This window comes from Bradyrhizobium sp. HKCCYLS3013, from assembly GCF_051167615.1.
Lineage (GTDB): Bacteria > Pseudomonadota > Alphaproteobacteria > Rhizobiales > Xanthobacteraceae > Bradyrhizobium.
The window spans coordinates 1-56,981 of record NZ_JBNPTK010000026.1 but is presented as its reverse complement, the minus strand read 5'-3'; the positions used below and the strand labels follow the sequence as shown (position 1 = coordinate 56,981).

At 66.7% G+C, this 56,981-nt stretch carries 52 protein-coding genes (1 of these 52 running past the window's edge); 13 read left to right on the top strand and 39 right to left on the bottom strand.

Translation table 11 applies throughout. The features are described 5' to 3' along the window. A protein-coding gene (gene katG, locus ACQR1F_RS30490) for a catalase/peroxidase HPI (protein ID WP_434881350.1) crosses the window boundary here: on the top strand, window positions 1-648 show its final stretch. 1,533 nt of this gene lie to the left of the window's left edge; only the last 648 of its 2,181 coding nucleotides appear in the window; the start codon falls outside the window, past its left edge; the stop codon is at window positions 646-648. A 95-nt stretch (window positions 649-743) separates the two neighbouring features. Here katG and ACQR1F_RS30485 read toward each other — a convergent pair whose 3' ends face one another. Beyond that, window positions 744-1,559 (bottom strand): lytic murein transglycosylase, encoded by an 816-nt coding sequence (locus tag ACQR1F_RS30485; RefSeq protein ID WP_316183330.1) that lies wholly within the window; start codon window positions 1,557-1,559, stop codon window positions 744-746. A 591-nt stretch (window positions 1,560-2,150) separates the two neighbouring features. Between ACQR1F_RS30485 and ACQR1F_RS30480 the strand changes: the two genes are divergently transcribed. Further along, complete coding sequence (locus ACQR1F_RS30480; RefSeq protein WP_316183329.1) at window positions 2,151-2,738, top strand: PepSY domain-containing protein; 588 nt, start codon at window positions 2,151-2,153, stop codon at window positions 2,736-2,738. A gap of 9 nt (window positions 2,739-2,747) precedes the next feature. Here the strand turns inward: ACQR1F_RS30480 and ACQR1F_RS30475 are convergent, their stop codons facing one another. From ACQR1F_RS30475 to ACQR1F_RS30435, 9 genes are all read right to left on the bottom strand, one after another. Next, complete coding sequence (locus ACQR1F_RS30475) at window positions 2,748-3,440, bottom strand: TetR/AcrR family transcriptional regulator (protein ID WP_315803482.1); 693 nt, start codon at window positions 3,438-3,440, stop codon at window positions 2,748-2,750. A 148-nt stretch (window positions 3,441-3,588) separates the two neighbouring features. Continuing rightward, window positions 3,589-4,311 (bottom strand): HAD-IA family hydrolase, encoded by a 723-nt coding sequence (locus ACQR1F_RS30470; protein WP_315803481.1) that lies wholly within the window; start codon window positions 4,309-4,311, stop codon window positions 3,589-3,591. After that, complete coding sequence (cbbX, locus tag ACQR1F_RS30465; RefSeq protein ID WP_315803503.1) at window positions 4,308-5,252, bottom strand: CbbX protein; 945 nt, start codon at window positions 5,250-5,252, stop codon at window positions 4,308-4,310. Before cbbX ends, ACQR1F_RS30470 begins: the two co-directional genes overlap by 4 nt. 162 nt (window positions 5,253-5,414) lie before the next feature. Beyond that, window positions 5,415-5,834, bottom strand: a complete 420-nt coding sequence (locus tag ACQR1F_RS30460) for a ribulose bisphosphate carboxylase small subunit (protein WP_316183328.1) — start codon at window positions 5,832-5,834, stop codon at window positions 5,415-5,417. 75 nt (window positions 5,835-5,909) lie between these two features. Next, a complete protein-coding gene (locus tag ACQR1F_RS30455) occupies window positions 5,910-7,370 on the bottom strand; it encodes a form I ribulose bisphosphate carboxylase large subunit (protein WP_434914435.1) in 1,461 nt (486 codons plus the stop codon). Between the two features lie 35 nt (window positions 7,371-7,405). Then, complete coding sequence (gene fba, locus ACQR1F_RS30450) at window positions 7,406-8,488, bottom strand: class II fructose-bisphosphate aldolase (protein WP_434914434.1); 1,083 nt, start codon at window positions 8,486-8,488, stop codon at window positions 7,406-7,408. Window positions 8,489-8,531: 43 nt separating this feature from the next. Continuing rightward, entirely contained in the window at window positions 8,532-10,559 is a 2,028-nt protein-coding gene (gene tkt, locus ACQR1F_RS30445; protein WP_434914433.1) for a transketolase, read from the bottom strand. Further along, entirely contained in the window at window positions 10,556-11,431 is an 876-nt protein-coding gene (locus ACQR1F_RS30440) for a phosphoribulokinase (RefSeq protein WP_315803476.1), read from the bottom strand. The genes tkt and ACQR1F_RS30440 overlap by 4 nt, the downstream gene beginning before the upstream one ends. A gap of 35 nt (window positions 11,432-11,466) precedes the next feature. Beyond that, window positions 11,467-12,522, bottom strand: coding sequence for a class 1 fructose-bisphosphatase (locus ACQR1F_RS30435; protein ID WP_434914432.1), 1,056 nt, complete (start codon window positions 12,520-12,522; stop codon window positions 11,467-11,469). A gap of 146 nt (window positions 12,523-12,668) precedes the next feature. On the opposite strand from ACQR1F_RS30435, the gene ACQR1F_RS30430 reads away from it, so the two are divergent. After that, window positions 12,669-13,589, top strand: coding sequence for a LysR family transcriptional regulator (locus ACQR1F_RS30430; protein WP_434887192.1), 921 nt, complete (start codon window positions 12,669-12,671; stop codon window positions 13,587-13,589). 48 nt (window positions 13,590-13,637) lie between these two features. On the opposite strand, the gene bchJ is transcribed toward ACQR1F_RS30430, so the two are convergent. From bchJ to bchF, 16 genes are all read right to left on the bottom strand, one after another. Further along, on the bottom strand, window positions 13,638-14,348 hold the full coding sequence (bchJ, locus tag ACQR1F_RS30425; RefSeq protein ID WP_434914431.1) for a bacteriochlorophyll 4-vinyl reductase: 711 nt from the start codon (window positions 14,346-14,348) through the stop codon (window positions 13,638-13,640). A gap of 171 nt (window positions 14,349-14,519) precedes the next feature. After that, the gene (gene bchE, locus ACQR1F_RS30420) at window positions 14,520-16,124 is read right to left on the bottom strand and encodes a magnesium-protoporphyrin IX monomethyl ester anaerobic oxidative cyclase (protein WP_434840098.1); all 1,605 of its coding nucleotides are present in this window, start codon (window positions 16,122-16,124) and stop codon (window positions 14,520-14,522) included. A gap of 97 nt (window positions 16,125-16,221) precedes the next feature. Beyond that, entirely contained in the window at window positions 16,222-17,433 is a 1,212-nt protein-coding gene (gene hemA / locus ACQR1F_RS30415; protein ID WP_316183322.1) for a 5-aminolevulinate synthase, read from the bottom strand. Further along, window positions 17,430-18,482 carry a putative photosynthetic complex assembly protein PuhE gene (gene puhE, locus ACQR1F_RS30410; RefSeq protein ID WP_434914430.1) on the bottom strand — a complete coding sequence of 351 codons (1,053 nt, stop codon included), beginning with the start codon at window positions 18,480-18,482 and terminating at the stop codon, window positions 17,430-17,432. The genes hemA and puhE overlap by 4 nt, the downstream gene beginning before the upstream one ends. Before the next feature lie 13 nt (window positions 18,483-18,495). Next, the gene (gene acsF / locus ACQR1F_RS30405) at window positions 18,496-19,557 is read right to left on the bottom strand and encodes a magnesium-protoporphyrin IX monomethyl ester (oxidative) cyclase (RefSeq protein WP_434908323.1); all 1,062 of its coding nucleotides are present in this window, start codon (window positions 19,555-19,557) and stop codon (window positions 18,496-18,498) included. Then, the gene (locus ACQR1F_RS30400) at window positions 19,554-19,859 is read right to left on the bottom strand and encodes a hypothetical protein (protein WP_316183319.1); all 306 of its coding nucleotides are present in this window, start codon (window positions 19,857-19,859) and stop codon (window positions 19,554-19,556) included. Before ACQR1F_RS30400 ends, acsF begins: the two co-directional genes overlap by 4 nt. Continuing rightward, window positions 19,856-20,335, bottom strand: a complete 480-nt coding sequence (puhC, locus tag ACQR1F_RS30395) for a photosynthetic complex assembly protein PuhC (RefSeq protein WP_316183318.1) — start codon at window positions 20,333-20,335, stop codon at window positions 19,856-19,858. The genes ACQR1F_RS30400 and puhC overlap by 4 nt, the downstream gene beginning before the upstream one ends. A gap of 13 nt (window positions 20,336-20,348) precedes the next feature. Beyond that, window positions 20,349-21,002 carry a photosynthetic complex putative assembly protein PuhB gene (puhB, locus tag ACQR1F_RS30390; protein WP_316217394.1) on the bottom strand — a complete coding sequence of 218 codons (654 nt, stop codon included), beginning with the start codon at window positions 21,000-21,002 and terminating at the stop codon, window positions 20,349-20,351. After that, complete coding sequence (gene puhA, locus ACQR1F_RS30385) at window positions 20,999-21,778, bottom strand: photosynthetic reaction center subunit H (RefSeq protein ID WP_315803465.1); 780 nt, start codon at window positions 21,776-21,778, stop codon at window positions 20,999-21,001. The genes puhB and puhA overlap by 4 nt, the downstream gene beginning before the upstream one ends. Window positions 21,779-21,797: 19 nt before the next feature. Continuing rightward, window positions 21,798-23,228 (bottom strand): BCD family MFS transporter, encoded by a 1,431-nt coding sequence (locus tag ACQR1F_RS30380; protein ID WP_434873834.1) that lies wholly within the window; start codon window positions 23,226-23,228, stop codon window positions 21,798-21,800. After that, on the bottom strand, window positions 23,225-23,926 hold the full coding sequence (bchM, locus tag ACQR1F_RS30375; RefSeq protein ID WP_434914429.1) for a magnesium protoporphyrin IX methyltransferase: 702 nt from the start codon (window positions 23,924-23,926) through the stop codon (window positions 23,225-23,227). Before bchM ends, ACQR1F_RS30380 begins: the two co-directional genes overlap by 4 nt. A gap of 15 nt (window positions 23,927-23,941) precedes the next feature. Then, the gene (gene bchL / locus ACQR1F_RS30370; RefSeq protein WP_434845561.1) at window positions 23,942-24,847 is read right to left on the bottom strand and encodes a ferredoxin:protochlorophyllide reductase (ATP-dependent) iron-sulfur ATP-binding protein; all 906 of its coding nucleotides are present in this window, start codon (window positions 24,845-24,847) and stop codon (window positions 23,942-23,944) included. After that, entirely contained in the window at window positions 24,844-28,434 is a 3,591-nt protein-coding gene (locus ACQR1F_RS30365) for a magnesium chelatase subunit H (protein WP_434914428.1), read from the bottom strand. The genes bchL and ACQR1F_RS30365 overlap by 4 nt, the downstream gene beginning before the upstream one ends. Further along, window positions 28,409-29,965: a ferredoxin:protochlorophyllide reductase (ATP-dependent) subunit B gene (gene bchB / locus ACQR1F_RS30360; RefSeq protein ID WP_434914427.1), complete on the bottom strand. Its 1,557-nt coding sequence runs from the start codon at window positions 29,963-29,965 to the stop codon at window positions 28,409-28,411. Before bchB ends, ACQR1F_RS30365 begins: the two co-directional genes overlap by 26 nt. A 1-nt stretch (window position 29,966) precedes the next feature. Beyond that, window positions 29,967-31,253 (bottom strand): ferredoxin:protochlorophyllide reductase (ATP-dependent) subunit N, encoded by a 1,287-nt coding sequence (locus tag ACQR1F_RS30355; protein ID WP_434899940.1) that lies wholly within the window; start codon window positions 31,251-31,253, stop codon window positions 29,967-29,969. Beyond that, window positions 31,250-31,843 (bottom strand): 2-vinyl bacteriochlorophyllide hydratase, encoded by a 594-nt coding sequence (gene bchF, locus ACQR1F_RS30350; protein ID WP_434914426.1) that lies wholly within the window; start codon window positions 31,841-31,843, stop codon window positions 31,250-31,252. The genes ACQR1F_RS30355 and bchF overlap by 4 nt, the downstream gene beginning before the upstream one ends. Window positions 31,844-32,072: 229 nt before the next feature. On the opposite strand from bchF, the gene ACQR1F_RS30345 reads away from it, so the two are divergent. The 6 genes from ACQR1F_RS30345 to ACQR1F_RS30320 all read left to right on the top strand — a co-directional run bounded on the left by ACQR1F_RS30345 (window position 32,073) and on the right by ACQR1F_RS30320 (window position 38,225). Further along, complete coding sequence (locus ACQR1F_RS30345) at window positions 32,073-32,969, top strand: cobalamin B12-binding domain-containing protein (protein ID WP_434914425.1); 897 nt, start codon at window positions 32,073-32,075, stop codon at window positions 32,967-32,969. Between the two features lie 138 nt (window positions 32,970-33,107). Further along, entirely contained in the window at window positions 33,108-34,475 is a 1,368-nt protein-coding gene (gene ppsR, locus ACQR1F_RS30340; RefSeq protein ID WP_315803456.1) for a transcriptional regulator PpsR, read from the top strand. 14 nt (window positions 34,476-34,489) lie between these two features. Beyond that, a complete protein-coding gene (gene chlG / locus ACQR1F_RS30335; RefSeq protein WP_434914424.1) occupies window positions 34,490-35,404 on the top strand; it encodes a chlorophyll synthase ChlG in 915 nt (304 codons plus the stop codon). Then, window positions 35,401-36,735, top strand: a complete 1,335-nt coding sequence (locus ACQR1F_RS30330; RefSeq protein ID WP_434914423.1) for a BCD family MFS transporter — start codon at window positions 35,401-35,403, stop codon at window positions 36,733-36,735. Before chlG ends, ACQR1F_RS30330 begins: the two co-directional genes overlap by 4 nt. 3 nt (window positions 36,736-36,738) lie before the next feature. Then, on the top strand, window positions 36,739-37,950 hold the full coding sequence (locus ACQR1F_RS30325; protein WP_434914422.1) for a geranylgeranyl diphosphate reductase: 1,212 nt from the start codon (window positions 36,739-36,741) through the stop codon (window positions 37,948-37,950). Window positions 37,951-37,961: 11 nt separating this feature from the next. Continuing rightward, window positions 37,962-38,225, top strand: a complete 264-nt coding sequence (locus tag ACQR1F_RS30320; protein WP_315803452.1) for a hypothetical protein — start codon at window positions 37,962-37,964, stop codon at window positions 38,223-38,225. A gap of 258 nt (window positions 38,226-38,483) precedes the next feature. Here ACQR1F_RS30320 and ACQR1F_RS30315 read toward each other — a convergent pair whose 3' ends face one another. After that, window positions 38,484-38,918: a c-type cytochrome gene (locus ACQR1F_RS30315; RefSeq protein ID WP_315803451.1), complete on the bottom strand. Its 435-nt coding sequence runs from the start codon at window positions 38,916-38,918 to the stop codon at window positions 38,484-38,486. A 330-nt stretch (window positions 38,919-39,248) separates the two neighbouring features. Between ACQR1F_RS30315 and ppsR (ACQR1F_RS30310) the strand changes: the two genes are divergently transcribed. Then, a complete protein-coding gene (ppsR, locus tag ACQR1F_RS30310) occupies window positions 39,249-40,619 on the top strand; it encodes a transcriptional regulator PpsR (protein WP_316183306.1) in 1,371 nt (456 codons plus the stop codon). After that, the gene (locus tag ACQR1F_RS30305) at window positions 40,620-42,794 is read left to right on the top strand and encodes a GAF domain-containing protein (RefSeq protein WP_316183305.1); all 2,175 of its coding nucleotides are present in this window, start codon (window positions 40,620-40,622) and stop codon (window positions 42,792-42,794) included. It begins immediately after the preceding gene. 227 nt (window positions 42,795-43,021) lie between these two features. Here ACQR1F_RS30305 and ACQR1F_RS30300 read toward each other — a convergent pair whose 3' ends face one another. The 12 genes from ACQR1F_RS30300 to ACQR1F_RS30245 form a co-directional block, all read right to left on the bottom strand. Further along, entirely contained in the window at window positions 43,022-43,699 is a 678-nt protein-coding gene (locus tag ACQR1F_RS30300; RefSeq protein WP_434881334.1) for a heme oxygenase (biliverdin-producing), read from the bottom strand. Between the two features lie 17 nt (window positions 43,700-43,716). Continuing rightward, complete coding sequence (gene pufM / locus ACQR1F_RS30295) at window positions 43,717-44,643, bottom strand: photosynthetic reaction center subunit M (RefSeq protein ID WP_315803447.1); 927 nt, start codon at window positions 44,641-44,643, stop codon at window positions 43,717-43,719. An 18-nt stretch (window positions 44,644-44,661) separates the two neighbouring features. Continuing rightward, entirely contained in the window at window positions 44,662-45,507 is an 846-nt protein-coding gene (pufL, locus tag ACQR1F_RS30290) for a photosynthetic reaction center subunit L (RefSeq protein ID WP_315803446.1), read from the bottom strand. Window positions 45,508-45,641: 134 nt separating this feature from the next. Next, window positions 45,642-45,830, bottom strand: coding sequence for a light-harvesting antenna LH1, alpha subunit (gene pufA / locus ACQR1F_RS30285; protein WP_315803445.1), 189 nt, complete (start codon window positions 45,828-45,830; stop codon window positions 45,642-45,644). 16 nt (window positions 45,831-45,846) lie between these two features. Then, a complete protein-coding gene (pufB, locus tag ACQR1F_RS30280) occupies window positions 45,847-46,077 on the bottom strand; it encodes a light-harvesting antenna LH1, beta subunit (RefSeq protein WP_315803444.1) in 231 nt (76 codons plus the stop codon). Window positions 46,078-46,227: 150 nt separating this feature from the next. Beyond that, on the bottom strand, window positions 46,228-46,455 hold the full coding sequence (locus ACQR1F_RS30275; RefSeq protein WP_315803443.1) for a hypothetical protein: 228 nt from the start codon (window positions 46,453-46,455) through the stop codon (window positions 46,228-46,230). Window positions 46,456-46,484: 29 nt separating this feature from the next. Beyond that, a complete protein-coding gene (bchZ, locus tag ACQR1F_RS30270; protein WP_434914421.1) occupies window positions 46,485-47,936 on the bottom strand; it encodes a chlorophyllide a reductase subunit Z in 1,452 nt (483 codons plus the stop codon). Further along, entirely contained in the window at window positions 47,936-49,483 is a 1,548-nt protein-coding gene (gene bchY, locus ACQR1F_RS30265) for a chlorophyllide a reductase subunit Y (protein ID WP_434914420.1), read from the bottom strand. The genes bchZ and bchY overlap by 1 nt, the downstream gene beginning before the upstream one ends. 31 nt (window positions 49,484-49,514) lie before the next feature. Beyond that, entirely contained in the window at window positions 49,515-50,525 is a 1,011-nt protein-coding gene (locus ACQR1F_RS30260) for a chlorophyllide a reductase iron protein subunit X (protein WP_434914419.1), read from the bottom strand. Next, window positions 50,522-51,463 (bottom strand): chlorophyll synthesis pathway protein BchC, encoded by a 942-nt coding sequence (gene bchC / locus ACQR1F_RS30255; protein WP_315803439.1) that lies wholly within the window; start codon window positions 51,461-51,463, stop codon window positions 50,522-50,524. Before bchC ends, ACQR1F_RS30260 begins: the two co-directional genes overlap by 4 nt. Window positions 51,464-51,552: 89 nt before the next feature. Then, window positions 51,553-52,698 (bottom strand): methyltransferase, encoded by a 1,146-nt coding sequence (locus ACQR1F_RS30250; RefSeq protein WP_434914418.1) that lies wholly within the window; start codon window positions 52,696-52,698, stop codon window positions 51,553-51,555. Between the two features lie 527 nt (window positions 52,699-53,225). Then, a complete protein-coding gene (locus ACQR1F_RS30245) occupies window positions 53,226-54,095 on the bottom strand; it encodes a polyprenyl synthetase family protein (protein ID WP_434914417.1) in 870 nt (289 codons plus the stop codon). A 122-nt stretch (window positions 54,096-54,217) separates the two neighbouring features. Here ACQR1F_RS30245 and crtD point away from each other — a divergent pair, with 122 nt between their 5' ends. Beyond that, window positions 54,218-55,747 carry a 1-hydroxycarotenoid 3,4-desaturase CrtD gene (crtD, locus tag ACQR1F_RS30240; protein WP_434914416.1) on the top strand — a complete coding sequence of 510 codons (1,530 nt, stop codon included), beginning with the start codon at window positions 54,218-54,220 and terminating at the stop codon, window positions 55,745-55,747. Between the two features lie 20 nt (window positions 55,748-55,767). Further along, window positions 55,768-56,607 carry a hydratase gene (locus ACQR1F_RS30235; protein WP_434914415.1) on the top strand — a complete coding sequence of 280 codons (840 nt, stop codon included), beginning with the start codon at window positions 55,768-55,770 and terminating at the stop codon, window positions 56,605-56,607. Window positions 56,608-56,981: the final 374 nt, after the last annotated feature.

Genomic DNA, 56,981 nt, shown 5'->3' with positions numbered 1-56,981 from the left:
TTCAACGCGCAGGCCAGCGGCGGCAAGAAGGTGTCGCTCGCCGACCTGATCGTGCTGGCCGGCAATGCCGGCGTCGAGGCGGCCGCCAAGAAGGCCGGCGTCGAGGTGAGCGTGCCGTTCGCGCCGGGCCGCACCGACGCCTCGCAGGAGCAGACCGACGTCGAATCGTTTGCGGTGCTCGAACCGACCCATGACGGCTTCCGCAACTATCTCAGCGGCAAGCAGTGGCTGTCCGGCGAGGAGCTGCTGGTCGACAAGGCGCAACTGCTCACCCTGACCGCGCCGGAGATGACCGTGCTGGTCGGCGGCCTGCGCGTGCTCGGCGCCAACGCCAACGGCTCCAAGCATGGCGTGTTCACCGCGCAGACCGAGACGCTCTCCAACGACTTCTTCGCCAACCTGCTCGACATGAGCGTGGCCTGGCGTCCGGTCGATCAGGGCGAGCACACCTTCGAGGGCCGCGACCGCAAGACCGGCGCGATCAAGTGGACGGCCACCCGCGCCGACCTCATCTTCGGCTCGCACTCGCAACTGCGCGCGCTGGCCGAGGTCTATGCGAGCTCGGATGCCAAGCAGAAGTTCGTCAAGGACTTCGTCGCCGCCTGGACCAAGGTGATGAACCTCGACCGGTTCGAGCTGAAGGCCTGAGGCGAGACGCCGACTGACTGCTCATACAGAGAAGCGGCGCTTCAGCGATGAAGCGCTGCTTTTTTGATGGAACAGGCTTATCAGTCGCGGGCCTGTCAGCGCGCCGCGGCCGAGCCGCCGCCGTCGATCTGGCGGCCCATCAGCGCGATCGCCTTCTGATAGACGCCGGCGGCGTTCCAGGCCTCGATGGCTGCGAAGTTCGGCTCGCCCGGCTGATATCCGGCGCCCGCCTTCCAGCCATTGGCACGCAGGAAGTTCGCCGTCGAGGCGAGCGCATTGGCGGCGACGTCGAGATTGCCGACGCCATAGGCCAGGATGTTCTTCGGCATGAACTGGGTCTGCCCGACCTCGCCATGCATCGAGCCGCGGGTGTTGCCAGAAAGCACGCCGCGGTCGATCAGCTTGAGCGCGGCATAGAGCTGGTCGGTGAAGAACTCCGGACGGCGGCAGTCATAGGCGAGCGTCGCGATCGAGGACAGCATGTGCTGATTGCCGCGCTGGCTGCCAAACGCGCTCTCCATGCCCCAGATCGCGATCAGCGGTCCGGGCGGCACGCCGTAGCGCTGCTCGATCGAGGCGAACATCGCGGCCTGCGACTGCTTGAGCTGGCGCCCGCGCGCGACGATCGCAGCAGCGCCGCGCTTGACGAGGAACTGATCGAGCGACAGCGAGAAGCTGCGCTGGCCACGATCGGCCGCGATCGTCGCCGAGGCGTAGTTGGTCTGCATCAGCGCTGATATCGCGGTGCCGCCGACGCCCTTCGCCCTCGCCTCCTCGCTGAACTCGCGCTTCCACGCCTCGAACCCCGCCGGCGACGAGCCGCACTGCGCCGCCTGCGCAACGCCGCCGCAGGCAGCGAGCAGCGTCGCGGCGGTGAACGTGAAGGTGATCATGGCCCGGCGTTTGCTCATTCAGACTCCTCTGGTCGCGTCCGCCGATGCGGCTCGCACCATTATCCTGCGGGACATCGGACGCCGCTGGCGGCGGTCATATCGGCTGCCCCGGTTTGCAACGGCGACAACCTATCGGAAATGGAAGAAAATCATAGCCGGGCGGGAATTAGCCGCAGATGAACGAGCGTCGACCATCGCCTGTGTGCGCACCAGCACCGCTGGCGGAACCGATCGCCATGCGGGTTCCAACGATCACCTTCTGAAATCGCGATGCCGGCTGCGGCCGCATCGGAGTTCGGCCCGCCCGGCATTATTATACGGTTTCGTTTAGCGAGAGCGGCGTGAGACGCGCGGGCGCGTTCGCGCATGGACGGGTGAATCACCAACGTCGAGATCGTCGGCCTCGACGACGATCTCCGCTCCGCTCGTCCGCGGCCTCGAGAGCCGCGCAGGAATGGGTCTCTTCTGGATCCAGACACCTCCCGGGGGAGCCAACCTTGACAGGTCCTCCGGCCGTCATTATAAAACGATACAGTTTCGTTTTATCGCAACCGTTTCCCAAGGGAATGCTCTACAAGCACCGACCGAGATCGGAGACAGCAGGCCGTCATGAAACGAATCATTCTTTTGAGCTTGATCCTGCTGTCGTGGACTCCCCTGGCGCACGCCGTCGCCGGGACCGGCAGCGGCATGCAGACCGAGAGGGATCCACAAGTCTCCACCGATCCGGCACTGAGTCAGGAGACGATCGATCGCGAGCTCGACAAGTTCCGGCGGACGGAGGTGTCACTGCACCAGGCGCTGCGGATCGCCGAGAGGATTCATCCGGGCTCCAAGACAGCGGACATCAGCTTCGAAGGTGGGCTCGACGCCCCCGTCTACAAGGTCCGAACCCTGCAGAGCGGACGGATCTGGGAATCCGACATCGACGGCACCACGGCAAAGGTGCGCAACAGCGTGCTGTTCTCCACCGTGGATGGACTGAGCGAAAGCGACCGTAACAGCCTGGCTGCCCTCACCACGGTCCGGCTCAAGATGTCGGATGCGATTCGGATCGCCGAGCGCTCGGCGGCCGGCCGGGCGATCAGTGGCGGCCTGATGAACAAGGACGGCAAGCTCGCCTTCGTCGTGGTCGTCGTCAGCGGCAACGATCTCAAGCAAGTGACGCTCGAACCGTCATCGCTGCGGCGACGCTGATCGCGCCGCTCACGCCTTCGGCTGAAGCGTCAGGAACGTCTTGACCCGGTCACGGACGAAGCCGGGCAGCTCCCTGCGGATCGTCCTTTCGCTCTCGCCCATGAGCGAGCGCATGATCACCGGCATGACGATCAGATCGATGAAGATCTCGGCAGAGGCGGCCGACGCCTTCGACGGCGTCCGGCGGGCGGTCGTGGCCGAGGCGCCGATCGTCTCGCCGAGCAGCACCGCCACGGCATGGGCCGCCCGTTTGCGTGAGACGTCATGAAACTGACAACTGAGATCGGGAAACCGGTAAGCCTCCCCGATCGTGACCCGTAACAATCCCAGCGAGTCCTTCAGCGCGCGATCGACGATGGCGATGGCAAGTCCGACCAGTTTCTCCTGTGCGGTGCCGGCCACCGGCGTGTAGGATCCCAGATTCATCACGTCGTTGATGGAGCGCGCGACGACGGCGGCAAACAAGGCGGCCTTGCCGGTGTATCGGGCATAAATCGTCGGCTTGCTGGCGGGGGCGCGTTCAGCGATCTCGTCGATGCTGGCACCGTCGAAGCCACGCTCGAGAAACACCGCGCGCGCAGCGTCCAGAATACGCTCCTCGATGTTTCCAGCGAGCGCCTTCGGCGGCCGTCCCACCCGCCCGCGAAACGCTTCCGTGCGGGCAACGTCCGTACGTTTCAATTTGGCCTGCGTGCGGGCCATACTCAACGACCTCGACTCGACATGAAGACATGTCGTCAAGGGATTACACGTTCTTGTCGAGACGGCAATAGAACGACCACGCCACGCGGCTATGCGCATGGTGGCGTACATAATCGGCAACGTATCACCACAAACACCTCAAAATACCTCAGGCAACAAACTCCCCGAGGTCATCGAGCACGGCGAGCGCACCGTCGAACGTGTCGTCGTGAAAGTAGAGGCTGCGCGTGATCAGCACGGGAACGCCGGCGCGGGTCGCAGCCATCAACCCGTTACCGGAGTCCTCGATCGCGATGCAACTGGCCGCGGGTAGATCGAGCTGCGACAAGACCTCCAGGTAGACATCCGGTGCAGGCTTCTTGCGCGCGACATCGTCGGCCGCCACGACGGCGGCAAATCCTGCCTCCCAGTCGGCGCCCAGCACGGGCGCCAACAGGGCATCGATATTGCCGCGCGTGGTCGTCGTCGCGATCGCGAGCCGCTGCCCGCGGGCCGAGGCAGCCTCCAGCAAGGCTTGAACGCCCGGGCGCAACGGGCAGCCCTTGTCGGCCATCAGCGCGGCAAACCGCTCCGTCTTGATGCGATGAAGCCGGGCAACGACGGCGTCGCTGAGCGGCGGACCCGTGCGCCGCATCTGGTCGAACGCACGGACGCGCTCCTTGCCACCGGTGACACGCAGCAGCTCCTTGTAGATGCGGCGGCCCCAGTGCCAGTCTATGCCCACCGCGACGAACGCCTCATTGAAGGCCTCGCGATGGATCTCCTCGGTCTCGGCCATCGTGCCGTCGACGTCGAAGATCAGTGCGCCGGCGTCGGCGATGCGGCGCCGGAGGTCGTCGAGCGGCGCGTTCCTCACCAGAGCCAGACTCATGATTGCGCCTCCACCCTGCCGTCTCCCGCGTCGGCCCCCTTGGCGAACACGCGGCTTGCCAGCACGTCGCTGGCTTCGATCGACATCACGTCATCGGACGTCAGCACGCGGTCGAGCCGCGACACCAGCCGGTTGGCCTGGCGCAGGCGGATCCGATCCAGCGCGTTGCGGATCGAGCGCGCGTTGGAGAACAAGGGCTGGGTGCGCCGGACGGCGATGTACTTCTCGAAGGCGGCGCGGGCCTCCGGCGTGAAGCGGTAGTTCTGCCCCTCCAGCATCATCTCGGAGATCGTCAGCAGCTCGGCTTCCGAATAGTCGGGGAAGTCGATGTGGTGGGCGATGCGCGAGCGGAAGCCGGGATTGCTCTGGAAGAACTTCTCCATCCGGTCGGCATAGCCGGCAAGAATGACCACGAGGTCCTCGCGCTGCGACTCCATGATCTGCAGCAGGATCTCGATCGACTCCTGGCCGTAGTCGCGCTCGTTCTCGGGACGGTAGAGATAATAGGCCTCGTCGATGAAGAGGACCCCCCCCATCGCCTTCTTCAGCACCTCCTTGGTCTTCGGCGCGGTGTGGCCGATATATTGGCCGACGAGATCGTCGCGGGTCACGCTGATGACGTGGCCGCGGCGGACGAAGCCCAGCCGATGCAGGATGCCGGCCATGCGCAGCGCGACCGTGGTCTTGCCGGTGCCGGGATTGCCGGTGAACGACATGTGCAAGGTCGGAAACGTCGTCGCCAGCCCCATCTTGCGGCGGATCCGCTCCATCATCAGCAGCGAGGCGATTTCGCGGATTCGCGTCTTGACCGGGGTGAGCCCGACCAGCTCGCGGTCGAGCTGCTCCAGCACGGGTGCGATGTCGACGCTCTCGAACTCGCGGCGCAGGTCGACGGTGTCGACCGGCGTGGCCTTGTCGGCATCCGCCTGCGTGGCCTGCATCATGGGCTGGTGCTCCGCTTGGCCGAAGTTCGCACACGCTGGCGGCAGATCCTCCCGCGAACTCCGGCAAGCAGGGGACGCCGTCGAATCGGACTTGATCAATGCGGCAGAGCCGGCGCTGAAGTCCCCTCCCCGACGGGACGGGACTTCAGCGCGGTATTCTTATGAGTAGCGCTCGCCTTCAGGGCGCTCGGCCGCATAGGACCGCGTCGAGTAACGCAGATTGCGTCCGACGGTTTCCTGGCGGTCGAGCCGGAAGCCCGGCTCGTTCTGCGGCCGGTTGACGATGAAGGACAGCCGGATCGACTCCCAGCCATGGCTGGAGTCGAAGGCCGAGATGCGGATGTAGCGGTCGCCATAGATCTTCCGGCATTCGGAAAGCTCGCGCATGATGCCGGCGGCGTCGCGCAGGTCGAACATCGGCAGGCCCCACATCTCCCAATAGGTGTTGCGGGGATGCGGATCGTCGGTGAACTCGATGTTCACGGCCCAGTTCTTCTCGAGGCAGTACTGGATCTGGGCCGTGATCTGCTCGTCGGTCAGATCGGGCAGGAAGGAAAAGCAACCCTGGGTCACGCGCATGTTGAAATCTCCTGATGTTGTGCTGCCGGGCGAGCCGATGTCCGGCCCGCAGCACGGCGACGCATCGAACGTGGTTCAAGCGGCAGGGGTCACGGTCGGCACGAAGTCCGGCGAGTCCGTCGATTCGTAGTTGAAGGTAACGTCCTTCCAGATCTCCAGCGCCTCGCGCAGCGGCGTGCAGGTCTGTGCCGCCTTGGCCAGGATCTCAGGACCTTCATGCACGTAGTCGCGACCCTCGTTGCGGGCGAGGATCATCGCCTCCAGCGCGACGCGGTTGGCCGTCGCACCGGCGGCGATGCCGCGGGGATGGCCGATTGTGCCGCCGCCGAACTGCAGCACGACGTCCTCGCCGAGCAGGTCGAGCAACTGGTGCATCTGGCCGGCATGGATGCCGCCGGAGGCCACGGGCATCAGCTTGTTCAGGCTCGCCCAGTTCTGGTCGAAGAACACGCCATGCTCCAGCCGCATCGGGTTGAAGTCCTCGCGGCAGATGTCGTAGTAGCCGCGCGTGGTGTTCGGATCGCCTTCGAGCTTGCCGACCACCGTGCCGGCATGGATGTGGTCGACGCCGGCGAGCCGCATCCACTTGGCGATGACGCGGAACGACACGCCGTGCGAGCGCTGCCGCGTGTAGGTCGAGTGTCCGGCGCGATGCAGATGCAGGATCATGTCGTTGCGGCGCGCCCATTTCGCCATCGACTGGATCGCGGTGTAGCCGATCACGAGGTCGATCATGATGATCGTCGAGCCGAGCTCCTTGGCGAACTCGGCGCGCTCATACATGTCCTCCATCGTCGCCGCGGTGACGTTGAGATAGGTGCCCTTGATCTCGCCGGTCGCCGCCTGCGCTTTGTTGACCGCCTCCATGCAATACAGGAAGCGCTCGCGCCAATGCATGAAGGGCTGCGAGTTGATGTTCTCGTCGTCCTTGGTGAAGTCGAGTCCGCCCTTCAGCGCCTCGTAGACCACGCGACCGTAGTTGCGGCCGGACAGGCCGAGCTTCGGCTTGACGGTGGCGCCGAGCAAGGGACGGCCGAACTTGTCGAGCCGCTCGCGCTCGACGACGATGCCGGTCGCCGGCCCCTGGAACGTCTTCACATAGGCCACCGGCAGCCGCATGTCTTCGAGCCGCAGCGCCTTCAGCGGCTTGAAGCCGAACACGTTGCCGATGATCGAGGCCGTCAGGTTGGCGATCGAGCCCGGCTCGAACAGGTCGAGATCATAGGCGATGTAGGCGAAATAGCTGCCCGGCGAGCCCGGCACCGGCTCGACCCGGTAGCACTTGGCGCGATACTTCTCGGCGGCGGTCAGGCGGTCGGTCCACACCACTGTCCAGGTCGCGGTCGAGGACTCACCGGCGACGGCAGCGCACGCCTCGACCGGGTCGACGCCGTCCTGCGGCGTGACGCGGAACAGCGCGATGACATCGGTGTCCTTGGGCTGATAGGACGGCTCCCAATAGCCCATGCGCTTGTATTCCATCACGCCGGACTTGTAGCGATCCTTGCCGCGCACCGTGATCGATTGGTCGTTCATGTGTTCCTCCTGAATGTTCATTATCGCCGTTGATGTCAGGCAGCTTCAGTCATTCCCCCAATTCGCGGATCGAGCGCACCGGAGCGGTAGCGCTTGGCCATTTCGGCGAGCGGAATGACCTTGATCCTGGATGCATTGCCGGCTGCGCCGAACTGCTCGAAGCGCTCGCGGCACAATTCGCGCATCGAATCCATCGCGGGCTTCAGGAACTTGCGCGGATCGAACTCGACCTTCGACGACGCGCCGACCTTGCGGAAGATCGCAGTCATCGCGAGCCGGCAGTCGGTATCGATGTTGACCTTGCGGACGCCGTGACGGATGCCGCGCACGATCTCCTCGACCGGCACGCCCCAGGTCTGCGGCATCTCGCCGCCGAACTGGTTGAACATGTCCTGCAGGCTCTGCGGCACCGACGACGAGCCGTGCATGACGAGATGCGTATTCGGCAGCCGGCGATGGATCTCCTCGATGACGTTCATGGCGAGGATCTCGCCATCCGGCTTGCGCGAGAACTTGTAGGCGCCATGCGAGGTGCCCATCGCGATCGCCAGCGCATCGACCTTGGTGGCGCGGACGAAATCAACCGCCTGGTCGGGATCGGTCAGCAGTTGGTCGCGGCTGACCTTGCCCTCGAGGCCGTGGCCGTCCTCCTGCTCGCCGCCGCCATGCTCGAGCGAGCCCAGCACGCCGAGCTCGCCCTCGACCGAGGCACCGACCCAATGCGCCATGTCGGTGACGCGGCGCGTGATGTCGACGTTGTAGTCGTAGTCGGCGGCCGTCTTGGCATCGGCCTTGAGCGAGCCGTCCATCATCACGGACGTGAATCCGTATTTGATCGCGGTGGCGCAGGTCGCCTCGTCGTTGCCGTGGTCCTGATGCAGGCAGAGCGGGATCTGCGGATACATCTCCTCCAGCGCGTCGATCATCTTCGACAGCATGATGTCGCCGGCATAGGAGCGCGCGCCGCGCGAGGCCTGGATGATCACGGGGGCATCGACCGCCGCGGCCGCCTCCATGATCGCGAGCCCCTGCTCCATGTTGTTGATGTTGAACGCCGGCACGCCGTAGCCGCGCTCGGCCGCATGGTCCAGCAATTGTCTGAGCGTGATCCGCGCCATGTTGGTCTCCGTCCCTGTTTCGATGTTCTGTTTGGTGCGCGGCTCAGGACGCCCGCGCCCGGATGATGTTGCGCATCGCCGCATCGGCGACCGCCGCAGGCGTGATGCCGAACTCGCGGTACAGCACCTCGGCCGGTGCCGAGGCGCCGAAGCCGTGCATGCCGACGAACTCGCCGGCATCGCCGAGCCAGCGCGCCCAGTCACCTTCGATCGCGGCTTCGACCCCGATGCGCGGCGCAGCGCCGAGCACCTCGGCGCGATACTCGGCGGACTGCTTGCAGAACAGCTCGAAGCAGGGGGCCGACACCACGGCCGCCTGGACGCCTTCGACCGCCAGCAGCTTGGCCGCCTCCAGCGCGATCGCCACCTCCGAGCCGGTCGCAATCAAGGTCACGTCGCGCCCAGCCTCGGGCTCGACGACCACGTAGGCGCCGAGCGCCACCTTGTTTTGATCAGATGCTTCGGTACGGAACGCCGGCAGCCCCTGCCGCGACAGGCACAGCACCGACGGCGAGGTCTCCGCGCGCAGCGCGCAGTCCCAGGCTTCCGCCGTCTCGACCGCGTCGGCTGGGCGGAATACCAGGAGGTTCGGAATGGCGCGCAGGCTCGCGACATGCTCGACCGGCTGATGCGTCGGGCCATCCTCGCCGAGGCCGATGGAGTCATGCGTCATCACGTGAATGACGCGGATGCCCATCAGCGCGGCCAGGCGAATCGCCGGCCGGCTGTAGTCGGCAAAGGCAAGGAAGGTGCCGCCATAGGGAATGAAGCCGCCATGCAGCGCGATGCCGTTCATGGCCGCAGCCATCGCGTGCTCGCGCACTCCATAGTGGATGTAGTTGCCATCCATCGCGGCCGGTGTGACGGATTTGTGCGTCTTCGCCTTGGTCAGGTTGGAGTGGGTCAGGTCCGCCGAGCCGCCGAGCAGGTTCGGCAGCACCGTCGCGATCACATCGATGACGTTCTGCGACGCCTGGCGGGTGGCGATCTTCGGCCGCTCGGCCGTGAGCTGCGCGATGAACTGCGCCATGCGCTCGGCATAGGCGGCCGGCAGCTTCCTGTTCAGCGCATCATGACAGGGCGAGCGGTCCGCGGTGCACAGCCTGCGCGCACGCTCCTTCCAGGCCTGGCGCACGCTGCGGCCGCGCGCGCCGATCTCGCGCCAGCTCACCAGCACGTCGGCCGGGACCTCGAACGGACGGTGCGGCCAGTGCAGTGCCGCGCGGGTCTTTTCGACCTCCTCCGGCCCGAGCGGCGCGCCATGCGCCTTCTCCGAGCCCTGCCGTCCGGGTGAGCCGAAGCCGATCGTGGTCCGGCACGCGATCATGGTGGGGCGGTTGCTCTGCCGCGCCACAGCGATCGCGGCCTCGATGGCTTCGGGATCATGGCCGTCGATGCGGGACGTCGCCCAGCCCGACGCGGCGAAACGTCCGAGCTGATCATCCGAGCAGGCGAGATCGGTCGAGCCGTCGATCGAGATGCCGTTGTCGTCGAACAACACGATCAAGCGATTCAGCTTGAGATGACCCGCGAGCGAGATCGCCTCGTGGCTGATGCCCTCCATCAGGCAGCCGTCGCCGGCGATCACGTAGGTGTAGTGATCGACCAGATCGTCGCCATAGCGCGCGTTCATCAGGCGCTCGGCGAGCGCCATGCCGACCGCCGTCGCGATGCCCTGCCCGAGCGGACCGGTGGTGGTCTCGACGCCGGGCGTGTGGCCATACTCCGGATGGCCCGGCGTCTTGGCGCCCCATTGCCGGAACCGCTTCAGCTCATCGATCGTGACGGCCTCGTAGCCGGTCAGATGCAGCAGCGCATAGAGCAGCATCGAGCCGTGACCGGCCGACAGCACGAAGCGGTCGCGATCGGGCCAGGCCGGATCGGCGGGATCGAATTTCATGAAGCGCGAGAAAAGGACGGTTGCCACGTCGGCCATGCCCATCGGCATGCCTGGATGACCCGATTTCGCCTTTTCGACGGCGTCGATCGCGAGGAAGCGGATGGCGTTCGCCATCTCGGCATGGCTGGGATCGGCTTTCGGAGCCAGCGTCTGCACGGCGTTGGCGGTCATAGCGTGCGCCTCTTTCGGTCCATCAGTTGCATGATCATGGGGGTGAGAATGAGCTGCATCGCGAGATCGAGCTTGGCGCCGTGGATCACGATCGAATTGGCGCGCGACATGAAGCTCTGCGGGATCATCGAGAGCAGATAGGGAAAGTCGATGCCGCGCGGGTTCTTCAGCCGGATCACGACCATCGATTCATCGGGCGTCGGGATCCAGCGGGCAACGAACGGGTTCGAGGTGTCGACCGTCGGCACACGCTGGAAGTTGATGTCGGTCTCCGAGAACTGCGGGATGATGTAGTTCACGTAGTCTGGCATGCGGCGCAGGATCGTGTCGGTGACCGCCTCGGTCGTGTAGCCGCGCGACGCGCGGTCGCGGTGCAGCTTCTGGATCCACTCCAGGTTCATCACCGGAACAACGCCGATCTTCAGATCGGCGTGCTGCGCGATGTTGACCTTCTCGGTGACGACCGCGCCGTGCAGGCCTTCGTAGAACAGCAGGTCGGAGTCCTCCGGCAGCCGGCTCCACTCGGTGAAGTTGCCGGGCCTCGTGTCGTAGAGCCGCGCCTCCTCCTCGTCGTGGACGTAGTGGCGCGTCATGCCGGTGCCGGTCTCGGAGTAGTCGCGGAAGGTCTTCTCGAGCTCCTCGAACAGATTGGTGTCGGGGCTGAAATGGCTGAAGTGCTTGTTGCCGAGCTCGGCCTCCTCGACCATCTTGCGGCGCATCTCCTCGCGATTGTAGCGATGGAAGGCATCGCCCTCGATATAGGCCGCCTTGACGTTCTCGCGGCGGAAGATGTTCTCGAAGGTCTTCTTGACCGACGTGGTGCCGGCGCCCGACGAGCCGGTGATCGAGATGATGGGATGACGACGTGACATGAACTTTCTCCGGAAGGCGCGTTCGGCAGGCGGGCTCAGCGGAACAGGCCGCGCCGCGCGAACAGGGGCGCATCGCTGGTTTCGAACAGCGGCTCGATGCCCTCATGCAGCTGGTCGACGTCGCGGACAAGGCGGACGTCGCCCATGATCAGCGGCGCGCGCTGATGCGGCGAGCGCGCCGACAGTTCGAGAATGCGCGAACGGCCGCTCGAGGCCGAGCCGCCGGCCCATTCCATGATCAGCGCCATCGGATGCGCTTCGTAGACCAGCCGCAGCCGGCCCTCGCGATAGCCGGGGCGGGAGTCGGCCGGATAGAGGAACACGCCGCCGCGCATCAGGATACGATAGGCCTCGGCGACCAGCGAGGCGATCCAGCGCATGTTGAAGTCGCGGCCGCGCGGGCCGGCGGCGCCCGACAGGCATTCGTCGACATAGTTGCGCACGGCCCCGCTCCAGTGCCGGCGGTTCGACGCGTTGATGGCGAACTCCGGCGTATCCTGCGGGATGCGGATGCCGGACTTGGCGAGCATGAACTCGTGCAAGGTCGGGTGCAGGATGTAGAGATCGACGCGATGGTCGATCGCGAGCACCAGGCAGGTCTGCGGTCCATAAACGAAGAAGCCGGCGGCAAGCTGTGCCGTGCCGGGCTCGAAGAAGCTGGAGAGCACGTCGCGCCCCCGCGGACGGATCGAGAAGATGGTGCCGACGGAGATGTTGTTCTGCAGGTTCGACGAGCCGTCGAGCGGATCGATCGCCACGCAAAGTGGGGCAGCAGCATTGACCGTTTCCGGCCGGTCGCCCTCTTCGGACAGGATGCCGGCGACCGGAGCCCGGCGCAGCGCATCGCGCATCAGATTGTCGGCGACGATGTCGAGCGCCTTCTGGACGTCGCCGTCGGCGTTCACGGTGGCGGCGCCTTCGTCGACGCCGGACAGCGGCGCCACCGCGATCTGCCGCGCGAGCTCGCGCGCCGCCCCGGCCAGAGCCGCGATGACCGCGGCGCAATCGGCGTCGGCACCCTGCGCCGCCAGATGTGCCTGCAATGTCTGATGATGATCCATCTGGTGATCCATGGGCCACTCCCTCGCCATCAGATCCTCTGCCGGGAACTTGATGAAGCCGCACGAATGCGTCGTGCCGCGCTGCTATCAACACTCGATTTGCCTAATTAGGGAAATTTCAATATCTTTGGATAGACCAAAGTTTTCCTTATGTGAACGATCTGATCGAGGGTTCCATGAGCCGGCATTTCTCCCGCGATCTCACCATCCGCCAGCTTCGGGCGCTGGCCGCCGTGCAAAACTCGGGTTCGGTGACGTCAGCGGCCGGCCGTTTGAACCTCACTCAGCCTGCCGTCACCCTGCAGATCCGCAATCTTCAGGAGCTCGCCGGGCTGCCGCTGATCCAGCGCACCACCGACGGCATGATCCTGACCGAGGCCGGGCGCAGCGTGCTGGCGCTGGCCGAACGCGTCGAGGCCGCCTTGCAGGATTGCGAGCAGGCGCTCGACATTCTCGCCGGACGCAGCGGTGGCCGCGTGGCGATCGGCGCGGTCAGCACCGCGAAATATTTCGTGCCGTTTGCGATCGCGGAATTTTCGCGGCGCTTCCCCAAGATCGACGTCACCTTGCGGATCGGCAACCGCGACAGCCTGCGCGAGGCGCTGCGCGGCTATGATCTCGACATTGCCATCATGGGCCGGCCACCGGCCGACGTTCCCGTGGATATGCGGCCCTTCGGCAAGCACCCGCACATCATCATCGCCCCCGCCAACCACCGGCTGGCGCGCCGCAAGCGGATCGCGGCCGAGGATCTCGCCGGCGAGGTGTTCATCACCCGGGAGCCGGGATCAGGCACCCGTCTGCTGATGGAGACATTCTTCGAGAAGCATGGTCTGAAACCAAAGACCAGCATGGAGATGGACAGCAACGAGACCATCAAGCAGGCCGTCATCGCCGGCCTCGGCATCGCCTTCATCTCGCAGCACACGGTCGCCCATGAGCTCAGCGAGGGGCGGCTGGTCACGTTGAAGGTCGCGGGCCTGCCGATCATCCGGCAGTGGCACGCGGTGCGGCGTGCCGACAAGCTGCTGCTGCCGCCGGCGCAGGCGATGCTGGACTTCCTCGGCAAGGAAGGCGCGCGATTTCTGCCGAGCTGAGCGCCGCACCCGATGCCAAGGCGGCGTCGCGTCTCGCATGGCGCCGTCTCACCAATCGATCTCGAACCGGCAGGCCTCGTCACCCCAGGCTTCGCAGGCGATCTCACGCGCATGGGCGTCGGGGTGCACGAGCGTTGCGAACAGCGTCTCGAAGGTCGCAGCGTAGAAGTCGCAGATGGCGTGATCGCCGTGATGGCCGCGGCACAGCGGACAATGGCTGATCTGGTAGATGGTGGGCCGGCCCGGGCGTGCGGTGAAGGTGCCGGTCCCGGCAAACGTCCAGGCATGCGCGGATATCGCCCGCGTCAGCGCGCGGCTCGCGAGCCGGGCCGGCAGCAGCCGGAGCACACGTTGCGCCGCGCCGGGGATGCGATGCGCAAGCAGATAGGCGCCGGTCAGCCGCCCTGCCCCGGTGCTGACGGCACGCGCGGTCTCGTCGTCGAGCTCGGTCCGAAGCGCACGATGGAGCCGCGAGACCTCGGCTTCGTCGACCATCGCCGCTGGAGGCGTCGCGAGATAGGTGTCGAGCCGCGCGGCCGCGAACACGCAGCGCGCGGCCTCCTCGCCGTGCAGCAGACGCAAGGCTTCCGCGGTCTGGATGATCGCATTGGGGCCGATGCGCCCGGCCTGGTGGAGATCATCGGCGTCTTGCTCACGTCCTGGGTCAGTGGCGTGCCTTCCACCGTTCTTCGAGACGCCCGCCTCCGGCTGGCTCTTCAGGACGAGGGCTGTTTGCGAGGCGCCATGAGAGACCCTCATGGTGAGGAGCGCCGCTTGCGGCGCGTTCGGGCGATGCCTTCGCATCGCCCTGAGAACCATGAGGCCCGGGACGGCGCCGACTTCAAAGTTCCTGCAGCAGCGCACGAGGCGTGACTGGCTGCCGCCGAAGCGCGCGGCAACTGAAGTTGCTGAGCGCAGGTGCCGTGCATGTCAGTGCACCCTCGTCTCGGCCTCTTCGCTCATCTGCTCGGTGCCGCCGCCGCAGGCCATCAGCTGGGCCTGCTGCGGTCCGCTCAGCTTGCGATTATGGCTCGTCTTCCATTCGATCTTGCCGGGATCAGCGCGCTTGCGCGACGTATCGAAGCCGAAATCGACCTTGCCCTTGGACTGCGGCCCCCAGTAATTGACGCGGCCAAGATCGTAGAATTTCCGCTCGAAGCCGGATTTCAGGAACGCCTTGAGGCAGCCGAGCAGATAGCGCCTGCGCTCGCCCGAGCCGGCCCACGGGTACGAGAACAGCGCCTTGTGCATGTAGAAGCGGCGGTAGTTGTTCATGACGCCGTCGAGCAGCTCGCCGCGGTCCATCGCGTCGGGCTTCATGATCGGCGTGACGAAATTGTACTTCTCGTAGTCGAATATCTCGACCTTGTCGCCGAGGTCGCGGAACAGGTCGGAGAACGGCCACGGCGTGTACATCGCCCAGTTGGCGAGGTCCGGCTTCCAGTCGCGCGCCATCTGGTAGGTCTCCTCCAGGGTCTCACGGGTCTCGTTCTCGAGGCCGACGATGAACTGCGCCTCGACGACGATGCCGGCGTCGCGCAGCAGCTGGATCGCCTTCTTGTTCTGCGCGACCGTGGTCTCCTTGTTGAAGCGGTCGAGCTTCATCTGTGCGGCGGCTTCCGTACCGAGCGAGACGTGGATCAGGCCGGCCTTGCGATACAGCGGCAGCAGCGCCTCGTCGCGCAGGATGTCGGTGACGCGGGTGTTGATGCCCCAGAGGATCTTGAGGTCGCGCCGGATCAGCTCCTCGCAGAACGCGACGAATTTCTTCTTGTTGATGGTCGGCTCCTCGTCGGCGAGGATGAAGAAGCCGACATCGTGCTCGCGCATCAGTGTCTCGATCTCGTCGACCACCCTCTTCGGGTCTCGGATGCGATAGTCGCGCCAGAACTTCCACTGCGAGCAGAAGCTGCAGGTGAACGGGCAGCCGCGCGCCATGTTGGGGATGGCGACCCGCTTGTTCATCGGAATGTAGATGTACTTGCTCCATTCGAGCACGCTCCAGTCGGGCGTGATCGCATCGAGATTCTTCACCGTCGGCGCCGCCACCGTGGCCACCACCTCCGAGCCGTCGCGATAGGCGATGCCCCTGATGCTGCGGCGGTCGTTGTCCCAGCGGCCGTCCTCGCGGGCGCGCATCAGGTCGACGATGATCTCCTCGCCCTCGCCGCGCACGATCGCGTCGATCCACGGCGCCTCGGTCAGCACCTGCTGGTACATGAAGGTGGCGTGGATGCCGCCGAGCACGGTGAGCGCGTCGGGATGCTCTTCCCTGGCGATCTCCAGCAGCCGCTCGGCCTTGTAGATCGAGGGTGTGATCGCGGTGCAGCCAATCACGTCAGGCTGTTCGCTGCGCAGAATGGCGCGGACCTGATCCTCGGAGAGATCGTTGGTCATCGCATCGATGAAGCGAAGGTCCGTGAAGCCCGCGGCCTTCAGCGCGCCGGAGATGTAGGCCGCCCAGGCCGGCGGCCAGTTGCCGGCGATCTCGGCGCCGCCGGAGTGATAATTCGGATGCAGCAACAGGATCCGCACGGCGTTCTCCCCGATTATCAATTTGTCCAACAATCATAACGTCAAGTTAGATTGACAAATTGATATGGCTCAAACGCCGTGCGATTCCTCTCTTCCGTCAGGCCGCCAGCGCGAGGCCCATCTCGGCCCAGATCTCCGAGAGCGCCGACACCAGATGCTCAATGTCGGCATCGGAGTGATAAGGCGACGGCGTGATGCGCAGCCGCTCGGTGCCGCGTGGCACCGTCGGATAGTTGATCGGCTGCACATAGATGCCGTAGCGGTCGAGCAGGACGTCGCTGATCCGCTTGCACAGCACGGGGTCGCGCACCATCACCGGCACGATGTGGCTGGGATTGTCGAGATGGCTGACGCCGGCCTCGTCGAGCCGGCGGCGCAGCCGCGCGACGCGGTCTTGATGCCTTGCACGCTCGACATTGCTCGCCTTGAGATGCCGGATGCTGGTGAGCGCGCCGGCGGCGACCGCGGGGGGCAGCGAGCTGGAGAAGATGAATCCGGAGGCGAAGCTGCGGACGAAATCGCAGACGGTGCTGGACGCCGTGATGTAGCCGCCGATCACGCCGAACGCCTTGGCCAGGGTCCCCTCGATCACGGTCAGGCGATCGGCGACACCGTCGCGCTCGGAGATGCCGCCGCCGCGCGGGCCGTACAGGCCGACGGCGTGGACCTCGTCGAGATAGGTCATGGCGTTGTATTCGTCGGCGACGTCGCAGATATCGGAGATCGGCGAGATGTCGCCATCCATCGAATAGACGCTCTCGAACGCGATCAGCTTCGGCGCCTTGGGATCGAGATCCGACAGCTTGTCGCGGAGATCGGCGACGTCGTTGTGGCGCCAGATCCGGGTCTCGCAGCGGCTGTGGCGGATGCCCTCGATCATCGAGGCGTGGTTGAGCTCGTCGGACAGGATCACGCATCCGGGCATGCGCGCCGCCAGGGTCGACAGCGAGGTCCAATTCGAGACGTAGCCGGAGTTGAACAAGAGCGCCGCCTGCTTGCCGTGGAGGTCGGCGAGCTCCTCCTCCAGCAGCACATGATAGTGGTTGGTGCCGCTGATGTTGCGGGTGCCGCCGGCGCCGGCACCGCAGCGGTCGAGCGCCTCGTGCATCACCTCCAGCACCTTGGGGTGCTGGCCCATGCCGAGATAGTCGTTGGAGCACCACACCGCGACATCGCGCTCGCCATGGGGACCACGATAGGTCGCACGCGGGAAGGCGCCGGCCTTGCGCTCGAGGTCGGCGAACACGCGGTAGCGTCCTTCGCGCCGGAGACCGTCGAGCTGGCGGCGGAAATAGTCTTCGTAGTTCATGGTACTCCCCCCTGTGCTGTGTTCGGATCGACCGGCGGCGTGACCGACACCGCGGCCAGTCCGGTGATGGTTTGCGCCTGCGCGTCGGCGCGGGCCTGGCGGTAGGCCTGGCGGAACTGCTCTTCGAGCCGCTGCCGCGCCAGGGCGGCGGCAGTCTTCTGCGCCGACATCGACGTCTTTGGCGCAGGCATGGGGCGCTCCACCTCAGGCGGGGCCGGCACGACGGCCAGCGCCGGGCGCGCCATCGGCGTCACGGGCGCCGGTGCCGGGATGGCAGCGACGGTCGCCATCGCCGGCTCGACTGGTGCGCTCCAGCGCCACAGATTGATCACCGGCATCGGCAGCGCCATGAAGCCGTGCTCAAGCAGGCCGAGCGCGATCAGCGAGGCGAGCAGCGACAGCGCGACGCCGTCGAAAGAGGATTTGGCGCCGAGCGCGGCAGCAGCGACCAGCACGGTCGCGCTGGTCGCCGCGGCGATCGAGAATGGGAACAGCAGGTTGGTCGACTTCTTGGCGAAATAGCTGCGCATGAAGCGGACCTGCTGCGGCAGCAGCTCGTCGTTCAGGGTGCGCACGCCGAGAAACAGGTTGATCTTGGCGCTCTGCCTGAGCACCAGCAGCGCGGCGAAGGTCCACCAGCTCAGACGGTTGGGCGCGCCCGACGTCACCGCGAAGACGAGGCCCGCGGTCGCGATCAGCGCCAGCTCGTGATAGGCGATCGCCTGCAGCGCGAAGCCGACGCGCGAGGCCGGCGTGCAGTCGCGCGGGCACGGCTCCGGCCGCGGGCCGGTGATCCAGCCGGCGAGCAGCGACATCTCGACCGTGCCCCACAGCAGGATCGCGCAGGTGAAGGCGCAATAGGCACTGGCATCCTCGGCGGCCTGGCTCGACACCGCGACACCGGACAAGGCCGCGACGAATGCCGCGGCCGTGCCCCATTTGAACGCGGCCGGATGGCGGGCGGCGAGCCCGACCAGCGCCAGCACGGCGCCGGTCGAGAACCACCAGACGAACACGACATAGGGAATGGCAATCGCGGTCGCGCCCATGGCCGGCTCCTTGTCACCAGGCGGGTTGCAGCCTGATCTCCCGTGGCAGCGCGTTGCTCTTGGCCGGCAGCATGTAGAGCCGGCCGAAGGTCAGCGCCGCCTTGAGCGGCAGCACGGCGCGCTTGAGCGTGCCCATGATGCCGCCCTGCGCCTTGGCATCCGCAATCGCCTCCGATATCCCGCGCAGCCGCTTCAGGCCGTCCCAGAAGCGCGGATTGTCGATGTCGAGCATCACCGGGAAGACCTGCCGCGAAATCTCCGAGGTGATGCGGAACACGCGCATGTCGTACTCGTCCACGGGCATGCCGAGCGCCTCGTAGAAGGCTGGACGCATGTGGTCGCGGACGTGCATCGTGGCGAACACTGCGAGCAGGAAGAACTTGATCCACAGCTTGTTGAGGCCGCTGAGCAGCTTCGGATCGGCGCGCATCAGCAGCGCGAACGCCTCGCCGTGGCGGAACTCGTCGTTGCACCACCTCTCGAACCACTTGAAGATCGGGTGAAACTGGCGCTCCGGGTTCCGCTCCATCTGCCGATAGATGGTGATGTAGCGGGCATAGCCGATCTTCTCGGAGAGATAGGTCGCGTAGAAGATGAACTTCGGCTTGAAGTAGGTGTACTTCTTCGTCTTGGTGAGGAAGCTCAGGTCGACGCCGATGCCGTGATCCTTGAGGATCTCGTTGATGAAGCCGGCATGGCGCGCCTCGTCGCGGCTCATGAACTGGAACAGCTCACGGATGTCGGGATTGGTGATCCGCTTCTTGATCTCGGCATAGAGCACGCAGCCGGAGAACTCGGCGGTCAGCGACGACACCAGGAAGTCCTTGAACTCGGCGCGAAGCGCCTCCGGCAGCTCGTTGAGATCCTTGTCGAATTCCGGCGTGCGCACGAAGTGCTTGCGGTTGTGGTCGGCGCGCAGCTCGGCCATGACAGCATCCCATTCGCGGCGCACCAGATCGACATTGAGCCGGTCCATCGCCGCGAAATCGGTGGTGTAGAAGCGTGGCGTAAGGATCGTGTCCTCCAGCGCCATCTTGGTGGAGATATTGCCGGATCCGCCTTCCATTGCGATCATCTGACCCTCCCGTCCGAAAAGCTGACGTCGTACAGTTCCGTGAGCTCGAGATAGCCCGCGACATGCATCATCGCGCGCTTCAAGGGACCGGCCCGAACCACGGTAGCGGTGCGCCGCAAGTTGAGCTGCTCGCCGAACTTGACCGTGATCGGCTCGCCATGGATGACGACCTCGTCACCCGGGCGGATGCCGACATCGCGGTCCAGAGTGACATGCGCGTGCAGCGTTTCCGAGGTCTGCTCGACCTCGATGCTGCAGCCGATCTCGAAGCGGCGCGGCTCGTTGGCCCATAATCCTCTCATCGCGTTTCTCCCATCGTCATCAGCTCCGTGAACCGGCGCTTGTTGTCGTTGCCGAACGACCCGAGATCGACGCGCCGTCCGGTCGCCGGATCGTCCAGGCTCATGCGTCCATCGGACCAGCGGTTGATCGTGAAGGCCGGCCCCGAGCCGATCGCGTGACGTTGGCGGTCGAACGCCATGCTGCGCAGCACCGTGCGCAGGAAGCCGTCGCCGCCGGCCTCGACGACTCCGACCACCTTGCCGCTGTCGGGCGACACCACGGAGATGCCGCCATCGGGACGGTCCTCGAACCGCAGCGCCACCGTTTGCACGGCGACAGCGTGATCGATGTGGACAGTGCCTACACCCGTCCAGCGGCCGACGCCGGCCGCAACCAGGGTGAAGGCAACCAGTGCGAAGGCCGCGCGCAGCGCGCCCTTCGGAATGACGATCTCAGGTTCGGCGTGAACATCGACATGGCTCTCGGCTTGGCTCATGACATCCTCCTGATCACGCCGCGCTGGCGACCGCACCCGCAGGCGACGCGCCTTGCGGCTGTCCGTTGCCCGCGGCGATCGGCTGCGCCGCGACCGCGCCGTCCGAGGCCGCGACCAGCGCCTTTGCGAGGATCTCGGCCGCCTCGCGGGCATCAGGCACGCCACGCAGCATCGGCTCGACCTCGTTCAGCCGCCACGGACGCGCATGCGGCCACAGCAGCAGATAGGACAGCCGCTGCTGGGCGGTGACGCCGAGCGGCAGATCGCCGGAGCCGTCGGAGAACAGCTTCACGTCGGCGCGCGAGACCTGCTTGAACGGCACGTTCAAGGTCATCGGCAGCACGGCACCGAACTGCAGCAGCACGCGCTTGGAGGTGATGGTGTAGCGCGTGGTACGGCTGTAGAGCACCGCGAGCCCGATGAGCAGCAGCGTAGCGATCGCCACCGGCATCGCCAGCGACGACGCACTGGCGAGCGAAGTTGCGAGCGGCTGGTGATCCAGCGTGCCCGTTACCACGCGCGCGCCGAACAGCGCGGCGAAGTAGGCGAGCACCAGGCGCAGGTGGAAGACGCGCAGCAGCAGCGCCTTCACCGTGGGCTGTCCCTGCCACAACAGGCGCTCGCCTGCCGGCAGCATCAGCTGATCCTGGTCCCGACGGGTGCTCACAGCAGCGGCTCCTGGCGTGCAGGGGTCGCATAGAGATGGCCGCCGCCGTAGTAGCCGACGATCTTGTCCTCCTCGAGCTTGGTGACCTGATCGGGGCTGGCGAGACCGGGCACGCTGGCGAATTGCGAGCCGAGAATGGCGTCGACCAGCACCGCCTTGCGCGACTTGTCGACGATGGCCATGGTCATCGGCAGCAGCACGTGGCGTCCGACGATGCCCTCGACCTCGACTTCGAGATAGCGGATCAGCATCTCGGCGCGGTCGACCCAGACCTCGCGGACCTTGCCGCCGAGCCTGCCGTCGCAGCCGATCACCGGCATGCCGCGCGGATCCGGGTCCTCCGAGGCGATGAAGATGCTGCCGTCGACGCGCAGCGGCACGATCGCCGGGATGTTGTCCATCGTCAGCTCCGGCTCGTCCTTGCGCGCGGCGAAGGAGCCCGGGCCGACGCCGTCGAGCATCGGATTGCCGGTCGGCAGATAGGGCGTGCCGGGCCAGGGATACATCGGCGTGACCGGCGCATCGGCGCGGTCGTTGTCCCAGTTCGGCAGAGTGGCGGTGCGCCCGCCATGCATGTGATAGGTCTTGGGTGACGGCGGCGTCGGGAAGCCGTGACCGCTCGACGCCGTCTGCCGGCCGATCCGGCCTTCGAACTGCAGCGGATAGCCTTCGCGCTTGTCCTCGGTGCGCAGATAGAAGATCAGGCCTGCGAAGAACACCCAGAACCCGTAAAGCACCACCTGGGCGACATCGATGTAGCTCGTGAAAGACGTCATGGCTTCCTCCCCGACTGGGCTAACCTGGAAATTCAACGATTCCGAATTGAAGCTGCTGCGGCTCCGCCGCCCGCCGCCGCACCAGCGGCCCGATCACCGCAAGGGTGACGAACAGCAGCGCGATCTCGACGTGGTAGACGATGCTGTAGCCGGTCGCCGGCCCGGCGAGCGCGACGCCGAGGCTTCCATTCAATGCCAGCTGCGACATCACATCGCGAATGGCGCCACCGCCGGCGATGGCTACACCCGCTGACGTCGCCTGCACTGCGCCCCAGGCGCCGAGCGCGAGCCCGCTCTCACCGTTCTGCACCAGCGCCATCGCCGCCGTCAGCGTGCCGACCGCGAACAGGCCGCCGCCGAATCCGATCAGCGTCGTGCCGATCCGGAACAGCAGGGGCGAGGCGAGCGGCGCCGAGAAGATCACCGCGGAGAACGCGAACAGCCCGACGAGTCCGCCGAGCGCCGCGATCCGATAGGGATCGGCGCCCTTGCCCAGCTGGCGCGCCGACAGGCCGAAGCCTGCGAGCGTGCCGGCTGCGAACAAGGCCGTCAGCGCCGTGGTTTCGCCGACCGTGAGGTGCAGGATCTCCGCGCCATACGGCTCAAGCAGGATGTCCTGCATCGTGAAGCCGGCCGTGCCGAGCCCGACCGCGACCAGCACCCGCATCGAGCCGCCGGCCTCGCGGAACTGCCGCCAGGAATCGCCGAAGCGCGGCCGCTCACGTGCAGCCGACGTGCGCGAGGGATCGCGCGCCTCCTGCTTCCACAGCGCGATGACGTTGAGCACCATCTCGGTCAGCGCCGCGCCCTGGATGACCTGGATCAGCCGCATCTCGCTGAACTCGGCGAGCAGCCCGCCGAAGGTCAGCGCGCTCGCCATCATGCCGAACATCAGCATCACGTAGAGGAAGGCGACGACGCGAGGGCGCGAGTGCTCAGGGGCAATGTCTGTGGCAAGCGACAGGCCGGCGGTCTGGGTCGTATGCAGGCCGGCGCCGACCAGGAGGAAGGCCAGCGCCGCACCGATGCGGCCGGCGATCACCTGGCCCGGCGCGTCGCCCGACGACAGCAGCAGCAGCGCGAACGGCATGATGGCGAGGCCGCCGAACTGCAGCAAAGTGCCCATCCAGATGTAGGGCACCCGGCGCCAGCCCAGCACCGAGCGGTGATGGTCGGACTTGAAGCCGATCAGCACCCGCAGCGGCGCGAACACCAGCGGCAGCGCCACCATGGTGGCGACCAGCCAGCTGGGCACGCCTAGCTCGACGATCATGACGCGGTTGAGCGTGCCGTTGAGCAGCACCACCGATATGCCGATCGAGACCTGGAACAGCGACAGCCGCATCAGGCGCGACAGCGGCAGCTCGGTCGAGGCGGCATCCGCGAACGGCAGATAACGCGACGACAGCCGCGTCCACAGTTGCAGGACCGATGGTGCGCGCGCGCTCATGACGGGCGAAGCTCCAGCGCTTGTGAAATGTAGAAGCCGTTGGCGATGCGGCTACTGCGCGCGCAGCGCCAGTCGGCGAGATCATGGTTGTCGGCGATGAGACGATACAGCTTCTGCTCCGCGACCGGCTCGATCGACGGCGCGCGATTGCCACGCGGGAAGACGCCGCCGACGGCATGCATGATTGCGAGCAGCGGCGTCCGCGGCGCGTAGGTCATCAGGATCGACTCGGAGGTGCGCGCGGCGAGACCCGCGACGATCCGTACCGCATCCTCGGCGCGGTAGTGGATGAACGAGTCCATCGCCACGACGAAGTTGAAGCCGCCATGCCTGGGATCGAGCATGTCGCCGGCGACGAAACGGATGGCGTTGCGGCTGATGTCGTCGGGCAACCGGCGCTGCGCGATCTCGATCAGGGTCGGCGAGATGTCGACGGCCACCACCTCGGCGCCGCGCCGCGCGGCTTCGATGGAAAAGCTGCCGGTGCCGCAGCCAGCATCCAGAATCCGCGCGCCGCGCAGATCGAGCGGCAACCACGACAGCAGCGTCCGCCGCATCTCGTCACGGCCGGCACGCACCGTGGCGCGAATGCGGCCCACCGGCGCATCCGAGGTCAGCCGCGTCCAGGCGGCGACCGCGGTGCGGTCAAAATAGGTCTCCACTTCACTGCGCCGGGCGAGATATTCCGCTGTGGTCATCGGCTAGCCCCCCACTCAATCGAAGCCAAGGAGATCGAAGATGTCGCGGTCCTTGAGCGGCACCGCCTGCATCGGCTCGACGCCGGCGAGCAGCGAGGCGGCGAGGCGCAGATATTCGTTCTGGGCACGCTCGACGTCCGGCGAGGGCTCCATCTCGAACAGCGTGCACTTCTTCAGCCGGCTCTTCCGGATGACGTCGAGATCGGGAAAATGCGCCACCGTCTTCAATCCGGCGCGCTCGTTGAACTTGTCGATCTGGTCGGTGGCGGCGCTGCGGTTGGCGATCACGCCGCCGAGCCGCACCGGATAGTTGCGCGACTTGGCCTGGATCGCGGCCACGATGCGGTTCATCGCGAAGATCGAGTCGAAATCGTTCGCAGCCACGATCAGCGCACGATCGGCGTGCTGCAAGGGCGCGGCGAAGCCGCCGCAGACGACGTCGCCGAGCACGTCGAAGATCACCACGTCGGTGTCCTCGAGCAGGTGATGCTCCTTGAGCAGCTTGACGGTCTGGCCGACGACATAGCCGCCGCAGCCGGTGCCGGCCGGCGGCCCGCCCGCCTCGACGCACATCACGCCATTGTAACCCTGGTAGACGAAGTCCTCGGGGCGCAACTCCTCGGCGTGGAAATTGACCTGCTCGAGGATGTCGATGACCGTCGGCACCAGCCGCTTGGTCAGGGTGAAGGTCGAGTCGTGCTTCGGATCGCAACCGATCTGCAGCACCCGCCTGCCGAGCTTGGACAGCGCCACCGAGAGGTTCGACGATGTCGTACTCTTGCCGATGCCGCCTTTGCCGTACACCGAGAACACCTTCGCGGTGTCGATGACCACGTTCGGGTCGAGTTGCACCTGGACGCTGCCGGCCCCGTCAGGTCGGCGCGGCGCCGTCGTCAGCGGAGGTCTCAAGGTCACGTTCATGCGGCAACTCCCACGCCTTCGAGGCGATCTTCGAGCTCTTCCCCGGCCTTGCGCAGCACGTCGAGCATTTCGGGGTCCGGGGTCCAGTAATTGCGCTCATGCGCCTCGATCAGACGATTGGCGATCTTCGCCGACGCGGCCGGATTGAGCGAGGCAAGCCGCTCGCGCATCGCGGGGTCGAGCACGAAGGTCGTCGTGATCTGCTGATAGACCCACGGCGCGACCTGGCCCGTGGTGGCCGACCAGCCGACCGTGTTGGTCACGTGCGACTCGATCTGGCGCACGCCCTCATAGCCGTGAGCGAGCAGCGCCTCATACCATTTCGGATTGAGCGTGCGGGTGCGGGTCTCCAGCGCGACCTGCTCCGACAGCGTGCGCACCGTGCCTTCGCCGCGGGTCTGGTCGCCGATATAGACCGGCGCGGCCTCGCCCTTGGCGCGCTTCACCGCGCGGCTGATGCCGCCGAGCGTATCGAAATAATGATCGATGGTGGTGACGCCGAGCTCGACCGAGTCGACGTTCTGATAGGCGGCGTCGACGCCGGCCAGAACATGGCCGAGCAGCGCATCCCGCCTGACGGGACGGCCGTCGGTGCCGTAGGCAAATCCTTTTCGGCGTGTATAGACGTCGGCAAGCTCGTCCTCATCGGTCCAGGCGCCGCAATCGATCAGATGGTTGACGTTGGCGCCATAGGCGCCCTCCGCATTGCCGAACACACGCAGCGCGGCATCGGCGATCTCGCCGCCATGCGCGGCCTGGAACGCCAGCGCATGCTTGCGCACGTAATTGAATTCGGCCGACTCATCCGCCGATGCCGCGAGCAGCGCGGCTTCGGCCAGCAGCTTGGTCTGTAGCGGCATCAAATCGCGGAAGATGCCGGACAGTGTGATCACGACATCGATGCGCGGACGGCCGAGCTGCTCCAGCGGGATCAGCTTCGCGCCGCAGAGGCGGCCATAGCTGTCGTGGCGCGGCTCGGCGCCCATCAGCCACAGCGCCTGCGCGATCGGCCCGCCCTCGGTCTTGAGATTGTCGGTGCCCCACAGCACCAGCGCGATCGTCTCCGGCAGCGTGTGACCCTCGCCGGCATGGCGGGCCAGCAGCCGCGCCACCTGGCGCTCGGCATCCTTGAGCGCGAAGGCGCTGGGGATGCGGAACGGATCGAAGCCGTGGAGATTGCGCCCCGTGGGCAGCACGTCGGTGTTGCGCAAGAGATCGCCGCCCGGCACCGGGCGGATGTAGCCGCCGTCGAGCGCATGCAGGATCGCGGGCGTCTCGTTGTCAGTCGCCAGCAAGCGGTCGAGTTCGGTACGCTTGGCTGTGTCGGTGATCCCTGCGAGATCGAGCAGCTCGGCGCGCTGCTCCGCCGGCGGCGGCGAGCCGACGACGTGCAGGCCGTGCGGGATCAGCGAATATTCCAGCTCCAGCACGCTGGCCGACAGCGCGGCGATCCTGGCGTTGCGCTCATCGCCCCAGGCCGGCTCCGCGGCGGCGAGATCGACGGTCGCCGCCTGAGCCTGGATCAGCGCCGCACTGTCCTCCCTCAATTGATCAGTGGCGTCAGGCGACAGATTGCGCCAGGCATCGAGCGAGGACTTCAGGTCGGCGAGACCCTTGTAGAGGCCGGCGCTGGTGATCGAGGGCGTGAGATAGCTGATCAGGGTCGCGCCGCCCCGGCGCTTGGCGAGCGCGCCCTCGGACGGATTGTTGGACGCGTAGATGTAGAAGTTCGGCAGGTCGCCGATCAGCCGCTCCGGCCAGCATTCTGCGGACAGCCCGGCCTGCTTGCCCGGCATGAATTCGAGCGCGCCATGGGTGCCGAAATGCAGCACGGCATGCGCGCGGAAGTCCTCGCGCAGCCAGCGATAGAACGCTGCGAACGCATGCGTCGGCGCGAAGCTGCGCTCGAACAGCAACCGCATCGGATCGCCTTCGTAGCCGAAGGCGGGCTGCAGGCCGACGAACAGATTGCCAAACTGCTCGCCGAGCACCAGGAGGCTCGCGCCATCGGTCTGATGACGGCCGGGCGCCGGGCCCCACTGCTTCTCGATCTCGGCCAGATGACGTTCGCGCCGGACATGCTGATCGACCGGAATGCGCGCCGCGACATTTGCGACGGTGCCGAAGCGCTCGGCATTGCCTTTGAGCACACGGTTGCGCAGCGCGTCCACAGTATCCGGGACGTCGATCGTGTAGCCTGCCGCACGCAGCGATGTCATCACATTGTGCAGCGACTCGAACACCGAGAGATAGGCCGCGGTGCCGGCGCTGCCGCCGTTCGGCGGGAAGTTGAACAACACCACGCCGAGCTTCCGCTCGGCGCGCGCCGAGCGGCGCAGCTCGACGAGCCTCGCGACCCGCGCGGCGAGTTGCGTCGCACGCTCCGGCAGTGAGGCCATGTCACGGCCGGCATCGGCCATCGCCGACCGGCCGCCGAACACGGTCGGGCCGACGGCGCCGTCGAGCTCGGGGATCGCGACCATCATGGTGGCTTCGACCGGCGTCAGACCGCGCGCGTCGTCGTGCCACTGCTCGACGGTCTGGAACTCCAGCGGATGCGCCGCGATCAAGGGCACATCGAGCCCGGCCATGACCTGCTCGGCCGCACGCGCGTCATTATAGGCGGGACCGCCGACCAGCGAGAAGCCGGTGAGCGAGATCACCGCGTCGACCGTGGCGACACCGTCCTTCTGGAAGTAACGCGCGATGGCGGGGCGCGAGTCGAGCCCGCTGGCGAACACCGGCACCACGGCGAGCCCGCGCGCCTCCAGCGCCGCGATCACACCATCATAATGCCCGGTGTTGGCGGCGAGCAGATAGGAGCGCATCAAGATCACGCCGACGCGGCCGACCGCCTTCGATGTGGTGGGCAGCTCGTCGGCGCGTTCCACGATCCGCTGCGGCAGACGCGGGTGGTAGAGACCGACATCCGGATAGGTCACCGGCTCGGCGGCATTCAGCCTGCCGCGCAGCGAGGCGCGCGGCCCGTCGGCGTAGCGGCCGACCAGGAAGCGCACCATGTTCGCAAAATTCTGCTCGGAGCCGGCGAGCCAATATTGCAGCGTCAGGAAATAGGCGCGCAGATCCTGCGCGGTGCCAGGGATGTAGCGCAGCAGCCGTGGCATCCGCTGCAGCATCTTCATCTGGCCCTGGCCGCTGGACGAGCCGGAGCGGTTGCTGCCGCGCAGCCGCTTCAAGAGGCCGAGCACGCCGGTGGCCGAGCCCGACATCGTCAGCTTGCCGAGCCGGGTCAGGCGCACGACTTCGCCGGCCGACAGGCAGCCGATCATGGCGTCGCAGTGGTCGCGCCTTGCCTGCAGCGCGGGCAGCACCGGCTGGATGTGGTCCTCCATGAACAGCATGGTGGCGACCACGATGTCGCCGGTGGCGATGTCGTCGAGGCAGTGCGCGAGCGCGTTCGGATTGCAGCCCCACTCGTCGGCCGCGTGAACCTTGAGATCGAGACCGGGCAGCTCCGCCTGCAATGTCGTGCGTGCACGCACGGCAGCCGAGGCGAGATGGCTGTCCATCGTCACGATCACCACCCGGATGGGTGTGACGTCAGCGACCGAAATGCGCTTTGGCATCGTACAAGGTCTCGAGCGTGATCAGGTTGACGTTGCGCTCGCGCGCGTAGCGTTCGGTGTTGCGGCGCGCCTTGCCGCGCACGAAGAAGGGAATCTTGGTCAGCTCGCGCTCGGCGTCGGAGGCCCAGGCGAGTTCAACGGATGCGACGGTTTCAACGACGCGCAGCTGCGGCTGCTGCGGCGGAGCCGCCGGCGCGGCACCGAGATGCGATGGCGCGTGATCGGCGAATTCGTGATCCTCGCGGAACATGCCGAGCAGATGCTCCTCCAGACCCATCATCAGCGGATGAACCCAGGTGTCGAACAGCACGTTGGCGCCTTCGAAGCCCATCTGCGGCGAGTAGCGCGCCGGGAAATCCTGCACGTGGCACGGCGCCGAGATCACGGCGCAGGCAATGCCGAGCCGCTTGGCGATGTGGCGCTCCATCTGCGTGCCGAGCACGAGCTCCGGCCGTAGCTCGCCGACGCGGGCCTCGACCTCGAGATAATCGTCGGTGATCAGCGGCTCGACGCCGTAGATCGCGGCGGCTTCGCGGATCTCGCGAGCGAACTCGCGCGCATAGGTGCCGAGGCCGACGACCTCGAAGCCGAGCTCCTGCGTCGCGACGCGCGCCGCGGCGACCGCATGGGTCGCATCGCCGAAGATGAAGACGCGCTTGCCGGTGAGATAGGTCGAGTCGACCGAACGCGAGTACCAGGGCAGCCGGCTCTCGGCTCGCGCCAGCACCGACTCTGCATCGACACCGGCAAGACTGGCGACCTCTTTGATGAAGTCGCGCGTGGCACCAACGCCGATCGGGATCGTCTTCGTATAGGGCTGGCCGAATTGGCGGTTCAACCATTGCGCTGCCGTCAGCGCGATCTCGGGATAGAGCACGATATTGAAATCGCCTTGTGGCAGACGAGCGAGATCTGATGGCGTCGCATTCCACGGCGCGACCACGTTGATCTCGATGCCGAGCTCCACAACCTGCCTGGTCACTTCCGCGAGGTCGTCGCGATGACGGAAGCCGAGAGCCGTCGGACCAAGCAGGTTGCAGACTGGACGGGCGCCTGTCTTCCTTTCACGGCGGGGGGAGCCATCAGCAGAAGACGCAGCCAACGCCCGTACAATCCGGTAGAACGTTTCCGAAGCGCCCCAATTCTCCTTGCGCTGATATGCCGGCAGCTCGAGCGGGATCACCGGAATCGGAAGCTTCAACGCCAGCGCAAGACCGCCGGGATCGTCCTGAATCAGCTCGGCCGTGCAGGACGCGCCGACCAGCATCGCCTGCGGCTGGAAACGCTCATAGGCCGCGCGCGCCGCGCTCTGCAGCAGATCCGCGGTATCGCCGCCGAGATCGCGCGCCTGGAACGTGGTGTAGGTGACCGGCGGGCGGCGGTCGCGCCGCTCGATCATCGTGAACAGGAGATCGGCGTAGGTGTCGCCCTGGGGCGCGTGCAGCACGTAGTGCACGTCACGCATCGCGGTCGCAATGCGCATCGCTCCGATGTGCGGCGGTCCTTCATAGGTCCAGACCGACAGCTGCATCTCACACCGCCAATCTGGTTTGCCGCAGCAAGGGCCGCGCGAACAGCTCGGCGAGATCGCCGGCCTGCTCAAAACCCTGGATCGGCGTGAAGATCAGCTCGATCGACCATTTCGTCGTCAGGCCCTCGGCCTCCAGCGGGTTGGCAAGGCCGAGTCCGCAAACGACGAGGTCGGGCCGGGCTTCGCGGCAACGATCGAGCTGGCGCTCGACATCCTGGCCCTCGCTGAGCTGCGTGCCATCAGGCAGCAGCGCCAGCTCGGAGTCGAGATGCTCGCGGTGCAGATAGGGCGTGCCGACCTCGATCAGCTCCATGCCGATCTCGCGCGCCAGGAAACGCGCCAGCGGGATCTCGATCTGCGAATCCGGAAACAGGAAGACGCGCTTGCCGGCGAGCTGCGCGCGGTAGCGCGCCAGCGCCTTCTCCGCGCGCGCCTTGAGCGGCGCGATGGTCCGCTCGACATGCGCGCGCGACACGCCGAAGGCGTCGGCCGCGGCTGCGAGCCACAGCGCCGTGCCTTCGCCGCCGAGCGGGAATGGCGCCGCGATGCGGCGACAGCCGCGCTCCTCAAGGGCACGTGCGGTGTCGCCGAGGAAAGGCTGCGCCAGCAGCACCCGCGTCTCCGGGCCGATCGCCGGCAGCTCCGACGAGCGCCGCGGCGGCAGGAACGCAACCTGGTCGATGCCGAGGGCGGCAAAAGTCCGCCTGAACTGATCCTCGACGACATCGGCGAGCGCGCCGACCACGAGCAGCGATGGCCGCGCAGCCTGATCGGCTGCCGGGAGCACCGGCACGAGCGACGCGAGGCAGGCATCCTCGCCCTGCGTAAACGTTGTCTCGATGCCGCTGCCGGAGTAGTTGAGCACGCGCACATCAGGCGAAAAGCGCTGCGATAGCCGCAGCGCCGCGCGTGACAGATCGAGCTTGATCACTTCCGATGGGCAGGAGCCGACCAGGAACAGCAGCTTGATCTCGGGACGGCGCGCCAGCAGCTGACCGACGATGCGGTCGAGCTCGTCATTGGCGTCGACGAGCCCGGCGAGATCGCGCTCCTCCATGATCGCGGTGGCGAAGCGCGGCTCCGCGAAGATCATCACGCCGGCGGCCGACTGGATCAGATGCGCGCAGGTGCGCGAGCCGACGACGAGGAAGAACGCGTCCTGAATCTTTCTGTGCAGCCAGACGATGCCGGTCAGGCCGCAGAACACCTCGCGCTGGCCGCGCTCACGCAGCACGCCGTCCGGCGAAGCAGGTGGTTTCACGGCACAGGCTTGCGCATGAGCATTCATGACGCGCGCTCCGCACGGGACGTCGCCGCCATCGCCTCGTCCTGCAGCCGCGCCGCGCGCAGCTTGAGCAGGAATTGCGCGGCGTTGATCGCATAGGCTGCGTAGGCGGCGAGCACGAGCAGCATCTGCTGCTGGGCGCTGCCGACATGGCCGATGATCGCAGCCAGATAGGCCGTATGCAGCGCGATCACCAGCATCGAGAACACGTCCTCCCAGAAGAAGGCCGGTGCGAACAGATAACGTCCGAACACGACCCGCTCCCAGATCGAGCCGGTGATCATGATGGTGTAGAGCAGCGCCGTCTTGAGAACGACGGAGGCGGTCGCGAGCCACAGCCCCTCGCCGGTCGCGAGATAGCGCGCCACGAGGCCGAGGCTGATCAGGAAGACGAGAAATTGTAGCGGCGCCAGAATGCCCTGCACCAGAGTCCATGGCGTGGCGTCGCGCCGGCGCTTTTCCTCAGGCGTGTAAAGCGGTTGCCGCTTTGCACGCGAGGCAGGCCCAGGCGTGAAGCAGAGCTGGCTCCAGAGCGACGGATCAGTGGCGGATGTGAACTGCGCATCACACGATGTGTAAAGATGATTTGACAACATCGGTGCCCAGTGATGCGATGACGACAACCACAGGGGGATTGGTGGTGCACCGCACTCGGTCTGATCAACGTCACGTTGTGCAGTTCGCAGGTGGCGCATCGCAAATCCCCGAGTGCGAGCCCGATGGGGAAACGCTAGACCTGGGCTGGAAGAGTGTCAATCAAAATTGACGTCAAATAATATTGACGCAACGAGTGACGTGCGCTCATATGGAGGGGAGGCGCTTATGACCGAGCTCAATGAGACAGCCCGATTTCCGCGAGCCCGCTTTCGGACGAAGCGTGGGCAGCCCGGTTTTCATTCGCCGGCATCGCCGCGCATCGTCGCGCCGCTGCGCAACACACGTCATCCCCAACTCAACGACGCGATCGAAGCCGAGATCATTCCGCGGCTCGTGATGGCCCATGCCTCCGCGCTGGAACGCGTCCCGGCGATCATCACGGCCTCGGCGCAGGAGGCGGCTGATTTCGCCGAGCTCGTGCTGGACGCGGACGATGTTGGCGCGGTGGCCTGCATCCAGGCGCATCGCGATCACGGCGAGACCCTGGAGCGCATCTATCTCGATCTCCTGGTCCCCACCGCGAACCATCTGCGCCATCTGTGGGCGGACGACGAGCGCGACTTCGCCGACGTCACGCTCGCGCTGTGGCGGTTGCAGCAGCTGCTGCGGCATTTCAGCCCGGCCTTCTGCGCCGAGCTCGCGGTCGCGCCCGCAGGACTGCGCGTGCTGCTGACCACGGCGCCGGGCGACAGGCGCGAGCTGGGCCACATGATGTTCGGTCTCGTGCTGGCGGGCGAGTTCTTCCGTCGCGACGGCTTCGACACCTGGATCGAGCCCGACACTGCCGATCGCGGCTTCGTCGAGACGCTTCGCTCGCAGTGGTTCAATGTCGTCGAGTTCTTCGCCACCAGCGACAGGAAGCTTGACGATCTCGCCTCAAACATAAGGATGGTCCGGCGCGAGTCCTCCAACCAGGACGTCGGCGTGCTGGTCTGCGGTCCTGCTTTTATTGAACGGCCTGAACTCGTTCTCCTGGTCGGTGGCGACGGTGTCGTCTCCGATCCGAGCAGAGAGGCTTCGCAAGCCCGGCACGTCGTCAGTCTTCTGACCGAACGGCGATAGCTGAGGGTGCAGTGAAGATGAATGCTGGAACGAGACTTGCCGCGCGAAGGCTCCTTGACTGGGAGGACAACGGCGTTGGTGAGGGCGTTCAGAGCTCCGAAAGAGTCGCTTGGCGACCTCAATGCGGATGTTGCGGGCATGCTGGTGGCCGCAGCGTCCGACATTGCGCTCGCGCTCGACGCCGACGGCAACATTCAGGACCTGGCTTTTCAACAAGCCGGCCTGCCGCTTGAACTGAGAAACACAGACGCGTGGATCGGCCGATCCTGGCAAGCAACAGTGTCCGAGGAAAGCCAGACAAAGCCAGAGCTGCTGCTCACGGAGGCCTCCCAGCGCAAGGTGTCGCGCTGGCGCGAGGTGCGTTATCCGGCCGCGCGCGGGCCTGACATCCCGATCCTGTTCGCGGTGGTGGCGATCAAGGGCGCGGCGCGCTTCATCGCGGTCGGCCGCGACGTGCGCGCCACCGCCGCGCTCCAGCAGAAGCTGATCGAGGCGCAAGTTGCCATCGAGCGCGACTATTCGCGCATGCGCAACGCCGAATCGCGCTACCGGATCCTGTTCCAGATCACGTCGGAGCCGGTCCTCATCGTCGATGCGGTGAGCCATCGCATCGTCGAGGCCAACCCGGCCGCGGCCGCCCTGCTCGATCACGGCGCCGCCAATCTGATCGGCAAGCTGTTTCCCGATGCGCTGCTGCTCGACGACATGGCGATGTCGCAATCCCTGTCGCTGGCGATCCGCTCGCAGGGCAAGATCGAACGCGCCAGGATCCGGCTCGACGGCGGCCGCGACTATCTGCTCGACGGCACCTTCTTCCGGCAGGACAACGCGTCGCTGTTCCTGCTGCGGTTCTCGCCGCTGGCCACGCAGCCTGCACTCCCGAAGAGCTCCGACGTCAACACCCAGCTCGTGCAGTTCGTCGAATCGGCCCCCGACGGATTCGTCATCACCGACATGGACGGCCGCCTGCTGCACGCCAACGCCACCTTCCTGCAGCTCGCGCAGATCGAGAACATGCACCAGATCCTGGGCGAGACGATCGACCGCTGGATCGGCAAGTCGGCGATCGATTTCTCGGTCATGCTGACCAATCTGCGCCAGCATGGCAGCGTGAAGCTGTTCTCCAGCGTCGTCCGCGGCGAGCACGGCTCGCCGGTCGACGTCGAGATCTCCGCCAGCACGGTCGGGGCGCCCGGCCAGGCCAGGCTCGGCTTCACCATCCGCAATGTCGGCCCGCGCATCTCCAGCGACGGCGGCGACCACGGCTATATTCCACGCTCCCGTGAGCAGCTCGCCGAGCTGATCGGCCGCGTGCCGCTCAAGGAGCTGGTGCGCGAGACCACCGACGTGATCGAGCGGATGTGCATCGAGACCGCGCTCAAGCTGACCGGCGACAACCGCGCGACCGCTGCCGAGATGCTCGGCCTCAGCCGACAGAGCCTCTACGTCAAGCTGCGGCGCTATGGCCTTGCCGAGCCGAGCGAAGAAGACAGTCAGTTGGAATAGGTGGAACAGTTGCAATGACCGAGATCGCGCCCGTCCCGCTCGCTCCAGGGCTTCCATCAAGGCTTCGGCCCTCGGCCGTTCTCGAGCTGTTGAAGCCGATCACGTGGTTTCCGCCGATCTGGGCGTTCGGCTGCGGTGTGGTGTCGTCAGGCGCGCCGCTGGCGTCGCGCTGGCCGATCGTGATCGCGGGCCTCGTGCTCGCCGGGCCGATGGTGTGCGCCACCAGCCAGGCCGTCAACGACTGGTTCGACCGCCATGTCGATGCGCTCAACGAACCGGACCGCCCGATCCCGTCGGGCCGCATTCCCGGACGCTGGGGTCTCCATATCGCGCTGATCTGGACGGTGCTGTCGCTTGGCGTCGCCACCCTGCTCGGCACCTGGGGCTTTGCCGCGGCGGCGCTCGGCCTTGCGCTCGCCTGGGCCTACAGCGCGCCGCCGATCCGGTTGAAGCAGAACGGCTGGTGGGGCAACAGCGCCGTCGGCCTCTGCTATGAAGGACTGCCCTGGATCACCGCGGCGGCGATCATGAGCGCGCAGGCGCCGTCCTGGCCGGTGCTCTCGATCGCCCTGCTGTATAGCGCCGGCGCGCACGGCATCATGACCCTGAACGACTTCAAGTCGATCAATGGCGATCGCGTCAGCGGCGTCAATTCGCTGCCGGTGCTGCTCGGGCCCGAGCGCGCCGCCCGCCTCGCCTGCATCACGATGGCGCTGGCGCAGGTCGCGGTGCTCGTGCTGCTTATCGTCTGGAGCCGACCGGCCCATGCCACGATCGTCGCAGCGCTGATCGCGGCCCAGCTGGTGCTGATGCGGCGCTTGATGACGAATCCGCGCGAGCTCGCGCCCTGGTACAACGGGACCGGCGTGCTGCTCTACGTGCTGGGCATGCTGGTCACGGCCTTCGCGCTGGCGGGGTTGCCGGCATGAGCAGCGCTGCGCCCGCTCCTCTGTCCTGGGTCGGCATCGTCAGGCTGGGCCTTGTGCAGACCGCGCTTGGCGCGGTCGTGGTGCTGACCACCTCGACCTTGAACCGCGTGATGGTGATCGAGCTCGCTCTGCCGGCCATGATCCCCGGCCTCCTGGTCGCGATCCATTACGCGATGCAGGTGCTCAGGCCCTGGCTCGGTCATGGCTCCGACGTCGGCGGGCGTCGTTTCGCCTGGATCGTCGGCGGCATGGCCGTGCTCGCCGCCGGCGGCCTGCTGGCCGCCGCCGCTACCGCGCTGATGGCGACGCATCTCGCTCTCGGTCTCGCGATCGCCGTGGTCGCCTTCATCATGATCGGCATCGGCGTCGGCGCCGCCGGCACCTCACTGCTGGTGTTGCTCGCCAAGCGCACCGCGCCGGCGCGGCGCAGCGCCGCCGCCTCGATCGCCTGGATCATGATGATCACCGGCTTCATCATCACGACCGCGGTCGCCGGCAAGGCGCTCGATCCGTTCTCCGGCGAGCGGCTGATGCTGGTGTCCGGCACGGTGTCGGCGATCGCCATGGTGCTGACCTTGCTGGGCGTCTGGGGGATCGAGCAGCCCGACGCGTCTCCTCACACGACCTCCGGCGCCGCGAATCGCTCCGGCTTCATGGAGGATTTCCGCGAGATCTGCCGGGAGCCGCAGGCGCGACGGTTCGCGATCTTCATCTTCGTCTCGATGCTGGCCTACAGCGCGCAGGACCTCATCCTGGAGCCGTTCGCCGGCAGCGTGTTCGGCATGACGCCGGGCCAGACCACGCAGCTCTCCTCGGTGCAGCACATGGGCGCGCTGATCGGCATGATCCTGATGCCGGCGATGGCGAGCCTGCATGCCGACTGGCGGACGCGCCCGCAGCCCTGGATCATCGGCGGCTGCCTCGCCTCGGCGCTGGCGCTGCTCAGCCTGGTCGCCGCCGCCACCGTCGGCCCGGCCTGGCCGCTACGCGCGTCCGTGCTGCTGCTCGGCATCACCAACGGCGTCTACGCCATCGCCGCGATCGGCGCGATGATGAACATGGTCAGCGAAGGCCGCGACAATCGCGAGGGCACGCGCATGGGCCTGTGGGGCGCCTCGCAGGCGATCTCGTTCGGCATCGGCGGCTTCGTCGGCACCGCGGCGGCAGACGCTGCGCGTCACCTTATGCCGTCGACCGCCTCGGCCTACGCGGCGGTGTTCGCCGCCGAAGCCGCCTTGTTCGTTCTCTCCGCCTGGCTCGCGATCTGGATCAAACGCCCGCGCGAGCAGGCGGCGCCGCTTCAGCCACAGCCGGCCAACCAGGGAGCCTGACCGATGAGCCCCTCCTCCAGCCCGGAGACCTTCGACGCCGTGATCATCGGCGGCGGACCGGCCGGCGCAACGGCCGCAAATGATCTGGCCCGCCTGGGCCATCATGTGCTGCTGCTGGACCGAGCCGGCCGCATCAAGCCGTGCGGCGGCGCCATCCCGCCGCGGCTGATCGCCGAGTTCGAGATTCCCGACCATCTGCTGGTGGCCCGAATCTCATCCGCTCGCATGGTGTCGCCGAGCAACCGGGACGTCGACATGCCGATCGACGGCGGCTTCGTCGGCATGGTCGATCGCGAGCATTACGACGAGTGGCTGCGCGCACGCGCGGCGGAAGGCGGCGCGATCCGCCGCACCGGAACCTTCAGCCATATCGCGCGCGACGACGACGGCAGGTCGGTGGTGCACTACGTCCGGCGCATGGACGACGGCAGCGTGCGCGAGGACAGCGTGCGGACGCGCGCCGTGATCGGCGCCGACGGGGCGGTCTCGGCCGTGGCGCGCCAGTGCATCCCCGAAGCCAGCGAGATGCGCTACGTGTTCGCGTATCACGAGATCATCCGCTCGCCGGACCGCAGCCATCCGGTGTTCGATGCCGCGCGGTGCGATGTCGTCTATCGCGGCCGGCTGTCGCCGGACTTCTACAGCTGGGTGTTTCCGCACGGAACGACCACCAGCATCGGCACCGGCAGCGCGCATAAAGGCTTTTCGCTGCGGGGCTCAGTCGCCGAATTCCGCAAGGCTGCCGCGCTCGACGATCTCGACACCATCCGCCGCGAAGGCGCGCCGATCCCGCTGAAGCCGCTGTCGCGCTGGGACAATGGCCGCGACGTCGTGCTGGCCGGCGATGCGTCGGGCGTGGTGGCCCCGGCCTCCGGTGAAGGCATCTATTACGCGATGGCTGGCGGCCGCGCGGCCGCCGACGCCGTTGCCTTGTTCCTTAAGACCGGCGATGCAGCCGCCCTGGCGACGGCCCGCAAATCCTTCATGCGCAGGCACGGCGCCGTGTTCTTCATCCTCGGTCTGATGCAGCGCTACTGGTACACGAGCGATGCCCGCCGCGAGCGCTTCGTCGCGATCTGCCGTGACAAGGACGTCCAGCAGCTGACCTGGGACGCGTACATGAACAAGGAATTGGTCCGCGCCAAGCCGCTGTCGCATGTGCGCATCTTCTTCAAGAACATCGCGCACCTCACCGGGCTCGCGAGGGCGGCGTAGCGGCTCGCGCGATGGATGAGCTGTTTCACAGCCCGCATCTGGTCGACCTGATCCTAACGGTGGTCGCGGTGGAGCTTGCGGCCGTGACGTGGATCTGGCAGCGCCACCGCCGCGGCATCAGCCCGCTCGCGCTGCTGCCCAATCTGCTCGCCGGGGTGTTCCTGCTGCTGGCTGTACGTTGCGCGCTGACCGGGGCGCCGTGGTTCTGGCTCGCGGGCTGCCTCGCCGCCTCCGGCCTCGCCAACGCGGCAGATCTCAGGCAGCGGTGGCGTTGAGGCATATCGCCTCTTCAAATGACTCATGCGCTCGGCCCGCGCAAACCCCGCTGACGCAAAGGGCACCCACAGCTGTCGTCCCGGCGAACGCCGGGACCCATAGCCACCGGCAACTATCGGTTTCACAGAAGGCTCAACGCGTAGCGTGCCCCAAGGGAGATCACGCGGTATGGGTCCCGGCGTTCGCCGGGACGACACGGGTGCGTGCGGAAGGTGCGCGGGCAACCGCTCAGAACCTGAGCGCGGTACCGACGCCGCTCACTTCTTCTCAGAGAACGTCTTCAGATACGCGATGACGTCCTTGCGCTGCTGCTCGTTGGCGAGCTTGAACACCATCTTGGTCGAGCCGGTCGCCTGATCCGCCTTGCCCTTGTCGGTGAGGAACTTCTTCAGGAAGGCGTTGGGATCCGGGAGGTATGCGAAGATATTGTCCTCGGTCCAGACGAGCCCCGCCTCGCCGGCATGCTTGTTCAGCTCCGAATAGGCAAAGCCCGGATAGGTCCCGGTGGGCCGGCCGACGACGCCGGTGAGTACCGGACCGACGGCGTTCTTCGCCTCCGGTCCGATCCGGTGGCACGTCATGCACTGCTTGAAGACCTGCTCGCCCTTGGCAGCGTCCCCGCCGTCCAACGCGAACGCGGCGCCCGCCGACATGGCAGTCATGACCGCTGCAACCAAACCCGATCGAAGCATATGCGACCTCCCGATGCGTCGTTTTTGTTAGCCCATGTGATTTGCTCCTTACAGGTAACAGTGTCACGTAATCTTGTCATGCCTGGTTCAGGCGAAAGTGAGCGAATAAGTCGCAGCTCGAACATGCAATAGGCGCAGGGATACCAACGAAAGCTGGATGCTCCGAAATAAGCCTTGACAGCGAGCGCCCTGCATGGGCTAACGACATTCTCAAGACTCTCAATACGTTAGCGGGATGGGGCGCAACACCTTCAAAATGCGCGCCAAATGAACTGGCCGCGATCCCCCGAGCGTCTCAAGAGGGTGCCAAAGATAACGGGTGCCAAGACCATGGCCGAGTTTCACGGTCCACGACCCGACGTGACATTGCTGCTGGACATGGACGGCGTGATCCGTGAGGCGACGCTGTCGCCGAACATGTCAGCCGAGAATGTCGACATCTGGCTCGGCCGTCCCTGGTCCGAGATCGTCGATGATGCGAGCGAGAAGATCGAGCGCATCATGCAGGACACCAAGCGGACCGGCATTTCCGCGTTCCGGCAGATCACGCAGCGGTTCCCGAGCGGTCTCGAGCTGCCGATGGAATTCACGACCGTGCTGCTCGGCGGCCGGGCCGGCATGCTGGCGATCGGCAAGAATCTGCAGGCGGTCGCGGAGCTCCAGGCCCGGCTGATCTCGGCCCAGCAGACCATCGAGCGCGACTACTGGAAGCTGCGCGAGATCGAGACGCGCTACCGCCTGGTCATCGAGGACTCCAACGAGGCTGTGCTGCTGACGAAAGTGTCAGATCTGCGCATCGTCGAAGCGAATCGGACGGCGGCGGCCGCGCTCGGCGTTTCAAGCCGTCGCCGGGACAATCTGGTGGGCCGCGAGTTCCTGCAGGAGATCCCGCAAAAGGATCGCGAGCCGGTAGAGCTGATGCTGAGGCGCGTCCGCGACCAGGGCAAGGCGCCGGGCATCGTGATTCACCTCGGCCACGACACCGCACCCTGGATGCTCCGGGGATCGCTGATGACCAGCGAGACCGCGCCGATGTTCCTGCTGCAGATGGCGCCGATCGGCAAGGCCGCGCAGCCCGGCCCGGTTCCCGACGATCCCGAAGCGCTGATCGACAATCTTCCCGATGCTGTCATCAGCATCGATGGCACCGGTGCCATCAAGCGGGCCAATCGGGCCTTCCTGGAGCTGGTCGAGGTCGGATCGAAAGAGGCGCTGATCGATGAGAAGCTGAGCCGGTGGCTGACGCGCCCCGGCGCCGACCTTTCGGTGCTGATCTCCAACGTCGAGCGCCATGGAGCCGTCCGGCTGCTGTCGACCACGATCCAGGGCGAGCTCGGGACCGAGACCGAGGTCGAGATCTCGGCTGCCGCCCATGGCCTCGACGGCCAGCGCCGGATCGGCCTGGTGTTGCGCAACATCGCCAGGCGGTTGTCGCCCGCGGCGGAGCATGACAATCTGCGGGTCGCCCTCGCGGGCCTCAATGAATCCGTCGGCAAGACACCGTTGCGCGACCTGGTGAGGAGCACGGTCGAAGTCGTCGAGCAGCATTACGTCCGCGCTGCGCTCGAGCTCGCCAACGGGAACCGGACGTCGGCTGCCGAAATTCTCGGCCTCAGCCGCCAGAGTCTTTACGCCAAGCTCGATCGGTATAATCTGAGCCAACTCGAAGAAAGCGACGAGGAAACCGAAAAGGGGAGATAGTTGCCCGTTCCGCTGACAACGCCGGCCTTCGGCCACGCTACTCTTGCGGATTGCGAGCGTGAACAGATTCATCTCGCAGGCTCGATCCAGCCGCACGGCATTCTCCTGGCGGTCAAGGAGCCCGACAACATCGTCATCCAGGCCAGCACCAATGCGGCCGTCTTCCTCAACACCGGCTCCGTGGTCGGCCGTCCCTTGCGCGATCTTGGCGGCGACCTGGCCCTGCAGATCCTGCCGCATCTCAACAGCCCGCTCCATCTGGCTCCGATGACCCTGCGATGCACCGCCGGGGCGCCGCCGCGCCGGGTCGACTGCACGCTTCACCGACCCTCGAATGGCGGGCTGATCGTCGAGCTGGAGCCGGCGACGAAGACGACCAACATCGCGCCTGCGCTCGACAGCGCCTTCCACCGCATCACCTCGGCCTCATCGTTGCTCGGCCTGTGCGACGAGACGGCGACCATCTTCAGGGAGATCGCCGGCTACGACCGCGTCATGGTCTATCGCTTCGACGAGGACGGCCATGGCGAGGTCTTGTCGGAGCGGCGGCGGCCGGATCTGGAGGCCTTTCTCGGCAACCGCTATCCGGCATCCGACATTCCGCAGATCGCGCGCCGGCTCTACGAGCGCAACCGCGTGCGCCTCCTGGTCGACGTCAACTACACGCCAGTGCCGCTGCAGCCGCGCATCTCGCCGCTCAACGGCCGCGACCTCGACATGTCCCTGAGCTGCCTGCGCAGCATGTCGCCGATCCACCAGAAATACCTGCAGAACATGGGCGTCGGCGCGACGCTGGTGTGCTCGCTGATAGTCAGCGGACGGCTGTGGGGACTGATCGCCTGCCATCACTATGAGCCGCGCTTCGTGCCGTTCGACATTCGCGCGGCAGGCGAGGCGCTGGCCGAGACCTGCGCGATCCGGATCGCGGCGCTGGAGAGCTTTGCCCAAAGCCAGTCCGAGCTGGTCGTGCGCCGGCTGGAGCAGCGGCTGGTCGAAGCGGTGTCGCGCGACGGCGAATGGCAGGCGGCGCTGTTCGACGGCTCGCAGTCGCTGCTGCAGCCGCTCGGTGCGAGCGGCGCGGCGCTGCTGTTCGAGGGCCAGGTCACGACCGCCGGCGACGTCCCGTCGACGCAGCGCATCCGCGATCTCGCCGCCTGGCTCGATCGCCGGCGCAACACGCCGGGAGCAGCCCCCGAGGGCTTGACGGCGACCAGCTCGCTGACGCTCGACGAACCGTCCTTTGCCGACATCCGCTCGATCGCCAGCGGCCTGATCGCCGCACCGCTGTCGGCGAGCGAGGGCGAGTATCTGTTGTGGTTCCGGCCGGAGCAGGTGCGGACGGTGACCTGGGGCGGCGATCCGCTCAAGGCCGTCATCATCGGCGACGATCCGTCGGATCTGTCGCCGCGGCGCTCGTTTGCGAAATGGCATCAGCTGGTCGAAGGCAAGTCCGAGCCCTGGTCGAGCGCCGAGCTCGCCTCCGCCCGCGTCGTCAGCGAGACGGTCGCCGACGTGGCGCTGCAGCTGCGTTCGGTGCGCATGGTGATCGCGCAGGACCAGCTCGCCACGATCAGCGCCCAGGTGCTGCGCTCGGAGCAGCCGGTCATCATCGCCGATGTCGAGGGCCGCATCCTGCTGATGAACGAAGCTTTCGAGCAACAGCTGCGCGCCTCGCATCCGCACATCCCGTATCTGCGCGATCTCGGCAGCTACTGCACGGCGCCGGCGGAATTCCGCGCCAATCTCGACGACCTCATGCGCAACAAGCGCAGCTGGCGCGGCGAGCTGACGCTGACGGGCGGCGCCTCGCCGCAACGGCCGTTGATGGTGCGCGCCGACCCGGTGATCGCGCCGTATGATCGCGTGCTCGGCTTCGTGCTGATCTTCTCGGACTTGACCGAGCGCAAGACCGCCGAGGCGGCCCGGGCGCGCTTCCAGGAAGAAATCGACGGCGCCCGCCGGCCGACGCTGCGGCTCGATCAGAGCGCAAGCCTGATCTACAAGGAGCTCGCCGCCTCTACGGTGGAGAACGCGCAGCTCGCCGCGCTCGAGGTGACGCACGGTGCACAGGCCGGCAGCATGCCGGAGATGCTGGAGAGCATCCGCAATTCGACGACGCGGACGCTGGAGATCCTGGAGCATCTGGTGTGGTATCGCTCGCAGAGCGAGGAGTGAGACGGGGAGGGTGTCTGCGGTACGTCGCTGATTGATGCCGTCCCGCACCCGTTTTGACTACGCAGCTCGTATTTTGACGAAATCGCCCGATATCTCACCTGCGGTCTACTCCCCCTTGCTGGGAGGGAAGCCGACCTCCGCCGGCGGAAACACATCGATTCCAACGCGGTCTCGTGCCGGACCGCATCGCTGACGCATGAGATTGATATGGCTGGACCTCGGCCGCCTCAGCCAGCGAGCCCAGCCGCCTGCTGGAGCGCCTGCGACAGCGCGATGTTCAGCTGGAAGGCCGTGGCGGCCTCCTCGATGACCGCATCATGCTCGGCCATCGCCGCACCGGCCTGCTCCAATGCGTCCCTGTAATCATCCTTGAAGCACGGAATATCGGCGATCTCTGTAAACTCGTAGAACGACAGCGCCTCGGGCTTCAGTTCGAGCGAGCGCGCCAGGATCTTCTTGATGATCTGGCCGCCGCTGAGATCGCCGAGGTAGCGCGTATAGGCGTGCGCCAGAAGCGGATGGCCGGAGCCGGAGCCTGCCTCGTGGATAGCACGAACATAGGCGATCGCCTCGGGCAGCAACGGCAGATTGCGCGCTTCGAGCTCGGCGAGATCGGCCTTGATCGCAGCACTGCGATGCAGCTCCAGCCGCACGATGCGGCCCGTCACTGGCGTGCCCTGATGGCGGAGCAGCTCCGCTTCGAGCGTCTCGTAGACCGGCAGCAGATTGCGCAACAACAACGCGTAGGCCTGTCGCGTGCCGCGCCCCCGCAACAGCTCGGCCACGATGCCGGCCCGCTCCGCGGTGACGTGGAGCGTCTTGGTCCGCTCCCGCATCGCCTGCAAAAGACTGGCCGGACGCGTGCTGCGCCCGGCCATATCGATCTGTTCAACTCTGTCCAACATCTCTCGACCTGCAGGACTCAGCGCGGTGGCGCCAGCCCGTGTTTCACGCCCCAGTCGAACCAGTTATCGACCACGGTGCCCGACAGTAGGATACCGATGCCCCCGGTCAAGGTGCAAAGCACGGCGAACCACCAGGCCCAGCGATGGATCGATTCGGCCGTCGCATTGAAGCCCATCGTCCAGCGCCAGAACAGCGCACCACGCTCGAACGCCGTGCCGCGATCGACGATCTGCTCAAGCTCACGCTCGCCGCCGTAGCGGCTGATCGCCAGCACCGTCGCGCCATGCATCGCGAACAGCAGCGCCGACCCGTACAGGAAGGCGATCGAGAGCATGTGGAACGGATTGTAGAACAGGTTGCCGTGGGTGATGGAGAAGTTGTTGGTCCAGTCGAGGTGCGGGAAGATGCCGAACGGCACCGCCTCGCTCCAGCTCCCCATGAAGATCGGCCGGATGAAGCCGAGCACCAGATAGAGCCAGATTGCCGACGCGAACGCCCACGATACATGCGTGCCGAGACCGAGCGCCCGCGCGCGGCGATAGGTCCGCGCCCACCACAGCAGGATCGACGTCGTCAGGAAGAAGCCGGCCATCAGCCACCAGCCGCCCTCCTGCAGCGGCGGGAAGATCTGCAGGCCGTATTCCGGCGCCGGCGGCTGCAGCGCCAGCCACGGGAACTGGCGGATGAACTCGAGCGGGCTCCAGTTCACCGATGCCAGCATGTTGAGACCGATGATCTCGATCGCAACGAAGCCCGACATCAGCGACGCGAGGCCGAGAAAGCCGAGATAGACCGGGCCGACCTGGGCATCGCCGAGCTTGCCGAACCAATAGTTGAAGCTGCCCTTGCCGATGCGCTCCCAGACGCCGGGCTCGATCGGGATACCCGGATAGATCGCACTACGAACTTGGATCTGCGTGAAGATGTTCTGGTATTGGGCCATGACGACCTCTCCTTGAACTCATTGCGGCGGCGACCAGATCGGGACGTGGCGCCACCAGTCCCACCAGTCCGACCAGGCATTGCCTTCCGGCATCAGCCAGGCGGGACCGGAGATGACGATGCAGACGGCGCTGAAGAACACCGCCGACAGCGCCAGGAACAGACCGAGGCGATGGATGCCGAGCGTGCCGATGGAGTAGCCGAGGAGATCGCGGAACATGGTGTTTTCATGCTCCGGCGACTTCATCTCCTGGCCCTTGCCCGGGTTGGCGGCCGACAGGATCAGCGAGCCGTGCAGCGCGAGCGCGAGACACGTCGTGAAGAAGAACGTGATCGCGATCATGTGCGCAGGATTGTAGTGGAAGTTGCCGAACTGATAGCCGGTGTTCGACACCCAATCGAGGTGAGTGATGATGCCGTAGGGGAAGGCGTAGCTCCATGAGCCCATCAGCACCGGACGGATCACCTCCAGCGTGAAATAGGCGAAGATCGCAAAGCCGAAGGCGAACGGCACGTGATAGCCGATCGCGAGCTTGCGGCAGATCTCGACCTCGCGCAGCGCCCATGAGACGAAGGCGCCGAGCGCACACACCGTGATGAGCTGCCAGAAGCCGCCCTCGGTGAGGGGCGCGAACGACAGCCCGTATTTGGCATCGGGCGGGTTGATGCTGATCTGCCAGAGATTCCACGTCGGTCCGAGCGCCGTGGCGTAGAGGATCAGCGCCACGCCGACAAAGGTGAAGAAGATCGTCGTCACGCCGAAGAAGCCGACGTAGAACGGTCCGACCCAGAAATCGAAGAGGTCGCCGCCGATCAACGTGCCGCCGCGGACGCGGTATTTTCGTTCAAAGCTGAGCATTGCCATCGGTCCTGCCTCCGCTGCCCGTCGCGCGATATGCTACGTGTCGTGTCGTGAATTCGTTGGACGAGAGGATTTGGGAAGCGGGCGAACGGGGTCTGCCGCCGTCGCCCGTCCGCTTCCCTCTGGTCGTCGAGCTGCTAGCTGAGCTTCACCGGCGTTGCCGGATCGGAGATCGACGACGTCTTCGCTGCACGCGGCCCCTCCAGCCAGTTGAACCGGTTGGTGCTGAGCAGGATGAAGTGAATCACCAATGCCAGTCCGAACAGGAACACGCCGAGAGCCACGAGAACCCTGCGGGGATCGAACAACAACCACAAGCGCCACATAGTTTTCTCCTTTCGATCAGGTCAGGTAGGAGAGCGCGAGAGTGGCGTAGTGGGCTGCCCCATCCATCGCCGCCTTGTAGCCAGTCGGCCCGGGCAGCCAGGGACGCCACATCCAGGCGAGAATGTGGGCGACGATCGCAACCGCCGTGAAGACCACAAAGCTCGTCATGAAGATGCTATGGAATTCCCTCGCCTCCGCTTCGGTCAGCCCTGACAGAGAGCCTCCCTTGTTTGGTACGTCCACCATAGTGGTACCTCCTGGTGTTGGCCTTTCGGCCGGATGCCGTTCACCGAGATGAGCGGCGTCGAAGTGTCATCCCGTCGCCGGGATGACATCCGTGCGGCGAGCCGCACGAACTCCTTGCGAACCCAGAGAGCGCACTGACCGCTCTCGAACTCAAAGTCCCATGAAGGACGAGGTCGCGCAGTTCGCGGCCTTGATCCTCGCTTCACCGACGATCGCGCCGAGCGGCGCCGGCCGGTGGCCGGTGATGATGGAGCCGATCCGGCGCAGCACGCCCTCGACCATCAGCACGGCGAAGCACATCGCGTAGACCAGGAGATAGTCGATGCGCTCGCGCGATCTCGGTGCGACGTCACGATCCATGCGTTCGTATAACGACATCGTCCTCTCCCTCTCCGCTATCCCCGTGCCTACGCGGCCTGGCCCGTTGCGAGCTGCGACCGCGCATGCGCGAGAACGTCCTCCGTCACCTTGTCGAGTCCAGCCTGGCGCGCACCGCGCTCGGCGGCGTCGCGCAGCCGCTTGGCCGCCGAGATCCGCACCAGCACCGGCTGGGTCTCGATGATCTGGTCGAGCGCGAGCTTGGCCCCGTCATCCCATGGCAGCTCACGCTCGAGCCGCGCCGGCGTCGCCGCGATCTGGTCGAGCTGGGTTGCGAGCGGCAGGATGTTGAACAGCGCATCGAACAGCGCGTTGCAGACCTCCTGCACGACGTAGGTCGCCCCCGCATAGCCCATGAACGGCGTGCCGGTGTGGCGCCGGATCACCGTGCCCGGGAACGAGGCCGGGATGTAGACCGACCGGTTGCCGGCTTCCGCCGCATACATGCGTTCGTTATAGCTGCCGAACAGCACCAGCGGCGGCCGCTCGTGGATGGCCTTGCGGATGGCATCATTATCGGTCTTGGCGCCGGCACAGCGCGAGATCGCGAAGTGGCAGGGAAGCCCGAGCTCCATCTCCAGGAAATTGCGCAGGCCGCGTGCGTAGGTCTCCGAGGCGACGATGCCGAAGCTCGCGGTGCCGAAGAAGTCCTGCGTCACCGAGCGCCAGAGGTCCCACAGCGGCTTGATCGTCGTATGCTTCTCCCGGGTGATGAACGGCTCGGGATCGAGGCCGAGCATCTCGCCCAGCGAGCGCAGGAATTTCGTCGTCGAATGCAGCCCGATCGGCGCCTGCAGATAAGGCCGCTCCAGCGTCTCGCACAGCAGGCGACCGAACTCGCGGTACATGCAGATGTTGACATCGGCATTGACCAGCTTCGGCACGTCGGCGAGGTGGCTGCCGAGCGGGAACACCATGTTGATCTCGGCGCCGATGCCTTCGACCAGGCGGCGGATCTCGGCGACATCCGACGGCATGTTGAAGGTGCCGTAGATCGGACCGATGATGTTGACCCTGGGCTTCTCGCCGTCGGCGCGCGGCTTGCGCTCAGGAATCCGGCGTGGGCCGTATTCGCTCCACAGCCAGCTCAACGCGCGGTTGGCGCTCTGCCACTGGTCCTCGTCGATGGTGCGCGGCAGGAAGCGCTTGATGTTGGAGCCTTCGGGCGTGACGCCGCCGCCAATCATCTCGGCGATCGAGCCGGTGACGACCACCGCCGGCAGGTCGGGATCGAGCGCGGCGCGGGCGCGCTTCATCGCCTGCTCGGTGCCCTTCTGGCCGAGCTCGTCCTCGCCTAACCCCGTCACGACGATCGGCAGCTCATGCGGCGGCAGGCCGTCGGTGTAGTGCAACACCGAGGTCACCGGCAGGTTCTCGCAGCCCACGGGGCCGTCGATGATGACCTGCAGGCCCTTGATCGCGGTGAACGCGTAGACCGCTCCCCAATAGCCGCCGGCGCGATCGTGGTCGAGGATCAGCATCACACCATCTCCTCGGACTTGCGCGCCTTCGCCTGCGCCGCGACCGTCCTGCGATACTTGTCGCGGAAGTCGGGACGCGCGACAGGGGTGCCCTGCCACACGCCCGCGGTGTCGCCCTCACCGACACCTTCGAAGAAGTCGCGCATTTCGTCGAAACGCGCCTTGCCGGCAATGGCCGCATTGACGACCTGGGCCAGCGAGCCGGCGCCGGAGACGCCGAACAGCGGCCGCGCCGAAATGAGATTGGTGAAGTAGAGCGACGGGATCGCGCGCGCCTTGGCTTTCTGCACGACCGGCGTGGTGCCGATCGCAAGATCCGGCGCGAACTCATCGACCGCCGCGAGATCCTGCTCCAGCGAGGCGCGGTACTGCACGCGCACGCCGCGGCTCTCGAGCCAGGCACAGTCGGCCTCCGACCAGCGCGTGCGCGGACAGGCCGTGCCGACATAGCGCAGGTCGGCGCCGCTCTCGACCAGCAGACGCCCGACCAGCAGCTCCGATCCCTCATAGCCCGACAGCGTGATCCGGCCGCGGATCGGAGTCGCCGTAAGCGCGCCGCGGATCGCCGGCAGCACCTCGTTCTTGGCCGCATCGATCTGCGCGCGCCCGACGCCGCAGACCGCGCCAACGGCCTCCAGCCACTCCGCCGTGCCATCCCAGCCGACCGGCGCCGAGCCGATGATCGGGCGGCCCGCCGCCTCGAACTCACGGATCGAGGCCGTGTAGAACGGATGGATCGCCGCCACGGCCGCGCAGTCCAACGCGCCATACAGCTCGCGCCATTCGCGCGTCGGCACCGCGGGACCCGCGGCGAGACCAAGCGGCGCCAGCATCATGCCGATGCCGACGGGATCGGCCGGAAACATCTCACCTAACAGCGCGATGGTCGGCCGATCGCCGCGCGGCACGCGTGGCGCCTGCACCGGACCCTGCTCCGCCTCGCGGCGCGCGTAGCTCAGCATCGCGCCGGCGAGCACGTCCTTGGCCTCGGCATGGGTCGGCACGCCAAACCCGGGCACGTCGATGCCGATGACGCGGACGCCGTTGATCTCCTTCGGGAGAATCTGCAGCGGCACGCCCGACGCGGTGGGCACGCAGAGATTGATGATGACGACGCAGTCGTAGTTGGCGGGGTCCGCCAGCTTGAACACGGCCTCGCGGATGTCCTCGAACAGCTTGCCGGTGACCAGCGTCTCGGAATTGAACGGGACGTAGCCGACGCTGCGCCGCGCGCCGTAGAAGTGCGATGTGAAGGTGAGGCCATAAACGCAGCAGGCCGAGCCCGACAGCACCGTCGCGGTGCGCCGCATGCGCAGGCCCACGCGCAGCGAGCCGAACGCCGGGCACATGCTCTGCGGCTGGTCGTGCGGCCCGGCCGGATAGTCGGCCGCGTAGCGCGCCAGCACCTCGCTCTTGCCGGCGGCATCGGCCGCACGCTTGAGCTCGGCCTTGCCGGCGTGGCAGCCGAGCGCCTCGGGCTGCGCCGGCATGCCTGCCGCTGCGCCGCTCTGCGCGCTGATTGCCTGATGGACCACAGCATCGCTCATTGCGTTACATTCCGCTCGTCAGCCGATCCCATCACACATTGTCGTAGATCACTTCGAGCGACGGCTTGCTCACCGCGGTGCTGCCGCACATGTCCTCGAGCGTCGCCTGCTCCAGCACCACGTCGCGCCCGACCTCCGAGGCCTTGAACAGCCCGAGAAGACCGTCATGCGTCAGCGGATGCGGATGCCGCGGCGGCGCATCGGCAACGTTGGCCGCGAGCTGCTCGAACAGCGGTGCCCACGACGTGCCGGGGCGGCCGATGATCTGATAGCTCGCGCTCTTGCGGCGGATGTCGTCGTCGGCCGGGATCGAGGCCAGCACCGGAATGCCGGCGGCTTCCGCGAACGCCGCAGCCTCGCCGGTGCCGTCGTCCTTGTTGATGACGATGCCGGCGACGCCGACATTGCCACCGAGCTTGCGGAAATACTCGACCGCCGAGCAGACATTGTTGGCGACGTAGAGCGACTGCAGGTCGTTGGAGCCGACGATGATCACCTTCTGGCACATGTCGCGCGCGATCGGCAGGCCGAAGCCGCCGCAGACGACGTCGCCGAGGAAGTCCAGCAGCACATAGTCGAAGCCCCAATCGTGGAAGCCGAGCTTCTCGATCAGCTCGAAGCCATGGATGATGCCGCGTCCGCCGCAGCCGCGGCCGACCTCGGGCCCGCCAAGCTCCATCGCGAACACGCCGTCGCGCTTGAAGCAGACGTCGCCGATCTTGACCTCCTCGCCGGCGAGCTTCTTCTTCGACGAGGTCTCGAGGATGGTCGGGCAGGCCCGGCCGCCGAACAGCAGCGAGGTGGTGTCGCTTTTCGGATCGCAGCCGATCAGCAGCACCTTCTTGCCCTGCTGGGCCATCATGTAGGACAGGTTGGCGAGCGTGAAGCTCTTGCCGATGCCGCCCTTGCCGTAGATCGCGATGATCTGCGTGGCCTTCTTCGGCGCAGCCGTCACCGGCGCATCCGGCTCGATCGCGGCCTCGGCACGCAAGGCATCCGTCATCGCGGCAAGATTGGCGGTGATCTTGGTCGGGGCGTTCATGCGGCAGCTCTCCAGTCCAGGACCATCTTGAGACATGAGGGATCGTCGAACGCGGTCTGGTAGGCACTCTCCGCGGACAAGGCGTCGGCGTGGTGCGTGATCAGCCCGTCCAGCGACAGCCGACCGGTGTCGATGAGATTGCGCACCGCGAGCAGATCCTCGTGCGTCCATTCGGCGGCGACGCGGATCGCCGCCTCGCGCATGAAGGCCGGCGGGTAGGAGAAGGAGAGCGGCGCGCTGTAGAAGCCGGCGAGGATGATCTCGCCACGTGGCGCCAGGCGAGCAATGAGGCTGTCGAGCAGCCCGGCATCGCCGCTGGCATCGAAGATCAGCCGATAGTCGGGTCTGCTGTCCTCTGAGGGATCGATGACGCGATAGCCCGTCGCACCAACGGCGCGCTCCGGATTGCTTTCCCACACCACGGGCGGATCGCCGCCCATCGCCACGATCAGCCGCGCCAGCAGACGGCCGAGCACGCCATGGCCGACGACGCATTCGGCCTGGCCGTCACCACCGATCTGCAATGCATGATAGGCGGTGGCCGCCAGTGCCAGCAGCACGCCGCGCTGGCCCGTCGTCTCATCGATCGCAACAAGGCGCTGTGCGGGAACGTTGAGACGCGAGGCGGCGGCGCCAAACAGGCTCCTGACCTCGCCGAAGCAGCGCGCCGCGCCCGGCACGAACACGCGCTCGCCCTTGCGAAAACCGGAGTTTGGCGCGGCGCGCGCGACGCGGCCCACCGCCTCGTAGCCCGGTACGAGCGGATAGCCCATGCCCGGGAAGGACGGCATCCGTCCCTCGTACAGCAGCCGCTCGGTGCCGGTGCTGATCGCGCTCCATTCGATGTCGACGGTCAGGCAGTCCGGGGCATCCGCCAGCTGCAGCTGTTGCAGCGACAACTCCCTCGGCCTCCCCAGTACGACGGCGATCGCGTCCATAGCCCAACTCCCCGGCGACGCCCGCTTAGTTAGGGATGTGAGGTTAGTCCGACTATGGAGAGTGTCAATATATATTTACAGTTTGAGTGTCAGCTTTTCGCGACAATCACGCTGGCGATCAGCGGGATCCGGGTGCGAAGCACTCGCACCTGCGAAAAACCCGCCGCGTGGAGCAGCTCGCGCAAGCGGGCGGGGCTGCGCGGCCGCCCCTGCCCCATCGCGCGCAGATAGATCTCGAAATAGGCGCTGACGCCATCGCTGCCGCCGGCCGCCTCGCGCATCGGCTCGCCCAGCAGCAGCACGCCATCGTCAGGCAGCGCGGCGCGCAGCTTCGCGAGCAACCGCGCCACGGCCTCGTCGTCGTGATCGTGCACGACCCGAATCAGCGAGATCACGTCCGCGCCGGTCGGGAGCGCATCGTCGTAGAAGCTGCCGGCCGTGATCGTGACGCGATCGGCCAGCCCGGCCTTGGCGAGACGCTCCTGCGCGATCGCGGCGACCTCCGGCAGATCGAACAGCTTGAGCTGCAGCTGCGGCGCAGCCCGCGCGGCGGCGGTCAGAAAGCTGCCGTCGCCACCGCCGACATCGAGCAGGCAACGGTGGCCACTCAAGGGATAGGCTGCGAGGACGACGTCCGCGATCATCGGCTGCGACGCCGCCATCAGCGCCGTGTAGGGCGCGACGCTGTCGCGTGTCAGCGCATCGCCGGTCTTGTCCAGCGCATACGGCCAGTACTGCGCGAGCCGGCGCTCGCGGTCCTGTCCGCGCAGCAGCGCCACGGGATCGGTGAGATCGGCATACAGCGCGGCGTGATGTCGAACCATGGCGGCGATGCCGGGATTGCCGAGCAGCGCCGCGCCGAGCGGCCCGAGCCCGTAGCACGCCGCACCGCGACGCTCGAGCAATTGCAGCGCGCTCGCCGCCTCGCACAAGCTCTCCATCGCGGCCTCGGGCACCACCGCGCGCGACGCCAGCGCCGCGAGATCGCACGGCCCGGCGCGCAACGTCTCGAACAGATCGAGCTGCACGCAAGCCGCCAGCGTCTGCGAATAGACGAACCCTGCGCACAGGTCGAACAGCTCCGCCGCCCGCCTGCGCGCAATCGGCCGCGTCAACGGAAACGCCGCCGCCCAGCGCTGGAACGCCGCACTCGCGAGCAGCGCGTCGCGCCAGCCGCGCCAGCGATCAATGAGGCTGATCGGGGGCGGAGTGTCGTGGCGGACGACGGTCGACACGGATCAATGCTCCAGTCGGCGGGCAATAGCGCATCGACGCGCACCACTGCCCAGCCTCCCCTGGAGGGCAGGGCAATCGCATGTGGCGATCGCCGTTTTGTGCTCGTCTCTCTCCACGTCGTCATGGCCGGGCTTGTCCCGGCCATCCACGTCGGCCGGCATGCTGAGAACGACGTGGATGCCCGCGACAAGCCCGGGCATGACGGAGTAACTAACTTGCAGGATCGTTCGTCGCGACAGCCCGGAATTTCCACATGCGATTGCCCTCCCCTGAAGGGGGAGGGTCACCGCGCGCAACGCGCGCGGTGGGGTGGGGTGAGCCCGGAAACAGGTGAGGATGGGTCGAGGCAACATCAGGTTTGCCGGCACCGGCGCCCGCGAAGCCATCAGCACCACAGGCGCGGACAGTCCGTCACCCCACCCCGCCGCGCATGCCGCTGCGCGCATGCTCGGCGCCCCTCCCCCTCCAGGGGAGGGTGGGCACTGTGCGCGCGGCGCGAGCGTTGCCATTCAACGCGGCCGAAACATCACGCCGCCGACGCCGCCAGGCGGCGCGGCACCAGGCGCTTGGCTTCCTGCTCCATGAGCATGCGCAGCTCGTGCGCGTGGGCGCAGGGCGGCATGGTGCGGATGCCGTCGGCGACGAGATCGTGCAGATAGCTGACGGCGCCGGCGAGCCCATAGATCAGTACAGCGTTGGGCCGGCCATGCGCGGCGTCCTGGCCGACGGGCTTGCCCGCCTCCTCTTCATCGCTGGCGGCATCGCGGATGTCGTCGGCGACCTGATAGGCCTCGCCGATGGTCTCGCCCAGCGTGCGCCACGCCTCCGGATTCTCATGCCCCGCTGCAGCGGCGCCCGACACAGTGGCCGCCGCAAACAGCGCGCCCGTCTTGGAGCGGTGATAGCGCGACAGGTCGATCTGCGGCTCGCACTCCCAGGCTTGCCCGGCCGAGATGCCATGCGGCACGCCGACGGCATCGCCGATGGTCGCGATCAGCTGCGCCAGCCGCAGCGGCGAGCAGCGCGACTTGGCGAGCGTCTGGAATGCGAGCACGATCAGCGCATCGCCCGCGAGCACCGCGAGCGGCTCGCCGAACGCGGCATGCACCGAGGGCCGCCCGCGTCGCAGCGCCGCGTTGTCGAAGCACGGCAGATCGTCATGCACCAGCGAGGCGCAGTGCAGCAGCTCGATCGCGGATCCCGCCGCATCGGTCGCGGCCGGCTCGTCGTCGCCGCAGGCGCTGGCCACCGCATGACAGAGCCGCGGACGAACCCGCGCCCCCTTGGGAAACACCGCGGCCTGCATGGCGGCCGAGAGGCGCGGCGGGCATCCGGGCCGGTCGGCCAGGGCGACCGCTGTGACGAGGGATTTCTCGATCCGGGCCATCACGTCCATGCCAGCCTCCCCTGCCGCGAGGCCTATGCCGGTCCTCGCCTATGTAAATTTCAACTTACACCCATAATGTAAATCATGCTAGACATTTCCTGCGTCAGGCCGAGCGGACAGGAGCACAAGCGATGGCCGATCACCGCGTGATCGTGGTTGGCGCCGGCATCGCCGGCCTCAGCGCCGCGCTCACCCTCGCCGCGCGTGGCGCCGAGGTGACCGTGATCGAGCGCGCCGCCGCGCCTGGCGGCAAGATGCGCCAGATCGCGATCGGCCCTGCCCGGATCGACTCCGGCCCCACCGTGTTCACGATGCGCTGGGTGTTCGACGAGCTGTTTGCGGAGCTCGGCACGGCGCTCGAGGATCATCTCACGTTGACGCCGCTCGACATCCTCGCGCGCCACGCCTGGACCGACCGCAGCCGGCTCGATCTGTTCGCCGATGAGGAGCGATCGGCCGATGCCATCGGCCATTTCGCCGGACGCAGCGAAGCCGACGGCTATCGCGCCTTCTGCCGCGACGCCCGACGCATCTTCGAGGTGCTGCGCGATCCGTTCATCCGCACCCCGGCGCCGAGCATGACGCATCTGCTGCGCAATGCCGGCTTCCGCGATCTCACGGCGATCCGTCCGTTCCAGACGCTGTGGAAGGCGCTCGGGGGCTATTTCCGCGATGCCCGACTGCAGCAGTTGTTCGGCCGCTACGCGACCTATTGCGGCTCGTCGCCCTTCCATGCGCCGGCGACGCTGATGCTGGTCGCCCATGTCGAGCAGGCCGGCGTCTGGCTGATCGACGGCGGCATGCATGAGCTCGCCGCGTGCCTCGCGGCGCTGGCGCGGCGCCACGGCGTCAGCATCCGCTATGACGCCGAGGTCGCCGGCATCGTCACGAGCGCCAGTCGCGCCGCGGGCGTACGGCTCGCGACCGGTGAGCAGATCACCGCCGACGCGGTGATTGCGACGGCCGATGTCGCCGCGCTGGCGCAGGGGCTGTTTGGCGCGGACGCCGCGCGCGCGCTGCCGGCGATCCCGCAGTCCGCGCGCTCGCTCTCGGCGATGACCTGGAGCTGCCTCGCGCGGGCCGACGGCTTTCCGCTGGTGCGGCACAACGTGTTCTTCTCGCGCGACTACCGCGCCGAGTTCGATCAGCTGATCGACCGCCGCGCGATGCCGGCCGAGCCCACCGTCTATGTCTGCGCGCAGGATCGCGACGACCAGCCGCGCGAGGCCGGCGGCAACGAGCCGCTGTTCGTCCTGATCAACGCGCCCGCGTCAGGTGATCATCATCGCTTCGCTCCCTCGGAGATCAGCCAATGTGCCCGCCAGACCTTCGACCTGTTGCAGCGCTGCGGCCTCAGCATCGCGACGACGCCGGAATTGACCCGGGTGACAACGCCGACGGACTTCAACCGGATGTTTCCTGGCACGGGGGGCGCGCTGTACGGCCGCAGCTCGCACGGCTGGATGGCATCGTTCCAGCGGCCGGGCGCGCCGACCAGGCTGCCGGGGCTCTACGTGGCGGGGGGCAGCGCGCATCCGGGACCGGGCGTGCCGATGGCGGCGCTGTCGGGCCGGATGGCCGCTGCGCGGGCGATCGCGGACCTCGCTTCGACCGCATTGTCCCGGACCACGGCTATGCGTGGTGGTATGTCGACGCGCTGAGCGATGACGGCCGCTTCGGCATGACGCTCATCGCCTTCGTCGGCAGCGTGTTCTCGCCGTACTACGCGTGGGTGCGGCGGCGGGGAGCGGCTGATCCCGAAAATCACTGTGCGCTCAACGTTGCGCTCTATGGCGCGCGCGCGCGGCGCTGGGCCATGACCGAGCGCGGACGCGGCGCAATCACGCGCGAGCCTGCGAGCCTCGGGCTCGGTCCGAGCAGCCTCGCCTGGAACGGCCGCGAGCTCACCATCGAGATCAGCGAGGTCAGCGTGCCCTGGCCGCTGCCACTGCGCGGTCGCGTCCGCGTCGTGCCGACGGCGCTGAACGAGATCGCGTTCACGCTCGATGCCGAGGGACGCCACCGCTGGCAGCCGATCGCGCCATGCTGCCGCGTGTCGGTCGATTTCGATCACCCGGATCTGCGCTGGCGCGGCGACGGCTATTTCGACATCAACCATGGCGACGCGCCGCTGGAGCGCGACTTCCAGAGCTGGCAATGGTCGCGCGCGGCGACGCGCACCGGCACCGTGATCTCCTATGACACGGTCGCGCGCGACGGCGCCGATACGTCGCTCGCGCTGCACGTCGACCCCGCGGGCCGTCTGGAATCGATCACGCCGCTCACGGAGGCGCCTTTGCGCAAGACGCTGTGGCGCGTCGACCGCAGCGCCCGCGCCGACGCCGACGCACCGGTGCGCGTCGTGAGCACGCTGGAGGACGCCCCGTTCTACGCGCGCTCCCATCTCGCCGCCCGTCTGCACGGCGAGGATGTCGCGGTGATGCATGAGAGCCTGTCGCTCGACCGCTTCCAGATGCCGATCGTGCAGGCCATGCTGCCGTTCCGGATGCCGCGGTGGTGAGGGCCGGAGAGGACGAGGTTGATCAAGAGGCCGATAAGAACGCAAACGCTTCGCCCCAGGGCGTGTGCTTTCGCGACAAACCAACAGGTGTCGTCCCGGACAAGCCGTGACGCGCCCCAGCGCGTCACAGCGCCGATCCGGGATCCATACGCCGCGGCCTTAATGATGGGCAAAATGCCAATAGCCAGCCTGCCTCAAACCGCTCCCTGGGGGTATGGGTCCCGGCGTTCGCCGGGACGACGACTGAGAACATGGCGCCGACTTCCGATAAAAATAAATCTCTTGCGATTTTTCGTGAATCATGATTATCTCCGCGCATCCCGCCTCACCGCAGAGGGGCGTAGCGCGCGATCGTCACGACACGCGAGGTGGGG

Coding starts and splice junctions, on each gene's coding strand:
- ACQR1F_RS30485 (WP_316183330.1), bottom strand. CDS start 1,559: ATGAGCAAACGCCGGGCCATGATCACCTTCACGTTCACCGCCGCGACG.
- ACQR1F_RS30480 (WP_316183329.1), top strand. CDS start 2,151: ATGAAACGAATCATTCTTTTGAGCTTGATCCTGCTGTCGTGGACTCCC.
- ACQR1F_RS30475 (WP_315803482.1), bottom strand. CDS start 3,440: ATGGCCCGCACGCAGGCCAAATTGAAACGTACGGACGTTGCCCGCACG.
- ACQR1F_RS30470 (WP_315803481.1), bottom strand. CDS start 4,311: ATGAGTCTGGCTCTGGTGAGGAACGCGCCGCTCGACGACCTCCGGCGC.
- cbbX (WP_315803503.1), bottom strand. CDS start 5,252: ATGCAGGCCACGCAGGCGGATGCCGACAAGGCCACGCCGGTCGACACC.
- ACQR1F_RS30460 (WP_316183328.1), bottom strand. CDS start 5,834: ATGCGCGTGACCCAGGGTTGCTTTTCCTTCCTGCCCGATCTGACCGAC.
- ACQR1F_RS30455 (WP_434914435.1), bottom strand. CDS start 7,370: ATGAACGACCAATCGATCACGGTGCGCGGCAAGGATCGCTACAAGTCC.
- fba (WP_434914434.1), bottom strand. CDS start 8,488: ATGGCGCGGATCACGCTCAGACAATTGCTGGACCATGCGGCCGAGCGC.
- tkt (WP_434914433.1), bottom strand. CDS start 10,559: ATGACCGCCAACGCCGTGCAGACGCTGGCTCCGAAAGCCGATCCCAGC.
- ACQR1F_RS30440 (WP_315803476.1), bottom strand. CDS start 11,431: ATGTCACGTCGTCATCCCATCATCTCGATCACCGGCTCGTCGGGCGCC.
- ACQR1F_RS30435 (WP_434914432.1), bottom strand. CDS start 12,522: ATGGCGAGGGAGTGGCCCATGGATCACCAGATGGATCATCATCAGACA.
- ACQR1F_RS30430 (WP_434887192.1), top strand. CDS start 12,669: ATGAGCCGGCATTTCTCCCGCGATCTCACCATCCGCCAGCTTCGGGCG.
- bchJ (WP_434914431.1), bottom strand. CDS start 14,348: ATGAGGGTCTCTCATGGCGCCTCGCAAACAGCCCTCGTCCTGAAGAGC.
- hemA (WP_316183322.1), bottom strand. CDS start 17,433: ATGAACTACGAAGACTATTTCCGCCGCCAGCTCGACGGTCTCCGGCGC.
- puhE (WP_434914430.1), bottom strand. CDS start 18,482: ATGGGCGCGACCGCGATTGCCATTCCCTATGTCGTGTTCGTCTGGTGG.
- acsF (WP_434908323.1), bottom strand. CDS start 19,557: ATGATCGCAATGGAAGGCGGATCCGGCAATATCTCCACCAAGATGGCG.
- ACQR1F_RS30400 (WP_316183319.1), bottom strand. CDS start 19,859: ATGAGAGGATTATGGGCCAACGAGCCGCGCCGCTTCGAGATCGGCTGC.
- puhC (WP_316183318.1), bottom strand. CDS start 20,335: ATGAGCCAAGCCGAGAGCCATGTCGATGTTCACGCCGAACCTGAGATC.
- puhA (WP_315803465.1), bottom strand. CDS start 21,778: ATGACGTCTTTCACGAGCTACATCGATGTCGCCCAGGTGGTGCTTTAC.
- ACQR1F_RS30380 (WP_434873834.1), bottom strand. CDS start 23,228: ATGAGCGCGCGCGCACCATCGGTCCTGCAACTGTGGACGCGGCTGTCG.
- bchM (WP_434914429.1), bottom strand. CDS start 23,926: ATGACCACAGCGGAATATCTCGCCCGGCGCAGTGAAGTGGAGACCTAT.
- bchL (WP_434845561.1), bottom strand. CDS start 24,847: ATGAACGTGACCTTGAGACCTCCGCTGACGACGGCGCCGCGCCGACCT.
- ACQR1F_RS30365 (WP_434914428.1), bottom strand. CDS start 28,434: ATGCCAAAGCGCATTTCGGTCGCTGACGTCACACCCATCCGGGTGGTG.
- bchB (WP_434914427.1), bottom strand. CDS start 29,965: ATGCAGCTGTCGGTCTGGACCTATGAAGGACCGCCGCACATCGGAGCG.
- ACQR1F_RS30355 (WP_434899940.1), bottom strand. CDS start 31,253: ATGAATGCTCATGCGCAAGCCTGTGCCGTGAAACCACCTGCTTCGCCG.
- ACQR1F_RS30345 (WP_434914425.1), top strand. CDS start 32,073: ATGACCGAGCTCAATGAGACAGCCCGATTTCCGCGAGCCCGCTTTCGG.
- ppsR (WP_315803456.1), top strand. CDS start 33,108: ATGCTGGTGGCCGCAGCGTCCGACATTGCGCTCGCGCTCGACGCCGAC.
- chlG (WP_434914424.1), top strand. CDS start 34,490: ATGACCGAGATCGCGCCCGTCCCGCTCGCTCCAGGGCTTCCATCAAGG.
- ACQR1F_RS30330 (WP_434914423.1), top strand. CDS start 35,401: ATGAGCAGCGCTGCGCCCGCTCCTCTGTCCTGGGTCGGCATCGTCAGG.
- ACQR1F_RS30325 (WP_434914422.1), top strand. CDS start 36,739: ATGAGCCCCTCCTCCAGCCCGGAGACCTTCGACGCCGTGATCATCGGC.
- ACQR1F_RS30320 (WP_315803452.1), top strand. CDS start 37,962: ATGGATGAGCTGTTTCACAGCCCGCATCTGGTCGACCTGATCCTAACG.
- ACQR1F_RS30315 (WP_315803451.1), bottom strand. CDS start 38,918: ATGCTTCGATCGGGTTTGGTTGCAGCGGTCATGACTGCCATGTCGGCG.
- ppsR (WP_316183306.1), top strand. CDS start 39,249: ATGGCCGAGTTTCACGGTCCACGACCCGACGTGACATTGCTGCTGGAC.
- ACQR1F_RS30300 (WP_434881334.1), bottom strand. CDS start 43,699: ATGTTGGACAGAGTTGAACAGATCGATATGGCCGGGCGCAGCACGCGT.
- pufM (WP_315803447.1), bottom strand. CDS start 44,643: ATGGCCCAATACCAGAACATCTTCACGCAGATCCAAGTTCGTAGTGCG.
- pufL (WP_315803446.1), bottom strand. CDS start 45,507: ATGGCAATGCTCAGCTTTGAACGAAAATACCGCGTCCGCGGCGGCACG.
- pufA (WP_315803445.1), bottom strand. CDS start 45,830: ATGTGGCGCTTGTGGTTGTTGTTCGATCCCCGCAGGGTTCTCGTGGCT.
- pufB (WP_315803444.1), bottom strand. CDS start 46,077: ATGGTGGACGTACCAAACAAGGGAGGCTCTCTGTCAGGGCTGACCGAA.
- ACQR1F_RS30275 (WP_315803443.1), bottom strand. CDS start 46,455: ATGTCGTTATACGAACGCATGGATCGTGACGTCGCACCGAGATCGCGC.
- bchZ (WP_434914421.1), bottom strand. CDS start 47,936: ATGCTGATCCTCGACCACGATCGCGCCGGCGGCTATTGGGGAGCGGTC.
- bchY (WP_434914420.1), bottom strand. CDS start 49,483: ATGAGCGATGCTGTGGTCCATCAGGCAATCAGCGCGCAGAGCGGCGCA.
- ACQR1F_RS30260 (WP_434914419.1), bottom strand. CDS start 50,525: ATGAACGCCCCGACCAAGATCACCGCCAATCTTGCCGCGATGACGGAT.
- bchC (WP_315803439.1), bottom strand. CDS start 51,463: ATGGACGCGATCGCCGTCGTACTGGGGAGGCCGAGGGAGTTGTCGCTG.
- ACQR1F_RS30245 (WP_434914417.1), bottom strand. CDS start 54,095: ATGGACGTGATGGCCCGGATCGAGAAATCCCTCGTCACAGCGGTCGCC.
- crtD (WP_434914416.1), top strand. CDS start 54,218: ATGGCCGATCACCGCGTGATCGTGGTTGGCGCCGGCATCGCCGGCCTC.
- ACQR1F_RS30235 (WP_434914415.1), top strand. CDS start 55,768: ATGACGCTCATCGCCTTCGTCGGCAGCGTGTTCTCGCCGTACTACGCG.